At 39.0% G+C, this 47,899-nt stretch carries 42 protein-coding genes and 2 pseudogenes; 18 read left to right on the top strand and 26 right to left on the bottom strand.

The genetic code is table 11. The features are described from left to right. Positions 1 to 702: 702 nt before the first annotated feature. Positions 703 to 3,708, bottom strand: a complete 3,006-nt coding sequence (gene carB / locus ACNF42_RS02620; protein ID WP_443338658.1) for a carbamoyl-phosphate synthase (glutamine-hydrolyzing) large subunit — start codon at positions 3,706 to 3,708, stop codon at positions 703 to 705. After that, entirely contained in the window at positions 3,692 to 4,738 is a 1,047-nt protein-coding gene (gene carA / locus ACNF42_RS02615) for a glutamine-hydrolyzing carbamoyl-phosphate synthase small subunit (protein ID WP_443338656.1), read from the bottom strand. Before carA ends, carB begins: the two co-directional genes overlap by 17 nt. A 371-nt stretch (positions 4,739 to 5,109) precedes the next feature. Here carA and ACNF42_RS02610 point away from each other — a divergent pair, with 371 nt between their 5' ends. After that, the gene (locus ACNF42_RS02610; protein WP_443338654.1) at positions 5,110 to 6,651 is read left to right on the top strand and encodes an HsdM family class I SAM-dependent methyltransferase; all 1,542 of its coding nucleotides are present in this window, start codon (positions 5,110 to 5,112) and stop codon (positions 6,649 to 6,651) included. A 301-nt stretch (positions 6,652 to 6,952) separates the two neighbouring features. Here ACNF42_RS02610 and htpX read toward each other — a convergent pair whose 3' ends face one another. After that, the gene (htpX, locus tag ACNF42_RS02605; RefSeq protein ID WP_443338651.1) at positions 6,953 to 7,927 is read right to left on the bottom strand and encodes a zinc metalloprotease HtpX; all 975 of its coding nucleotides are present in this window, start codon (positions 7,925 to 7,927) and stop codon (positions 6,953 to 6,955) included. A 122-nt stretch (positions 7,928 to 8,049) separates the two neighbouring features. Between htpX and ACNF42_RS02600 the strand changes: the two genes are divergently transcribed. Beyond that, a complete protein-coding gene (locus ACNF42_RS02600; protein ID WP_443338649.1) occupies positions 8,050 to 8,973 on the top strand; it encodes an acetamidase/formamidase family protein in 924 nt (307 codons plus the stop codon). 9 nt (positions 8,974 to 8,982) lie between these two features. On the opposite strand, the gene ACNF42_RS02595 is transcribed toward ACNF42_RS02600, so the two are convergent. Further along, positions 8,983 to 9,435 (bottom strand): hypothetical protein, encoded by a 453-nt coding sequence (locus tag ACNF42_RS02595; protein ID WP_443338646.1) that lies wholly within the window; start codon positions 9,433 to 9,435, stop codon positions 8,983 to 8,985. 353 nt (positions 9,436 to 9,788) lie between these two features. Here ACNF42_RS02595 and ACNF42_RS02590 point away from each other — a divergent pair, with 353 nt between their 5' ends. Continuing rightward, a complete protein-coding gene (locus ACNF42_RS02590; RefSeq protein WP_443338644.1) occupies positions 9,789 to 10,508 on the top strand; it encodes an alanyl-tRNA editing protein in 720 nt (239 codons plus the stop codon). A gap of 52 nt (positions 10,509 to 10,560) precedes the next feature. Further along, complete coding sequence (locus ACNF42_RS02585) at positions 10,561 to 11,739, top strand: glycine C-acetyltransferase (protein ID WP_443338641.1); 1,179 nt, start codon at positions 10,561 to 10,563, stop codon at positions 11,737 to 11,739. A 148-nt stretch (positions 11,740 to 11,887) separates the two neighbouring features. Here ACNF42_RS02585 and ACNF42_RS02580 read toward each other — a convergent pair whose 3' ends face one another. Beyond that, positions 11,888 to 12,412, bottom strand: coding sequence for a hypothetical protein (locus ACNF42_RS02580; RefSeq protein ID WP_443338638.1), 525 nt, complete (start codon positions 12,410 to 12,412; stop codon positions 11,888 to 11,890). A gap of 269 nt (positions 12,413 to 12,681) precedes the next feature. On the opposite strand from ACNF42_RS02580, the gene ACNF42_RS02575 reads away from it, so the two are divergent. Then, positions 12,682 to 13,614 carry a nucleotidyltransferase family protein gene (locus ACNF42_RS02575; protein WP_443338635.1) on the top strand — a complete coding sequence of 311 codons (933 nt, stop codon included), beginning with the start codon at positions 12,682 to 12,684 and terminating at the stop codon, positions 13,612 to 13,614. Here the strand turns inward: ACNF42_RS02575 and rimI are convergent. The 5 genes from rimI to rnhB all read right to left on the bottom strand — a co-directional run bounded on the left by rimI (position 13,606) and on the right by rnhB (position 18,297). Then, positions 13,606 to 14,127, bottom strand: a complete 522-nt coding sequence (rimI, locus tag ACNF42_RS02570) for a ribosomal protein S18-alanine N-acetyltransferase (RefSeq protein WP_443338632.1) — start codon at positions 14,125 to 14,127, stop codon at positions 13,606 to 13,608. The two genes, ACNF42_RS02575 and rimI, sit on opposite strands and share 9 nt — an antisense overlap. 23 nt (positions 14,128 to 14,150) lie before the next feature. Further along, a complete protein-coding gene (locus ACNF42_RS02565; protein ID WP_443338629.1) occupies positions 14,151 to 14,759 on the bottom strand; it encodes an MBL fold metallo-hydrolase in 609 nt (202 codons plus the stop codon). A gap of 116 nt (positions 14,760 to 14,875) precedes the next feature. Then, complete coding sequence (locus tag ACNF42_RS02560; protein WP_443338626.1) at positions 14,876 to 16,774, bottom strand: ATP-dependent DNA helicase; 1,899 nt, start codon at positions 16,772 to 16,774, stop codon at positions 14,876 to 14,878. Next, positions 16,774 to 17,481, bottom strand: a complete 708-nt coding sequence (locus tag ACNF42_RS02555; protein WP_443338623.1) for a tetratricopeptide repeat protein — start codon at positions 17,479 to 17,481, stop codon at positions 16,774 to 16,776. Before ACNF42_RS02555 ends, ACNF42_RS02560 begins: the two co-directional genes overlap by 1 nt. Positions 17,482 to 17,601: 120 nt before the next feature. Next, a complete protein-coding gene (rnhB, locus tag ACNF42_RS02550; RefSeq protein WP_443338620.1) occupies positions 17,602 to 18,297 on the bottom strand; it encodes a ribonuclease HII in 696 nt (231 codons plus the stop codon). 119 nt (positions 18,298 to 18,416) lie between these two features. On the opposite strand from rnhB, the gene ACNF42_RS02545 reads away from it, so the two are divergent. Beyond that, on the top strand, positions 18,417 to 19,484 hold the full coding sequence (locus ACNF42_RS02545) for a polyprenyl synthetase family protein (protein ID WP_443338617.1): 1,068 nt from the start codon (positions 18,417 to 18,419) through the stop codon (positions 19,482 to 19,484). On the opposite strand, the gene xerA is transcribed toward ACNF42_RS02545, so the two are convergent. Beyond that, positions 19,470 to 20,357 (bottom strand): site-specific tyrosine recombinase/integron integrase, encoded by an 888-nt coding sequence (xerA, locus tag ACNF42_RS02540; RefSeq protein WP_443338614.1) that lies wholly within the window; start codon positions 20,355 to 20,357, stop codon positions 19,470 to 19,472. The two genes, ACNF42_RS02545 and xerA, sit on opposite strands and share 15 nt — an antisense overlap. Positions 20,358 to 20,526: 169 nt before the next feature. On the opposite strand from xerA, the gene ACNF42_RS02535 reads away from it, so the two are divergent. Together ACNF42_RS02535 and ACNF42_RS02530 are read left to right on the top strand one after the other, a co-directional pair. Further along, on the top strand, positions 20,527 to 21,657 hold the full coding sequence (locus ACNF42_RS02535) for an amidohydrolase (RefSeq protein ID WP_443338611.1): 1,131 nt from the start codon (positions 20,527 to 20,529) through the stop codon (positions 21,655 to 21,657). Between the two features lie 95 nt (positions 21,658 to 21,752). After that, a complete protein-coding gene (locus ACNF42_RS02530) occupies positions 21,753 to 22,967 on the top strand; it encodes a tRNA (N(6)-L-threonylcarbamoyladenosine(37)-C(2))-methylthiotransferase (protein WP_443338608.1) in 1,215 nt (404 codons plus the stop codon). On the opposite strand, the gene dph2 is transcribed toward ACNF42_RS02530, so the two are convergent. From dph2 to ACNF42_RS02495, 7 genes are all read right to left on the bottom strand, one after another. After that, a complete protein-coding gene (dph2, locus tag ACNF42_RS02525; protein ID WP_443338605.1) occupies positions 22,957 to 23,973 on the bottom strand; it encodes a diphthamide biosynthesis enzyme Dph2 in 1,017 nt (338 codons plus the stop codon). The genes ACNF42_RS02530 and dph2 overlap by 11 nt on opposite strands. A gap of 2 nt (positions 23,974 to 23,975) precedes the next feature. Further along, positions 23,976 to 25,220: an imidazolonepropionase gene (gene hutI, locus ACNF42_RS02520; RefSeq protein ID WP_443338602.1), complete on the bottom strand. Its 1,245-nt coding sequence runs from the start codon at positions 25,218 to 25,220 to the stop codon at positions 23,976 to 23,978. Further along, positions 25,217 to 25,912, bottom strand: coding sequence for a hypothetical protein (locus ACNF42_RS02515; protein ID WP_443338600.1), 696 nt, complete (start codon positions 25,910 to 25,912; stop codon positions 25,217 to 25,219). The genes hutI and ACNF42_RS02515 overlap by 4 nt, the downstream gene beginning before the upstream one ends. After that, positions 25,905 to 26,768 carry an NAD(P)-dependent oxidoreductase gene (locus ACNF42_RS02510; protein WP_443338597.1) on the bottom strand — a complete coding sequence of 288 codons (864 nt, stop codon included), beginning with the start codon at positions 26,766 to 26,768 and terminating at the stop codon, positions 25,905 to 25,907. Before ACNF42_RS02510 ends, ACNF42_RS02515 begins: the two co-directional genes overlap by 8 nt. A gap of 3 nt (positions 26,769 to 26,771) precedes the next feature. Beyond that, positions 26,772 to 27,527 (bottom strand): MBL fold metallo-hydrolase, encoded by a 756-nt coding sequence (locus ACNF42_RS02505; RefSeq protein WP_443338594.1) that lies wholly within the window; start codon positions 27,525 to 27,527, stop codon positions 26,772 to 26,774. Positions 27,528 to 28,168: 641 nt separating this feature from the next. Then, a complete protein-coding gene (locus ACNF42_RS02500; RefSeq protein WP_443338588.1) occupies positions 28,169 to 28,342 on the bottom strand; it encodes a hypothetical protein in 174 nt (57 codons plus the stop codon). Positions 28,343 to 28,379: 37 nt separating this feature from the next. Further along, on the bottom strand, positions 28,380 to 28,808 hold the full coding sequence (locus ACNF42_RS02495) for a hypothetical protein (protein WP_443338586.1): 429 nt from the start codon (positions 28,806 to 28,808) through the stop codon (positions 28,380 to 28,382). Between the two features lie 156 nt (positions 28,809 to 28,964). On the opposite strand from ACNF42_RS02495, the gene ACNF42_RS02490 reads away from it, so the two are divergent. Genes ACNF42_RS02490 through ACNF42_RS02480 form a run of 3 tightly spaced genes read left to right on the top strand, consistent with a single transcriptional unit; the run spans position 28,965 to position 31,616 of the window. Next, positions 28,965 to 29,456, top strand: a complete 492-nt coding sequence (locus tag ACNF42_RS02490) for a hypothetical protein (RefSeq protein ID WP_443338584.1) — start codon at positions 28,965 to 28,967, stop codon at positions 29,454 to 29,456. Next, on the top strand, positions 29,456 to 29,626 hold the full coding sequence (locus ACNF42_RS02485) for a hypothetical protein (protein WP_443338582.1): 171 nt from the start codon (positions 29,456 to 29,458) through the stop codon (positions 29,624 to 29,626). The genes ACNF42_RS02490 and ACNF42_RS02485 overlap by 1 nt, the downstream gene beginning before the upstream one ends. Continuing rightward, the gene (locus ACNF42_RS02480) at positions 29,619 to 31,616 is read left to right on the top strand and encodes a DNA polymerase domain-containing protein (RefSeq protein WP_443338579.1); all 1,998 of its coding nucleotides are present in this window, start codon (positions 29,619 to 29,621) and stop codon (positions 31,614 to 31,616) included. Before ACNF42_RS02485 ends, ACNF42_RS02480 begins: the two co-directional genes overlap by 8 nt. On the opposite strand, the gene ACNF42_RS02475 is transcribed toward ACNF42_RS02480, so the two are convergent. The 3 genes from ACNF42_RS02475 to ACNF42_RS02465 form a co-directional block, all read right to left on the bottom strand. After that, positions 31,578 to 32,687, bottom strand: coding sequence for a Cdc6/Cdc18 family protein (locus ACNF42_RS02475; protein ID WP_443338577.1), 1,110 nt, complete (start codon positions 32,685 to 32,687; stop codon positions 31,578 to 31,580). The genes ACNF42_RS02480 and ACNF42_RS02475 overlap by 39 nt on opposite strands. Next, entirely contained in the window at positions 32,684 to 34,363 is a 1,680-nt protein-coding gene (locus tag ACNF42_RS02470; RefSeq protein ID WP_443338575.1) for a B12-binding domain-containing radical SAM protein, read from the bottom strand. The genes ACNF42_RS02475 and ACNF42_RS02470 overlap by 4 nt, the downstream gene beginning before the upstream one ends. Before the next feature lie 162 nt (positions 34,364 to 34,525). Beyond that, positions 34,526 to 35,014: a hypothetical protein gene (locus ACNF42_RS02465; RefSeq protein ID WP_443338572.1), complete on the bottom strand. Its 489-nt coding sequence runs from the start codon at positions 35,012 to 35,014 to the stop codon at positions 34,526 to 34,528. Between the two features lie 96 nt (positions 35,015 to 35,110). Here ACNF42_RS02465 and ACNF42_RS02460 point away from each other — a divergent pair, with 96 nt between their 5' ends. Both ACNF42_RS02460 and ACNF42_RS02455 read left to right on the top strand, forming a co-directional pair. Next, positions 35,111 to 36,871 (top strand): MFS transporter, encoded by a 1,761-nt coding sequence (locus ACNF42_RS02460; RefSeq protein ID WP_443338569.1) that lies wholly within the window; start codon positions 35,111 to 35,113, stop codon positions 36,869 to 36,871. Positions 36,872 to 37,148: 277 nt separating this feature from the next. Continuing rightward, positions 37,149 to 38,129: a hypothetical protein gene (locus ACNF42_RS02455; protein WP_443338567.1), complete on the top strand. Its 981-nt coding sequence runs from the start codon at positions 37,149 to 37,151 to the stop codon at positions 38,127 to 38,129. Positions 38,130 to 38,135: 6 nt separating this feature from the next. Here ACNF42_RS02455 and ACNF42_RS02450 read toward each other — a convergent pair whose 3' ends face one another. From ACNF42_RS02450 to ACNF42_RS02440, 3 genes are read right to left on the bottom strand one after another with little or no spacing between them, the layout of a single operon-like run. Beyond that, positions 38,136 to 38,885, bottom strand: coding sequence for an ABC transporter permease (locus ACNF42_RS02450; RefSeq protein ID WP_443338565.1), 750 nt, complete (start codon positions 38,883 to 38,885; stop codon positions 38,136 to 38,138). Continuing rightward, a complete protein-coding gene (locus tag ACNF42_RS02445; protein WP_443338661.1) occupies positions 38,875 to 39,711 on the bottom strand; it encodes an ABC transporter ATP-binding protein in 837 nt (278 codons plus the stop codon). Before ACNF42_RS02445 ends, ACNF42_RS02450 begins: the two co-directional genes overlap by 11 nt. A gap of 13 nt (positions 39,712 to 39,724) precedes the next feature. Next, positions 39,725 to 40,255, bottom strand: a complete 531-nt coding sequence (locus ACNF42_RS02440) for a hypothetical protein (RefSeq protein WP_443338563.1) — start codon at positions 40,253 to 40,255, stop codon at positions 39,725 to 39,727. A 263-nt stretch (positions 40,256 to 40,518) separates the two neighbouring features. On the opposite strand from ACNF42_RS02440, the gene ACNF42_RS02435 reads away from it, so the two are divergent. The 5 genes and pseudogenes from ACNF42_RS02435 to ACNF42_RS02415 all read left to right on the top strand — a co-directional run bounded on the left by ACNF42_RS02435 (position 40,519) and on the right by ACNF42_RS02415 (position 45,521). Beyond that, a complete protein-coding gene (locus ACNF42_RS02435) occupies positions 40,519 to 42,135 on the top strand; it encodes a hypothetical protein (RefSeq protein ID WP_443338561.1) in 1,617 nt (538 codons plus the stop codon). Positions 42,136 to 42,420: 285 nt separating this feature from the next. Next, positions 42,421 to 42,564 (top strand): annotated as a pseudogene (locus ACNF42_RS02430) (ATP-binding protein); the annotation flags it as partial. Positions 42,565 to 42,572: 8 nt separating this feature from the next. Next, positions 42,573 to 42,887 carry a hypothetical protein gene (locus ACNF42_RS02425; RefSeq protein WP_443338559.1) on the top strand — a complete coding sequence of 105 codons (315 nt, stop codon included), beginning with the start codon at positions 42,573 to 42,575 and terminating at the stop codon, positions 42,885 to 42,887. Between the two features lie 225 nt (positions 42,888 to 43,112). After that, entirely contained in the window at positions 43,113 to 44,729 is a 1,617-nt protein-coding gene (locus tag ACNF42_RS02420; protein WP_443338556.1) for an ABC transporter permease family protein, read from the top strand. Positions 44,730 to 44,843: 114 nt separating this feature from the next. Further along, positions 44,844 to 45,521 (top strand): adenosylcobinamide amidohydrolase, encoded by a 678-nt coding sequence (locus tag ACNF42_RS02415; protein WP_443338554.1) that lies wholly within the window; start codon positions 44,844 to 44,846, stop codon positions 45,519 to 45,521. 127 nt (positions 45,522 to 45,648) lie between these two features. Here ACNF42_RS02415 and ACNF42_RS02410 read toward each other — a convergent pair whose 3' ends face one another. Then, complete coding sequence (locus ACNF42_RS02410; protein ID WP_443338551.1) at positions 45,649 to 46,812, bottom strand: mechanosensitive ion channel family protein; 1,164 nt, start codon at positions 46,810 to 46,812, stop codon at positions 45,649 to 45,651. Positions 46,813 to 47,595: 783 nt separating this feature from the next. Beyond that, positions 47,596 to 47,899 (bottom strand): annotated as a pseudogene (locus tag ACNF42_RS02405) (peroxidase family protein); the annotation flags it as partial.

The following is a 47,899-nucleotide window of genomic DNA, read 5'->3' as shown; positions in this document are numbered from 1 at the left end:
GCAACATCCCATACGGGTAAAGAATGAAAGAAGGGAGACGCATGCTCTTTCACGAGGAGTTATCCTCAAGATCGATAACGCGTATCCCTGGCCAAACATGATCTCATGTCTGGTTAAAAATAATATACAAGATCACTTGTGAAATATCCATATGCAATCATGAAAAGAATGTTTCATTTTTCACATGTCATGGTTACAACATTGAGAAGAGTGAGGGTGAAGTTCATGTTTGCATGTTTTGCTTACAATGTACATGCATTGAAGATCATGATGGGATAGGGGTAGCTATGAAGATTTACATGAAATATAAGGGAAATCTTTAGAAATAGAACTTGAAAATGCTGTTATTGTTCATATTGCAATGAAAATCACGAACTACAGAACAAAGATAGCAGAATTCGAGCGGTTATTCGAAATCCCATGTGAATAATTAATGACCGAAACAATGAAGTCCTGGGAGCCTGTGGATTCCTGTGTATTGCCTTATATTACATAGGAGGATTTGCCAGGGTTTGGCGATCTGTGAATTTTTCACTCCTTTAATAATGAGAAAAAGATTGCTTATCGATCCCATAATTAATCGGATATTCATTTGGAGGATATGGCAGCATTCTAATTCATTTAATGATCTCCATTTCTGAAAGAACGTTGATTTACCTTGAGACCTCTTATGAAGTGAATCGTAAATGGTAATCCGAGAATTTAATAGGTCCTGTTACTGATGAATATGGATTGGCCATTTATGAAATCAAATGCACGTTTTCCCTGGATTACAGGAATTTTTCTTTGATAGCACATCCTCCTGATTTCTTCATCCGCCGGAGCTGTTTCGAAGTAGGTAATGTTTCGGCCCTGATCTTTTATGATAGTAGAGGCCTGTTCCCGATTAATTTCTCTTGTATTTATCCCATCATGGAACTGGAATTTCCCATCTGAATACAGAATGAAGCTACCTCCGTATCCAATCTCTTCCTTTATTTTCTCCCTCAATTCCCCGATGGTTGAACCGAATACCATGGCCTCTCCTGTTGACCTCATTTCAGGTCCAAGACTCATGGAAAAATTCTCAAATCTGTCAAATGGGAATACAGGTATTTTTGCACAGAACCCACTGTATTCAGGTTTCTCAATCTTCATCTTTCCCGTAAGTATGGCACTTATTCCAAGACCTACCCAGTTAATTCCTGTAAACTTACTTATTACTGGTATTGTTCTGCTAGCTCTGGCGTTCATCTCAATTATGTAAATCTCTCCACCCTTTTCCATAAACTGTAGATTTCCAAAACCGGATATTCCGAAATGAATTCCTATGGTTCTGGCTATTTCTGTGGCTTTTTCAGCTATCCAATCCTCCGGAATTCCTCTTCCCATTATGGATATGGCATCACCAGAGTGAACGCCTGCCTCCTCCAAGTGTTCCATTATTCCGCATACCTGAATCTCCTTTCCGTTGCTGATGAAATCAAGGTCATATTCCCTTGCATTTTCAATGTATCTTGAAACATGATAACTTCCACTGGAAGCCATATTTACATAATTTAATAGTTCCTCCCTGTTCCTGATTATTTTAAAAAGTGATCCACCGATTATAAAACTTGATCTCACTATAATGGGCAGACCGATTAAATCTGCTGACTTCTCTATCTCCTTGCCATTGTGTGCTGGAACCCATTCTGGCTGTATAATTGATTTCTCTTTTAGAAATGCTGAAAAGAGTTCCCTGTTTTCAATTTTCTCTATTGATTCTGAGGATGTACCAAGAATTATGTCTTTTCCCAAAACCTCACTTATTATGGAGGCCATGTTCTGTCCCGTCTGACCTGCGAACTGTATAATGATCCCTTTTACCTTTCTCTTCATGATTATTCCACATACATATTCAGGCACCAGGGGATCAAAATAGAGTTCGTCTGAAGTGTCAAAGTCTGTGGAGACTGTTTCTGGGTTTGAGTTTATCATGATTGCGCCCAGCCCCATTCTTCTTATTTCCCTCACGGCCTTTACTGAACTATAGTCAAACTCAAGTCCCTGGGCAATTCTGTTTGGACCTGAACCCATTATGAGAACCGATTCCCTTGATGATATCTCTATATCATCCCTCTCCCCATATGTGGAATAGGCATACCTTGTATCTGATCTGTATTCGCCAGATGATGAATCTATCATTCTTACTGCAGGCAAAATTCCCTTTTTGATTCTGTATTGAAGTATATCCCTTTCCTCAATTCCTGTAATCCAGTATATGACTCTGTCAGGTAAGCCTATTTTTTTCAGTTCTGCAAGTTCTTTCCATAGGTCTTCCTCTCCTTTGACCTTAACACGATTCAGGACAGCCTGTAACTTCACCAGTATTTCTGAAGACCAGCCTGTGCGATTACTTATCTCCCTTATATCAATGCCATTGATAAGCGCTGAAATGATATGTGCAAATCTCCTGCTGCTTGGCTTGGAAAGATTTCCAATAATCTCCTCCTTGCTGAGAGTTTTTTTGAAATAGGCAGAAAGATCAATCTCAAGGGATACCAGGGCTTTGAAAAACGCCTCCTCAAAATTTCTCCCTATCCCCATGGTCTCTCCCACTGATTTCATTGATACACCAATATCCATATCCTCAGTAAATTTGGTGTCAGGCCACAGGGGTATCTTTACTGTTACATAATCCTGAGACGGCTCAAAGGCTGCTGATGTGTTGCCAGTAATGGGATTTCTTATTTCTGTTAGAGGATGGCCACAGACAATATATGTGGCGATCTTTGCAATGGGATAACCGGTGGCCTTTGATGCCAGAGCTGATGATCGTGATGTTCTTGGATTTGCCTCAATGGCGTATATCTCATTGTGATCCAGATCAACCGCAAATTGAACGTTGCAGGCACCCCTGATCATGAGTATTTCAGCTATCTTCAATGCCTCCCTTCGCATCTCCTGGTGAAGTCTGTCAGGTATTGTAAGGGAAGGAGTCACTACCACGCTCTCTCCCGTATGAATTCCCATGGGATCAAGATTCTCCATGTTGCATATCATTATGGAGTTTCCCTGAAGATCCCTCATAACCTCATATTCCATCTCTATCATCCCTTTCAGGGACCTCTCTATCTCTACCTGATCAACTGAACCTATGCTGAAGAGCCCTTCAAAGAATACCTTTGCCTCATCCCTGCTCTCCAGAATTTTTCCAGATTTTCCGCCCAGTGTAAATGATGTTCTTGCAATAAATGGATAAAAATCCACTTCTTCAAGCTCTTCCTTCCATTTCTCCCTGTGAACAATTTTTGACTCCGGGACTTTTATGCCGTTTCTCACCATGGCTTCGTGGAACCTCGTCCTGTCCTCTGCCATTCTGATTCCCTCAGGCGGCGTTCCCAATATTTCCACGTTGTATCTGTCAAGAATACCAGCATCCTTAAGCTCAAGGAGTATGTTAAGACCGGTTTGACCCGCCATTCCCGGTACTATTCCATTGATTCTCTCCTGCCTGATTATTTCAGCGGCATTTTTCACGTTTATAGTCTTTATATAGACCTTATCAGCAGTTTCCCAGTCTGTCTGAATTGTGGCCGGATTGGAATTTAAAAGAACAGTGTAGTAGCCAAGTTCCTTCAGTATTCTGCATGCCTGTGAACCTGCATAATCAAATTCAGCAGCCTGGCCTATGACAACAGGCCCTGATCCTATTACAAGAACCCTTTTTTCAATTCCTGATTGCATTGAACATCTCCTCTACCTTACTGAAAAACCCTGAAGGATCTACAGGTCCTGGTGATCCCTCAGGATGGTACTGAACGGACATTATGGATTTTTCCATATTCTCAATCATTTCCACGGTCCCGTCATTGAGATCCCACTGAACCGGTTTCAACCCTGCATCCCTTAAACTTTCTTCTGAAACCCTGAAATTATGGTTATGAGATGTGATGTAGATATTTTTCCTGTCAGATACCGCATGATTAATCCCATGATGACCAAAGTTCATTCTTTCAATACTTCCCCCAAGAGCACCCGCAATTACCTGATTCCCCATACAAACTCCTGCCACCGGTATGTTTCCTTCAGCCTTTTTAATGAGATTGTAAATTTCTGAAAGGGCTCGATCCGAGGGGTCTCCTGGCCCATTGGATATGAAAATCAGATCATAGTCTGAAATTGATTTGATCCTGGAATCCAGATTTATAACATGAGTTTCACCCATTGAAGATATCCTATCAAGGAGGCCCTTCTTGGAACCAAGGTCCACAAAGAGTATTTTTCGTTCCATTCCCATGTTTATGATTGTCTCAGATCTGCCTGTGACCTTTTTTATGAGATCGCCCGTGGAATGATCTTTGAAATCATTGTCACTCTTAGGATCATCTGTGATGACACCCTTTAGATTTCCTGAATCACGGATCTTCTTGACCAGCCTCCTTGTATCGATTCCGTAAATTCCCGGTACTCCCTGGTGCCTCATCAGGCCGTCTATGGAAGTAAAACCTCTTCCCTCAGGGGACATTGTGTCTCTGACAATTATTCCTTCAGCCTTTATTCCATCGCTTTGTGGTATATCCTTCCAGAATTCGTAATAAAACATTGAGGGGAATGAAAAGACCATTAACTGCCCTGCATATGAAGGATCTGTCATTGCTTCATAATATCCTGTTGCAGATGTTGTAAAAATAAGTTCTCCATGTTTTTCAACAGACGCACCGAACGCCTTCCCCTCAAAGGAATCACCATCCTCGAGGAGAAGGTATCTCCTCAATTCAGGCACCCTCCTGATTTAATTCTGAGAGAATCTACCACAAAGAAAAATCTTAAAATCTTAACCTTTGTGATATTCATTTAGCTCTAAAAAGATGGATTGTATTTTCATATAAAATAATTTCTAAAGTGGATTGAGCTTTCGTGTGCGAATCAAATTCGGATACTTTAAGGCGAGAATTACAATTATCAATGGATTGGAGGAAAGAATAGCATTTGTCTCACAGCAAAATTGATAAATGATTTACCTGACCACTGAGGGATATTATAAATGCATTGACGGGATTAAGTAAATGTTCCGGGAGAGGTATACCTCACGATTATGGAACATTCGGAGCGTTATGAGCCATTTTCAGGGAAGGTGTATCGTTAATGCAAAATAGAGAAATGAAGTATGGGCCAAAGTATCTGAATGTTACAAAGGAAAAATCCTATGGCATAGTTTATACGCCAGATTGGATAGTTAACTTAATTCTGGATAGTATAGGATACATTGATAGTTTAGAGCAAAAAACCATAATAGACCCTGCCTGTGGCAGTGGAAATTTTTTAACTCTGGTGCTGGATAGACTATTGAATTATCTTGAGGAGAAAGATTTTTCCCATCAAGACAAGATCAACATAATAGGGAAAAATATCTATGGCTTTGATACTGATGAAGATGCGCTGAAAAAATGCAAATTTAATCTTCACAATGTACTTCTAAAGCATAATATATCTGATAGAGTTGATTTTAATTTATTTAAAAGAAATGCCCTGGACAGAGATTTAAACAGTGATCTCTTTAACAAATTTGATTTTGTAACAGGCAATCCACCATATGTAAGAATTCAAAATTTAGATAAGACGACCAGATCTTACATTCAAGAAAATTATTCTTTCTGTTCTTCCGGTTCTACAGATATTTACATCGCTTTTTTTCAATTAGGTACAAAACTATTGAATGAAAGTGGGATTTTAGGTTTTATAACCCCTAATACATATTTTTATAGTGATACAGCTAAATTATTTAGAGAGTATCTAAAGAGGAGTGAGAATCTAAAAGAGATAATAGACTTTAATGAGAAGCAAATTTTTGAAGGCATTACAACTTATAGCGCTATTACAGTGATAAATAAAAATGGGAAATCCGGTTATTTCAAATACTACACCTTTGAAGAGGAGTTGAAGTTTATAGACAATATACCTTTTTCGTCATTGAATGAAAATAAGTGGGTATTGGGCAGTGTAAATGTATTGAATAGGATCAGGGAATTAGAAAATAGGGGCAGAAAATTAGGAGAAATCGCAGAAATTCATGCGGGTCTGGCTACCCTGGCAGATAACTATTATATTTTTAAGGATGTTTTATTCCATGAAAACACTGCTACAGTAAGGTTGAACAAAAGCAAAGAATATACAATTGAAAAGGAGATTCTAAAACCAATAGTGAAAGTTTCTATTTTAAAATCTTCGAACGAAATCCAGAATAGATTTGTTATATTTCCATATAAATTAGTGGATCAAAAGTACATACCAATCAGTGAAGAAGAGATGAGAGATAGATATCCATTGACCTACGAATATTTTTTATCTGTCAGGGAGAGGCTTAAATTGCGTGATAAGGGGAAAACTATCACTCCATGGTATGCCTTTGGAAGAACGCAGGGTCTGAATTCATCCTTCGGCAAAAAAATTTTAGTTTCACCATTGAGCAATAATCCAAGGTTTATAGTGTGGGATAAACCTGAATACACCTTCTATGCAGGCTACTGTATAAAATATGATGGTAACTTAAATAGTCTAGCTAAACAATTAAATTCTGAGGACATGAAATTTTATATTGAACATTCAAGTAGAATATATAGGGGCGGTTACAGGTCTTACTCCAAGTCTTTTATAAAAAATTTTGGTGTAGACTTACAGTTGAGGTAAAAAATCAGACAATTAAACAACTTCTGTATGATAAATTTTCAAATTTCTCTCATTAAACGCATGGTTTCTGTAACAAGATATCCAGGTTGCGTACAATTCGCATCCTTATTAAAATACAATAATTTGAAAAATTTTTAAGTGATTTTTCCCAAAGCATTTCGAACCAATGATAACAGATCAAAAGGATTAACCCATAAAAACTCTCCCAATAATCAATAAAAGTGCCAAAGGAACCAGCCCATATAGTGCCATAATATTCAGGCAGGTAACCTCTTTAAAATTGTTTAAAATAGTGATTCGTTTATAACATGCCTTTTGATTGATTTTCCTGCTTCAGCTTTTCCAGGTTCTGTATCCTTTTGGCGGGATGAGGATGATCACTGAATATGCTATCCCTTATGCCAACCTTCTTTCTTTTCCAGCTTTCCAGAAGAGCCATGTGGTCAAAGGCCTTAACATCGTTTTCTCCGGAAAACATCAGCATACTGGAGAGGGATGATGTTGTTGATTTTCTCCTGAATACCCGGCCTCTCTGGTTAACTCCACTGTAAGCAACAATTTTTGCAAGAGCTGTCTGCAGGTTATCTGTGGCTCCCGGAATTGTTGATGCCGAGTTCAGGTCTGCATAGGATTCTCTCATTCTGTTTACGCCAAGTATCATGATGTTAAAGATGAAACTCACTGCAACCATGGCTATTGCTACAAGAATAATGGATCCACCGTTTCTTCTTCCACCTGAACCAAAAAGCATCGTGCAACCAAAGTAGAAAAGTATTGTTGGTATAAGGCCTATGGCAAGAAGCAATGTGACATCGTGGTGCCTTAAGTGTCCTATTTCGTGGCCCATTACTGCCTCTATCTCTTCTCTGTTAAGTATTTTCAGAAGACCTCTCGTTATGGCCATCCTTCTGCCTGATATTATTGAACCGAAGGCAAATGCATTTGGCATATCTGTGTCTGCGATAAATAGCATTGGCACTTTTTGGTTGTTTAGACTGCACACCTTCTCGAGAGATTCATATAGCCATGCCATGGACATATCATCCTTTGCGACCGGTTTGAGATGGTATATCCCTGAAATTATGTATGGTGAGATGGCATATTGTATTATATCCATGACAAAGACCATTCCAATAATAAGTATGAAGAAACCGGATGTGGGAAGAACTCCAAAGAAATAATAGGAAACGGCAAGAATAATGAGAGCTGCCAACAATGCAATTGCAATACCTGCAAATATGGCTGCAAGTTTCAATTTTATAGCAGTGAAACTCATAGAGGGAAATTACTTTAAAGTTAATAAAATGTATAAAATAGTCATGAACCTTAATAACTTAAGGGATGACAAGTCATTCACAATTAGATTAATTATTATAGTAAAGTTTTCCTTTAACATATATGATTGATGGAAACCTTAGACAAAATCTCCATTTCAAATGGTCACCGGGGAACAAACCAATCGCAAGGATAGAAGATGGAGGGATTTTGAAAATAAAAATACCTGATTCTTCAATAAATCAAATTAAAAAAAATATGAATTCCTCAGACCTCAGCAGTATAGATTCATCACTTTTCGATGGTGCAGTTGGACCTATATATGTAGATGGAGCTGAACCTGGAGATTCAATAGAAATTGAAATTCTTGACTTAGGATCAGGAAGTGAAGGATGGAGTGCCATAATTAAGGATTTTGGTCTTCTTAAAAACAGATACGAAGAGAGACTTATAACGTGGAGTAAGGTTGAAAATTACTGGAAGTGCAACAATGAAGGATTCCTTAGAGGAATTAGAATAGAGGACAGACCATTCCTTGGAGTTATAGGATCTTCTCCATCGAACGGAGAGCACGGAATGATACCGCCACAGCATTTTGGCGGAAATATGGATAACCGAATGATAGGAAAGGGCAGTAGAATAATTCTACCCGTAAATGTCAAAGGGGCATTGGTGTCATTTGGAGATCCACATGGACATCAGGGAGATGGTGAAATTTGCGGTACTGCAATTGAAACAAGTGCAGAGATAGAAGCAAGACTCAAAATACTGAAAAAGGGAATAAAAGCACCAGTTATATTTTCAGCAGAGAAAACAGAGGGAAATTATGTCTTTACATCTGGTATCAGCGAAAATCTCTACACAGCCTCAATTGAGGCTGTTGAAAATATGATATCATATCTGAAAGATTTTGAATTCACAGAGGAGGAATCATACTTTCTGTTAAGCGTTGCAGGAAATCTCGCCATAAGGGAGATAGTGGATGAACCAAACTTTGTCGTCACAATAGGTATTGACAGAAAGATTATTGATTCCAGGGATAAATAGATATCAATTTTAATTTTTCATATCTTCATTGGATTTTCTGGCCTTTTTTATCTCCACGCCCACCCCGGCTATTCCAAAGCCCACAATCAGATAGTAAGCTGTAAGGGCCCCCGTAAAGATGTAAAAAATATCGTTTGAAACAGAAGACGGTATATTGAAACTATAAGATTCAAGGAAGAATATTGAGAATACATAAAAAATGATGGAAGAGATGTATATTGCCCTGTGATGTTGAATAGCCTGAAAAACAGACCATTTTCCCACAGAAAAATACTTTCTTCTTCTTGCGACCATAACATAAACCATAAGGGGGAAGAAAATCAATGAAAATGGGATCACGCCATAGTAAAGGAAACTCAAACTGGTTGTCCTGTAAAAGTAACCAATTCCATAAAATATTCCAACGGAAACTGCAATATTGACAGGAACTATTCCATAGGCATATCTGCTTCTCGCAACCATTCTTGAAATAATATATGTGGGAAGGAGCGGAAATATTATGGCAAATATTCCGATTATATACTCAAAGGATTTATCAATGAAACTTCTCGTAATGAGGTAATGACTTATTGTTTTTAATAATTATTGGAAAGTATTACCTTTGTTTAAGAATTTAAAAAGTATAAAGTCATGAAAAACCTGCTATTTTCACGGAAACCATTTTTAAAGGGAATCACTGGATGATCAGATATTTTATCAAAGCCTAATTCTCCAGATATTTTAGAAGAACGTTATAATGCCCTCTTGAAGATACATGGCAAAAGAGAGGTCTTGAATCTGTGAATGCTAAAATAGAATAAACCCATACAAAAATTATGACTGAGAAACTCTATCTGAATGATTCATACTTAAAAGAATGCGATTCCAGAATAGTTAGAATCAATGAAAGAGGAATAATACTAGACAAAACAGTTTTCTATGCAAGCGGAGGAGGCCAGCCCGGTGACTCTGGAAAAATAATCTTCAACGGGAAAGAGTTCACTGTGAAAGATACAGTAAAAGATGGGGATGATGTGCTTCATATTATTGACAATCCTGAGACTCTGGAATTAGATGGTGTGGTAAGATGCCAGATAGACTGGGAGAGAAGATATGCCCATATGAAGTACCATGGCGCAATACATCTGATTGATGCTGTTGTCAATATGAATCCTGATTATGAAGGACTAATAACGGGCAGTCAGATATATGATGACAGAGCCAGGGTTGACTTTTCCATTGAGGATTTTTCTCAGGAAATAGCTCAAAATTTAATTGAAAAAACTAATTCTGTCATTAATGAAAACCATGACATTATTGTAAAGTACATGCCAGGTGAGGAGGCAGTAAAGATAAAAAACCTCGCCAGAACTGAACCTGGAAGGCAACTTATTCAGAAACTTGAAACGGTAAGAATAATTGAGATCGTGGGAGTTGATCAGCAGGCAGATGGTGGAACACACGTCAGGAATACATCTGAAATAGGAAAAATAAATCTTCAAAAGATTGAGAACAAGGGAAAGAAAAACAAAAGGATGTATTTTACAATCTCCTGAATTGCTTTAATATATGGAAAATATTTTTTTAGAAGGTTACTCTCTATATATTATGACAGATATGAGCTGGGTCAGGAATGAGATTGAGAGTCTGAAGAGTGAGGGGAGATATGTCCCCATAAGAACTCTTGAGACTTCACAGGGTGCCTATGTAAAAATAGGCGGAAAAACAGTATTGAACATGTGTTCCAACAATTATCTGGGACTTGCAAACAATCTGGAGGTTAAGAAGGCTGCAATTGATGCCATAGAGGAGTATGGAGTTGGGGCAGGTGCAGTGAGATCTATTGCAGGGACAATGGAAATACATATAAAACTTGAAGAAAAGGTTGCTAAATTTAAACATATGGAATCTTCCCTGGTTTATCAGGGAGGCCTTCTGGCCAATCTTGGAACAATTCCAGTACTTGTAGGTAAGGAAGATGTGATTTTCAGTGAGGAACTAAATCATGCAAGTATCATTGATGGTATGAGACTCAGCTCAGCAAAAAAATATGTCTATAAGCATATGTCAGATGAAGACCTAGAAAAAAACCTCAAGGAACACAGAAAGGAGGGAAAGAGATCAATAATCGTGACTGATGGGGTTTTCAGCATGGATGGAGACATTGCACATGTACCTGAAATTACAGAACTCAAGGATCAGTACGATACAATGTTTTATGTGGACGATGCACATGGAGAGGGTGTACTTGGAAAGAACGGAAGAGGTATAGTTGATCACTTCAATCTTGCAGGTAAGGTTGAGATAGAAATGGGTACATTTTCAAAGGCACTTGGTTCAATGGGAGGCTTTGTTGCTGGTTCAGAAGAACTCATTGACCTGATAAAACAGAGGGCAAGACCATTTCTTTTCAGCAGTGCCCTCAATCCAGGAGATGCAGCATCTGTAATGAAATCCATTGAGATTATGGAGAGGGATGACACTTTAATAAAGAAGCTGTGGGATAACGCTAGGAGATTGCAAAACGGCTTAAAGGAGTCAGGATTCAAACTTACAGAAACAAAGACACCCATTACCCCTGTTCTTCTAGGATCAGAGAAAACAGCCCTTCAGATGAGCAAAATTCTCTATGAGGAGGAGAATATATTTGCCTCACCCATAGTCTTCCCAACAGTTGCGAGAGGTATGGCAAGAATAAGGCTAATGCCATCTGCTGTTCATTCCAAGGAGGATATAGACAGAACAATAGATTCATTCAAAAAAGTGTGGAAAAAGGTCTCTGCATAAGGATTCCTATTAAATTTTAAATGATTATTTTTTCTGAATCACGTCCCAATTTTATTTTCTAAGGGAAATGTCAAAATTTTCATTCTTGTCAATTTTTCAAGAAAAAAATAATTTTTTAACATAATATAAAGGATTTTATTCAAAAATTTCATAGTGGCAGATTCTTCCAGTCCATGAGGTCTTTTCCATCAAGAGACTTGATTTCAAGTTTCTCCAGCAAATCTGTGAAAATATCATCTGATATTTCATCTTTATAGACCTTTTCAAGGGAATGATGAAATATAACAGAATGAAAGGCATGATTTGTGATGGCTGTTTGAAGGTTCATTTCATCACTTGCATCTTTTCTTATTTGGCCTGAAAAACCTCTTTCAATATTTTTCTTTTTGAGGTCTTCCATAAAGTCGTCGACAACATTTTCTATTTTTTTATGATCACTTTTGGATAAAACTATCTGCACCCGGTAACTGGGTTCAAACTCCAGCTTCCCATCGTTTACCTTGAACCATTTTAGTGCATCCTTTTCAAAAAATTCCTCTGCAATTGCCATCGCCATTTCCTTAGGTTTCGAAAAATCAAAACCAGAGGTAAGATCATATATCACATTATTACTATCTTCCGATACTTTTCGCGATTTCTCAATCATCGATTTAAGTACATTTTCATCGGCCATATTCATGAAACAAAATCAATGCATATAGTTGTTTTCCTGAAACGTAACATTATGTTTCATGAGTTTAAACCATTTATGAATGGGTGAAATCTTTCTGTTGACATATAACAATTTGCGTTATAGAAAAAAATAATACGAAAGTTCGGAAGTATATAGAAATGGGGCCCAAGAAAATGAATTTGATACTTGAATCACCCCACTATATATTTCAATAAAGACACACTCAGAATGTTTATAATACCTCATAATTATGGAGTTAAAGTGAGAGAATGATAGGAGCAATATTGTCCGGTGGATACGGAAAAAGACTGAAGCCAATCACTGACGAAATACCGAAAGTGCTTGTTGAGATAAAAGAAAATTACACCATTATGGATAGACAGCTTCTGGATTTTAAAAGCGTTGGGATAAAGGACGTATATATACTCTCAGGACACCTGGGGGAAAAAATAGAAGAGAGATACGGAAGCGAACATAACGGAATGAGATTCCACTATCTCAGGGAAGAAAAACCCATGGGAACTCTCTACTCTGTAAGAAATCTTCTGAAAAATACAAATGACGAGGATATAATTCTCAGAAACGGAGACGTGGTCACTGATATAAACTATGGAAGATTTGCCAGGTTTGGGGAGGAGTCCCAGTATGGGATGACAATGCTTGTGACAAAGATGAAGAGCCCATATGGCATAGTGGAACTTCTTGGCGATCAGGTAGTATCATTCCGGGAAAAACCGGTACTTGATCATTATATAAACTCCGGAATGTACTACATAAAATCCAAAATAAGGGATCTCTTCTTCAACGAGTATAACGGTAAGGATATTGAAACAACCGTTTATCCTGAACTCGCAAGAAGGAAGGAAATAGGCGCATACAGAGAGGATTCTTTCTGGATTGGGGTGGACAGTGAGAAGGAGCTGGAACTTGTAAGAAAGGAGTACCTTGGAAGGGAAGATACGGATTTCGGATATATGAGGAACATATATTCAAAGGGAAAGATGTCCATAGTTGAATACTTCCTGAAGGATGGTTCCACAGTAAGCATAAACAGGGGAAACATAATCAGATTCATTCATGGTGACGGAATAATAACAAATGGAAATGGATCACTCTACACCGCAGGCAAGGTCATGGATCTTGAAAACAATGTTGACCTCAAGGCATTTACGCCAACAAAACTGGAAGTTCTTTCATATTAACTGGCGCCACATTATATAGGCGTCAGAACCATCACTGTAGTAATTCCTCAGTATGGAGGTAACAAGGAAGCCGTGTTTCTGATAGAATTCAATACCTTTTTTATTATCTGTTCTTACTTCAAGTCTCAAAACTATTATCCCATAAACCCTTGATATATCAATGAATTTTTCCAGAAGCATTCCACCGATTCCCATATTTCTAAGGTTTTCTTCAACTGCAAGCATCAGAATCCGGGCCTCGCTTCTTGACATCTTTCGCCCGGCAAGAAATCCATTGATCTGATTCTCCTGTTCCGATACCAGAAAGCCGTCTGGCCATGACTGGAAGATCTCTATCATAAGATCTTCTGAATATTTTTCAGATAGTGATTTTGCCGAAATTTGCATGACCCTGTTCAGATCATCTATCTGGAACCTCCTCACCAGTGGAGGGTTAAAACCATCTTCTGGCATCCTCACGCTGGAATATGTTTTTCCATTTATTATAACTTTTTTGGAAGATCTCCTTTTCATCAGCTTCAGAATGACACCTCACACTATATTTTAAAGACGTTTCCATGACCAGGATAAACTGTGTATCCTTTGTAAGTCTTTATGAGATCTATTGATTTTTCAGCCTTATCCGGAAAGAGCGCAAATGATCTGTTGAACACAATCTGATCCTTCTTTTTCATGGCGGCATCCCCTACAAATATGCTCTTCATGTTCTCAAACACAAAGGATCTGCTATCAGGAGTGTGACCGGCAGTTGAGATGACCTTAACACCATCCATTGAAAACTCTGACATTGGAAGAAGACCATCGTTCTTATTCATTTTTGCCATACCGGATATGAATTTTGAAATCAATGAATTTGCAGGCACCATTTTCCTTTTGCCTGCTATGACATCCTTTTCTCCCTCCGGTACATATACGCTGGGATTGAAGGCTTCTCTTATATAAGGTATTCCCCCAATATGGTCCGGATGATAATGTGTAATAAGTAATATATCAGGTTTTGAATGAAGTTTTTCATAGTAGGAGACAATCTTTTTTCCTGAACCCTTTGTTCCTGCATCTATGAGAATTCTCTTTCCTCCGTGGCTGACGTCATAACAGTGTGCCATTGTTCCAGGTATCACTATTATAGAATCAACATATTCCATAATCTCTTTCAGTGCATCTAATTTTAAATATCTTCTCATGGAATTATGGGAAATAAGTACCCCATGGGAAATTTAATCCATTATGATTTTTGGATTTGATTTCATGTTTTGGTGGATTAATTATCCCCATATTTGCTGAAAAAATCATCTATTTCCCTCAGATCATCGGAGGCCGGTTTTGAATCTATGTATTCGGAAAACATGGTAACCCTGCTGTCCAGAATTATTATAACACCTCTGTCCTTTTCGCTCCTTATGACCCTTCCCATGGCCTGTTTCAGCCTTATTATGGCAGGGAACATAAAGGCGTACTCCCAGCCGTTTCCAAATTCATGTTCATAATAGGATGCGAGAATTTTTTGCCTTATATCCGGTCTTGGAAATGGAATGCCCACTATCACGAGAACTTCCAGGAGCTTCCCTGGAAGATCTATGCCTTCAGACAATCTTCCCCCTATAACACCAAAAATGGTGCCTCCCTCCTCCCTGAACCTGCTGATCATTGAATTGAATTCCACAGTCCTCAGGTCCCTTCTCTCCACGAATCCGGAATCGTATGAATCCAGATGCCTGAGGATTCTACCCATCACATTAAAGGAAGGAAAAAGAACCAGAGACCTTTTTCCTGTTTTTTTCAGAATCTGTTCTATTCTTTCGGCAATCTTCACCTCCATCTTCCCATCCATGGCTTCATACTTTGTTGTGAGATTGTTGTCATAAAGAGAAAGAAGATTTTCCTCGGGAAATATTCTTCCTATATTCAGGAAGTTGTTATTTGTGAAACCAGTCATGTTTATATATATATGCAGTGGTTCAAGGGTTGCGGAAACCTGTATGGTAAGTGAACGCCTCATCTGTTCCAGAATTATGGACGGATCAAGACAATAGGCCTCCACTGATAAATCCTGGCTTTCCTCTCCTTTTCTGAGGATACACACATACCTTTCATCATCTCCGTAGTTCAGAAACTTGAGCTTGGATGCGAGGGATGAAATATGGGACATTGGAACCCTGCCAATTTTTTCCTTCTGATTCTCCACAACCTCGCCAAAGTTTGCCAGTGCGTCTACCATGTATTCCACGTCCTCCGGATTGTATCTTCCTGCCATAGCTATATAGGAATACACATCCCTGAACATAATGCGCTTTTCATCCATCCCTGAGGGCATATCACTGGATAGATCGATCATACCTGACCGAATCGCCTCCATAAAGTCGGAAACCCTGACCCTTGGCATTATTTCTGGATCACCAAAATCCTGGGATTCCTTTTCTGAAAGATTTACCATATTCCATGTGATTTCAAAGGAATTGACCTGCCTTGCCATTTCCGGGAGATTGTGAGCCTCATCAATTACCACAACAATATTTTCCCTTGATGTGCGCATATTGTAAAGTACACCAAGAGCCATATCTGGGCTTATGAAATATGCATATGGCATCACCACAATATCTGCATCCTTCATTGCGTACTTTATTGACTCGTAGGGGCATATTCCTCTGGAACTCAATGATGTGAAAAGATCTTCAGGGGATGGAGTTTCGTCAAGAATCATATCTATATTGCCCTGATCCCTTATCTTTTCATTGTAATATCTGCATCCGCCATCCCTCTTCTCCATGGTTCTCTTTTTTCTTGCAGAACACATTCTTGAAAGAGATTCAGGAGTGAATTCCTTCTCCTTTTCTATTTCCATGTAAAGTGGGCAAAGATTAATCCTCCCCTGCATGACCACGGCCCTGAACCTTATGGACTTTCTGATAAGGTTCATTTCCTTCATTATATTAGCCTGCTGGGAGTTTGTTCTTGTCAGATATATGATTCTCTTTCCTGACTGCTTTGCGAAAAGTATGGAAGAGAAGAGTGATATGAGGGTTTTTCCAGAGCCTGTTGGAGACTGAATAATGGCATGTTTTCCCTCACCGAGTGTCTTTATGGCGAAATTTACAGCCCTTATCTGATATGGCCGTAAAACAATACTGCCATATCTCCCATCTTCTCTGACCGTTTCCATTAAAGGCTTTCCAGTTCCTTTCTCTTGGCCTGAACTTCATCAGGATTCACACTGAATTTCATGGCTTCATCAAGAGTCTTCAGTGCATCCTGAATCTTTCCCATCTTTCCCAGTGTATCTGCCTTGAGTATGTAGTATGCACCATTTTCAGGTACAAGATCAATTGCTGAATTGATATCCCTGAGTGCCTCCTCATACCTTCCCATCTCCATCAGAGTCTCATATCTCTTGTATACGAAAATCTGATCCATGGAGTTCAGTCTCACTGCCTCTGAATAATCCTTCAGTGCCTCTTCCTTCATTCCCAACCTGTATCTGGCGTTTCCCCTGTTATAGTAGAAGTCCGGAATATCAGATTCAATTTCTATGGCCTTTGTAAACTCCTTCTCGGCATCCTTTATTTTACCCATATCCTCAAGGGCTGCCCCAAGGGCATTGTGATAATCGGCGTTTCCTGGGATCAACTCAATGGCCTTTTCATAATCCTTTATTGCAGAATCGTACATTCTCATGGAGTAATAGGACAGGCCCCTGTTGAAATAATAATCTGGATCGTTCTGCAACACCTTTATGGCCTTTGTAAACTCCTTTATGGCTTCAGGATATTTTTTAAGGTTGAAAAAGGATATGCCCCTCTCGTTGTAATCATCCGCTATTTCATCTCTATCTCTCGGTATATCTGAGTCTTTGATCTGTTCTTCTGACACAATTCATTAAGTTTTTGTTAATACTTTAACTTAATGTTTAATCTTTCTCACAAGGAGTTTCATAAGTCCCATTTTTTTAAGTGCTCCATGTGCTTACTGATGAAATTGTATTATTCTGTTTTAAAAGATTCTCTTCTGATTTATCTCGTTCAACAGGGAAGTATAGGTTTTCCAGTGGGTTCTTACTATCCCGGATATATCAACACCTTCCATAATGGATCTTTTCAGGAAATCTATTGTCCTGGGATCTGATGGATACCCTGAACCTGTATCACCGTAATCTTTTCTGATCCTATCCATTGCCTCTTCTCTTGAAAGTTTTGCAAGTATGGAAGCAGCAGATACATTTGCATAGAGCTGGTCAGCCTTATGCCTGCAAACAACACTCCTGCCTGTCATGGTTGAGAGAACTGATGAGAGCCTCTTTTCATTTACATCAAATGAGTCAACAATAAAATGACTGTATCCTGATTTTTCAATAATTCTGGAAACCTCGATCTCCTCCATCCTGTTTATTGTCATCTCGTTCATTCTTTCATTAATATAGGAAGAATCGATCAGATTTACATCCCAGTATTCTGCCTCTCTTCTGATAATTTCCCCTATTCTGATTCTGGAGGCCTGACTCAGCTTTTTTGAATCCTTTGCACCTATGCTTTTCATGATATCTTCATCTGCCACAACTATGCCTATTGCCATTGGCCCTATCACTGGACCCTTCCCTGCCTCATCAATACCTCCGTAAACCTTGAATATTTCATTTTTCTGAACATCAGAATTCTGAGCGAAATCTTTCACTGACTCCTGATTCCACATTACCTAATAACTTAAGGCAATTTCTGGATTTAGTGAAAAAGACAATATGATCCCAGTGTGCATTGCCTGATGTTCATATGCATAAACAATTTTTTTATGATAGGAGAATATATCAATCCATGAGTTCAGACAGCGGTAATCTTGACCCTGTAAAATTTATGGAAGCACACAGAGAGAAGATCAACAGACACCTCAGGGAGTATTTTGACCAGATTTATGGAGAGGTTAAGGACAGAGAGATGGAGAAGATAGTAGACCTCATAAGAACATACACGGTCAGGGGCGGAAAGAGAGTGAGGCCAATACTTGTTGCCGCGGGATACCAGCTGTTTGGTGGAAAATCGGAAGACATATATGGCGTAGCCATAAGTATTGAGATATCACAGTCCTTTTTTCTTATTCACGATGACATAATGGATCGAAGCGACCTCAGAAGGGGTTTCAAAAGTTTCCACAGGGAGGTTGAGGATATTATTGGCAATGTGAGGGATAAAGAACACATTGCAGAGAGCCTTGCCATAGTTGGTGGAGATCTTGCTGTGGATTACTCCTTCGATGCAATAATGAGATCTGGAATAGATGACCAGAGGAAGATCAAGGCCATAAGGGAACTTATAGAAATAATAAAAATAACCGGATATGGTGAAGGCCTTGATGTCTATTCGGGCACAGGATACAGACTGACCACATCGGACCTTATAAGGCTTCATCTCAGAAAAACTGCGAAATATACAATAGAAGGGCCACTCCTTATGGGTGCAAGGATTGCAGGAGAGGATGATCCTCTCTGGGATTTGAGGGTTTACGGCTCTCTTGTTGGTATCGCCTTCCAGCTCCATGACGATGTTATAGGATTGTTTGGAACAGAGAAGGAGATCGGAAAACCTCCAAAGAGCGATGTTAATGAGGGGAAACAGACCCTTCTTATGATTGAGGCAATGAAACGATCAGGCGATGCAGACAGGAAATTCATATGGGATACCCTTACATCAGGAAACGTCTCGGATCATGATTTTGAGAAACTAAAGAGAATAGTTGAGGATACGGGCTCACTGGACTATACAAGGTGGCTCATAAACAGATTCATAGAAAAGGGGAAGGAAAAACTTTCAAGGGTAAATGGAGATCAGGAAGTGAAGGACTTCCTTATGTGGTTTGCGGACTATCTTGTGTCAAGGAAGAACTGACTTTCTCTCTTCCTCTTCCCCATACCTTGGCCTGTACCTTGAGTACATCTCCCTCATGGTTTCATCGTCTATGTGAGTGTAGATTTCAGTTGTGCCGATACTTGAATGCCCCAGCATTCTCTGTATAAATCTTATATCACCACCATTTTTCAATATGGATGTTGCGAATGTGTGCCTGAGGGTATGGGGTGTTACCCTTTTGCCTATCCCGCTTGATTTTGCTATTTCCCTTATCATCTTCTCCACGGTCGATGGATGATATTTTCCCATCTTTCCGCTCACAAAGAAATATTCAGATATCCTGTTTTCTGATATCTTCCATTTTGCATATTCCTTCAGAATGGTTAACACCTCTTCTGGAACAAGAACTATTCGCTCCTTGTCGCCCTTTCCGCTGGTGATTCTTATGGATCCGCTCTCAAAGTCAATATCCTCATTCCTCAGTGAACAGAGTTCACTGACCCTCATTCCTGAGTAGAGGAATGTATTTATGATCGTGTAAATGATTATATCATTTCTGCTCATTCTCAATATGCTTTCAACCTCTCCCTTGCTGAGATAAACTGGCACCTTCTTAGATCTCTTTGGTGCTTCGAGATTTTTTGGAACGTTCAGACCCATCTCAATATACATGTGTTTTATTGCCTTTATGGCAAGATATTGACTGTTTTTTGAATATCTCTTCTGAGTGGCAAGAAATAGTTTGAAGGATTCGATATCCTTCTGGGTACACTCCCTGAGCCTCTTTGACGAAAAATCGAGAAACATTTTTGCAAAAAATGAATACTGTTTAACTGTATATGGACTTCTTCTTTCCGCAATCATGCGATTTCTGAAAAGAGTAAGATCGCTTTCAATGTCATCATTTTCCATATGATAGCAATTCGATTTTTCCTTTAAAAATATATCTATCCATGATATTGTGAAAATGATCTGTGACAGTTATTTTACAATTCTGCATTTATATACGGATCAGAGAGAATATGAAAAGCAAAGGTGTATTCTGCGGAAATGTCATATTTTAGAATTCTTCTTATGATCTATGAAATTTGTAAAGGCGACAACGCTCTATGACGGGATAGGGAGTAAAAACAATGTGTATGTTGGCTTTGAAGGTGACAGAATCTCCTATGTGAGTAATGCAAAGCCTGATGGAGATATAATTGCCGAGGGTGTTGTGACTCCTGCATTCATAGATCCACACAGCCACATTGGAATGGACAGATATGGGGAGCCATCCAGGGAGAGTGAGGCAAACGAACAGATGGATCCCATGCTTCCCCTTGGAAGAGCCATCGACGGAGTATACATGGATGATATGGCCTTCACGGAATCTGTGGAAAACAATGTGCTTTATAGTGTTGTGCTTCCGGGAAGCGGAAACATAATGGGCGGTATGGGAGCGCTTCTGAGAAATTTTGGAAAGAACATCAAGGAGGCATATGTCAGGGATATTGGTGTGAAGATGGCACTGGGATACAATCCAAGAAGTACTGTGGAATGGAAGGGTGGAAGGCCAAGTACAAGGATGGGCGTATCTGCCATAATCAGGGACAGATTCACAAAGGCCAGAAAAACAATGAAACTAATTGAAAGTGGAAAGAAGACGATTGACGAGATAGATCCAGATATGGAATTCCTCATAAGTCTCCTCAAGGGGGAGAAGAGGATTATGTGCCATGTCCATAAACAGGATGATGCATTCTTTCTCATGAGCCTGGTGGATGAATTCAACATAAAACCCATTGTGAACCATGGCATGGATTTTTACAGCCCGGAGATACTCATGGATCTTAAGGAGAGAAACATACCACTGGTATATGGTCCAATGGATTCACTGCCATATAAGGTTGAACTGAAGCACGAATCATGGAGGAATGTTAAGATGATAAGGGATTCCGGGGTGAAATTCGCACTCATAAGTGATCATCCTGTGATACTCCAGAGGAATCTCTTCCTGACAACAAGACATTTCATGCGTTTTGGTGCCTCCAGGGAGGAGTGCATCTCATACATAACATCAAGATCCGCTGAGATTCTTGGCCTCACAGATCTTGGAACTATAGAGAATGGAAAACTTGCATCATTCTCTGTGTGGGAAGGGGACCCATTCAGCTTCCAGGGACACCCAAAGCTTGTGATATGGGAGGGGAAGACGCTCTATTCTGAGTGACCCTTACATCACCTTAAATTGATTTTCAATTTTCTCCTCAACTTTTTTAGAATCGCTCAAAGGTTTTAAAACCAGTTTACATATGGAACTTAAAAATGTCAAGAAAAATTTACGTTGAATCCTATGGATGCACACTGCAGAAATCGGAGACAGGACTCTATACAAACAGTATAATGGAAGAAGGAGACGTCATAGTTAAAAATCCTGAAGATGCAGATCTGAGGATTATAGGGACGTGCGCAGTTATCAAGAAGACAGAGGATCACATGATCAGAAGGATAGGGGAACTTTCTGACTCTGGAAAGACAATGGTCATAGGATGCCTCCCTCCTGTAACCATGGGATCTCTGAAGGAGAAGAATGTGGATGTCATAAGCAGTGGGGACTTCAGGGATCTTTACAGGGGAAGACTTGACAATATAGAGATAAGGGAAACATCCATTCTCGATGGAATACCAATAAATCAGGGGTGTACAGGAAGCTGCAACTACTGCATCTCAAGAGTTGCAAGGGGAAAATTGCTATCGAGGCCTGTTGAAAAGATAGTTGGACAGGCAGAGATGCAGATATCCAGAGGTATAAGGGAGATAAGAATATCTTCCCTGGATACTGCGGCTTACGGAAAGGATACAGGCAGGAGGCTGCCTGACCTTATCAGGGCCCTTACATCCATAGATGAGAAATTCATGCTACGTGTGGGAATGATGGAACCAAAAAACACGGAAGAGATTCTGGAGAATCTTATTGAATCTTACAGGAGTGAAAAGGTCTTCAAGTTTCTGCACATACCAGTGCAAAGCGGAGACGACAGAATACTGGAACTCATGAACAGGGAATATAATGCAGAGACCTATTTCAAAATAGTCCGGAGGTTCAGGGAAGAGTTCCATGATGCACTCATATCCACAGACATAATAGCAGGTTATCCAGGGGATGATGAAGAATCCTTCGAGAGAACCTGCAGACTTCTGGAAGTATCAAGGCCGGAAATAGTGAATATAACCCGTTTCAGCCCCAGGCAGTACACAAAGGATTTTGGAAAGAAGACACCTCCTTCAAATCTCATAAAGAGATGGTCCCAGGAATTCACCCAGATTCATCACAGAATCATTGAGGAATCCTATTCCAGCCTCATAGGGAAGGAGAGAGATATCATTATAACAGAAATGGGTAAAAACAACACAAGCGTTGGGAGAGACAGGTCATACAGGCCGGTTGTTATTCCAGGCATTCATGAAAAATATTCATGGGTAAGGGCAGAAATTGTTGAAACGGGACCAACATATCTGATTGGGAAAATCACAGGCTGATCCTGTCAACGTTGACTATTTCGTCAAATATATACTTCCCGTTCCCCTTTCCTTTGAATATCATCAAAAATTCCTGTGCAGTTAGTATTGGTGTCTCATATCTCATAAAGTCATCGGTTGCAACCCTTGGGCATCCTGTGAATATTATGCAATCTGCCATCATGTTCTGAAAATCAACAGGATTGGATTCGTTTGCATATGCTATTATTCCCGATCTCCCCATCTCATCCACGTGCTTTTTGATCATTTCAGCGAGCTTGAGTCTAAACTGCCCGACCTTTGTGTCGACCACTATGACAAATTTCTTCGCATCGAGGGCCCTTGCCATATTTGCATATCTCAGCCTTATTCTCTTCTCGGCCTCCGGTTTCATGGAATGAAGTGAAAAGGGCTCACTCATGTCAAGGAGAAATACCTCCTTGTCCGTGACGAGCTGCGCCCCCATGGAGTGAAATGTGCCTGTGGACAGAATAATATGGCAGTCTGCCCATCTGTCATTGTCATGTACCGGGCTGTAATTGCATCCAAGTACCTGACCAGGATACTTGAGTCTTCCATCATTTTCACCCATGGATGTATCATAACCTTTCTTCCTCAGGAATTCTGAGAATGCAATTGCACTCTCCCTGTACTGTATTGAATATAGTATTCCGATTTTTTTGTACGATGCTTTCTCAAGTGGGGATAGATCAAGATTCTGAAAATCGTCTCTTGGTGGATGTATGTACTCCTCAAATATGACCGGAATGCCGTAATCCACATTTGGAATCTCTGTATGACCCATCTGTACAACCGCATCCACTGATTTATATTCATCCATTGTACCTGTGTCGCAGGCACCAAAGAAACCCTCTGAACTGACTATAACCTGGAAATTTTTTGATAACTCATTAAAATAATCGAAAACATGGGGCTTCAGGCCATCTGGCAGCTGAAGGAGAATTTTCTTTGCCCCCATTTCCTTAAGTTTTGAAATGACCCTCTGGGGATCCATATAATTTGTCATGTTTAATCATCACATCCATTCATATACATACTTCTAAAAGATTCTTTTACATTCCTTATTCTTCCCCTGCTTATTACCATTTCAGGCAGAAGTGAATCCCAGCGATAGAATATGTCTTCTAAGGATGTGGCTCTGAATAGAACCATATCTGCCCATTTCCCTTCTCCTATTCTCCCTGTCTCCTTTCCAATATTCAGGGATATTGCGGGATTGATTGTCATTGCATTTAATACCTCTTCTGGTGTCATTCCTGCCATTCTGATTGCAAGGTTTCCTGCAAACTGCATATTTGGAACTGGAGAGAGTGGCGATACGTCAGAGGCAACGCACAGGGGTATTCCGTTATCTATAAATTCTCTGGCATCAGGATATTTTTCCCCCAGGGAAAAGGCGGTTATTGGAAGGATTGTGGCAGCACTGCCACCCTTCCTAAAGTGCTTCAGATCATCCTTTCCAGTCTTAAGCAGATGATCCATTGAATATATCCTGAATTTTTCCGCAAGTGAGGTTGCTCCAATGTTATCAAGTTCATCTGCGTGGATTCTTATGGGAATTTTCTCCTGACTGCATGCTTCAAGGTATCTCTCTGTCTCCTCCAATGAGAATGCCCCCCTGTCGCAGAAAACATCGGTAAAATCTGCCATTGGCCTTAGTTTTTTCATTATCCTTATAGATTCCGAAACATAGTCTCCTGCGTAATTTTCCGGTGGCCTTGCGTGCATTGGCAAGAGAGTCTTCACGATTCTTACACCGCTACTTTTTTCAAGTGAATGCATAACCCTAAGCATTTTTTCTTCATTTTCAAGGTTCATTCCGTATCCCGTCTTCATTTCCACTGTGGTAACTCCGTGCATAATGTGTATCATTAGCCTTTCCAGTGTCTCCTGAAGGATTCTTTCCTCACTGGAATTTACAGTAGTTCTAACTGTCCTCATTATGCCATTTCCGCTCTCCAGAAGTTCAAGATAGGAAACACCTCTTGCCCTCATTATAAATTCTTCCTCTCTTCCTCCTGCATAGACCATATGGGTGTGTGAATCCACAAAACCTGGAATTGCAATAAGATCGGAGCAGTCTATGACTTCCTCTGTATTTCCCTCATTATGAAATCTACCGTCAACAATATGGATATCCTGTGAATCAAGTATCTGGATGTTTCCCTGATTTTCACCCATCAGATATCCTTCGCCGGAGGGCGTATATACCTTTTTAATGTTCTGAAGTTTCAATCCTCTGCTTTCATTCATAGGGGAAAACCTACCATAAGGGATATTAGTGTTATTATATAAGCTGCAAGTATGAACTCCATAAAGGGGACACGATAGGACACCAATCTGGATCCATTCCTTTCAACTTCCCTGAATTTTATCTGATCCACATTACCCTGATATTTCACAAAGTATCCCATTTTACCAGTTATTTTTCTTGTGTAAATCATTGCCCATACAAGGGCAAAGGAAGATGTGATCCCAAGATTGATCACAAAGAGTATATTTTCAGGTATGTCTATTATGTAGTATGTACCATAACTGATGTAAAGGGATGAAAGGGAGAGTGAAAGGGCAATCATTCCCTTAATATCCCCAATTCCAAATAGTTTCTCCCTTATACCTAGAAATGCAAATAGTCCAATTATCATCCAGTTGATTAAGTTCTCTGTGGAATGAAGGAAAAGAACAGTGCCAACACCGAACACAAGTGCCACGGGAAGTGGAAATATCCATTTCTCCGGGTCGAGAAACATAATCCCCCAGAGTATATCTCCCAGAACAAGCATTTCAGTGTTAAGCGAGAGAGCGATATATATCACGTTTATTACAATCATTAAGGGCAGGAATGTGAGGAAGTTGACACGCCTCTTTCTGTGATCCTGAAAGGATGCAAATATGAATGTTACTATTCCAGAAGCTGCAAGAATTAAAAGAGCATAATTATTCATCAGCCAAACCCAATTTTTTAACAAAATGAACAATATAGGACATATCAGGATCCTGATCTTTGCTCATGGAAATTGAATATTCAGCCTCCACTGATGAAAGGACTGAATGTACTACCCCCATCTCCTCTGCCAGTTCCATTGCATATCTAAGATCCTTTAGCTGATGCCTGAGAGAGAATTCTGGTGAAAAATCTTCACGGGATATTTTATCCCTTTTAAGATCAAGTATTCTTGTCATTGCTCCACCGGACTGGAAAGCCTCGATTATTGTTTCAAGTGAAATTCCCTTACTCCTTGACATTGCAATGGCCTCTGCAAGAGATGCCATGGCTGAACCCATGACATGGTTATTTGAAAGTTTTAAGGCTATTCCCGAACCAGCCTTTCCGGCGTAAATCTGCTTTCCCGTAAATGTTTTCAGCATTTCTCTGACTCTCGAAAAATCTTCCATCCTTCCACCGGCAACTGAAGTGAGTTTACCAGAGACTGCAGCAGGAACACTCCCGATAACAGGACAGTCCATGTAATTGTTTCCGGACTTTAAAACTGCATCGTGATTTTTCAAACTCTGTCGAAATGAAATTGTTGACATATCCACAATTAGTTTTCCTTTCACCGATCCTTCTATGATGTTGCTTACAACATCCCATGATGCCGCCGAATCTGTAACTATAAGGAAAATTATGTCTGAATTTTCAGCGACTTCCAGTGGAGATGATTTGGCTACATTCTTTAAGTCCGGTGGAATTTTCTCTGCTGTACGGTTATATACAGCAGATACCCTGAAATTTTCCCTTAGATGATCCACAATTGGCTGACCCATCCTTCCCAATCCCACAAACCCAATCTCATTCATTTCCTACACCTCATATACAGAAGAACCGTAAATCTGACGGGCACATTCTATTCTTTTGAATTTTATATTTCTGTTTACCAGATGATCCTTCACATGATTATAAGCTATATCAGGTCTGTTATTTTCGTCTGAGAGATGGATTAAGATTATATTTGTATCCACATCACTGAGTTGTTCCAGTGCCAGTGCCGCCTGCTCATTTGACATGTGCCCATAATTACTGGATATTCTTCTCTTAAGCTGTTCTGAATATGGCCCTGTTCTGAGCATTTCCGTATCATGATTGGCTTCTATGGCAAGTATATCTGATCCAATTATGTCGTCGGAATACTCCATCGGAAAGAAACCAAGATCCGAGAAGGATGCTATCTTTCTTCCCCTGTTCTCAATTATGTATCCCACAGGATCAACGGCATCGTGTGATACTGGAATAGCCCTGATATAAAAATTACCTATGCAGAGATCATCGCCCATAACATATGATCTGTCAAACTTCATTGCGTTTCTTGTCTTTTCTCTAAGATATATATCCCCTTGAACGCGTCTTGATGCGACTGGCAGACCAGAGGCATGATCGCCGTGTTCATGTGTTACAATTATGGAAAGATTCTGAAATTTTGCCCCTATATCCTCTATTCTTGCATTGAACCTTTTCGCTGAAATTCCAAAATCTATGACTATGGCATCCTCCTCATCCCAGATTATGGTAGAATTGCCCTTGCTTCCGCTGGATATTATGTTCATCTTAAGATTAGACAATAGAGTCAATATAACTGCACAATTCTTAAATTTTTTTAAGTTATTGCCTGAATTTGCAGAAAGAAGACGTTTCCATTAAAGGATGTCAGAGGTGACCGATTCCTGACTTACGTGAGGATGAATTCATTTTGTACATACATAATGCAAGGCCCACATTTTGTTTGATAATCCCACCTGTAATGTGCTTGAATGGAATTTTCTAAAATGATTGCGGGATCCTGCAAATATTTTCCAATCTTTGAACAGTTAATTTAGATACTCCCTGCTATACAGATTGATTTGTGATAAGAATCACAAAACCGATGAAACTGGGTGAATATAGACAGATCATGAGAATAGTGTTTGAAAAACATTTCAAATATTCCTTAATATAACTATCTTTTCCAAACTATGCGCCAGCATTTGAATTCCAATTTATCCATATTTGGCAATTAAAATATTCATAGGAAACGGGATCATAATTAGCTCTGATGTTTTATTGAAAAGATAATAAATCATGGATATTTTGGATCCTGTTTATTTTTATTTTATCAGGAAGTAATTATTTTGGTAATTTGTCCGTGACTTTACATCTATTTTAATTTTGTAGACTTCACAATATGATCTTCAGGCTGTTTTTCTAAACCACCATTCTGAGTGCACTACTGTTTCAATACCTGATCAAGTTTCATGATAATTTCAATATTCCTTCCCGTTTCTCGCTTGAAATCCAATCTCCCGTTCATTTTTTTTACCCTGGCAATATATACAACCATTATATCTTTCATAATATCAACTGCTAATGGAAGAGATATTCCCCCCTCTGCTCTCTGCATTTCATTATGTATTTTTCATTTTTTGGAGTACCAGATGTTATTCCTTTTCCTTATATGTCTCGTATACGTATATTCCTGATGGCCAGTCTCCCTCCATCCTGAAACCCCCAGCCCTTACCTTAATTCCCTTTCTGATATTTGTGTCATAAAAAATTACCTTCATTCCCTTATAAAGACCGTAAGGTAATCCCAGAGGATTTATGCCTACTATTTCAATGGTTTTTCCTACAACTTCTTTTCTTAATTCATCCTTTTTATAGATCGAATCCTGTATGAGATATATTCCATACACGCCTATGAATGTGACATTAAAGAGATACCCCAAAAGACCGTATAGGTTAAAAAACACAATATAGGTTGCCTGTGGTGAGCCAAGAAAAACAAGTATGAGAAATGAGAAGAATAGAATAAACACAAATAGGACTCCATATCCGAGTCTCCTTGAGTATATTTCCCATTCCTCCATGTCTCCTGATTCCATGTTGGAATATATTTTTTTATAATTTTTTCACTAAAAATTCATTATATCATACATATCTCTGCTGGAACCAGTATTTACACTCACTTGCTCATTTTTTTCTGATGAGAAAATGCTTTTAAAGAGACACTTTATTGTTTTCATATGGGCAGAGGATCCTTGATTATAGCGGTATATCCTAACTTTACAGAGAGGGTGAAGGATACAATTCTGGAAACTTTCCAGCAATCCGATAAGTTCAGGATTCTTGTCTCTGACGGAATAATTCTTGATTATGGATTCATGGAGAGACTGCGGAGAATGAATGTGTTTATGCAGCGTATACTCACATCTCACCAGTTAGTGAGAATAATGGCCGATGATAATCCCATGGATTCATGCCTTGTGATCAGAAGCAGAATTCTTGACGACTGGGGGATGGAAAACACAAACTATTTTCTTGACACTCTTCCCTTATGGCCATCCCAGAAGGGTGCAAGGATATTTCTTTTCCTCATAGGGAGACCGTCACCAGTTGTAAGGATGAATCACACAATGGGAATTGCATTCTATCCAGAAGGAGAGGCAGGTGAGAGGGTAAAATGGGAAGAAACAGCCCCACGTCAAGGCAGGTTATTGAACAGATGGGAGAAATAATGAAAAAAATGGCTTCGTCGATGAGAAAAGAGGACAGGGAGATCATGGAAGAGATAGTACTGATGGGCAGGATTCATGCATCAGAAATGGACCTATCCATGATAACTCCAGAGATGGCTTTCCTCCTTTCTGCAATAATTGAGATAATGCGAGGGATGAAGAATGAGTGAGATTCTTGTGAATTGTACACTTGGGAAAACTGCAAATTTATGGTTTTATGGCGAAAACGGCCTCAGAATTGAAAGGAGAAATTTCAGAAACAGTATATTTGTAACAGGTGACTGGTTTGATCTTGATTTTCTTTCACAACAGCTTGAAATTGCTGATGAAATAGTTGTGGAAAGGGGTCATGGAAGAAATGTTTATGGGGATATGGAAGGACTCAGGATATATGTGCCTTTCAGATGGGAAAGAGACCTCATAAGAAAAATAAGGGCCATTGGTTCCGGGCGAAAATTCAGAATATACAACGGATTGATAAATGGGCCACTTAAGTTCCTTTCAGAATCAGGGCTCACATTATTTCAGACAGGAAGTGCTTACGATCATGATCCGCATATACCGGCTCTTGAAATAGATGCCACCTATTCAGGAAACCATTTTGTTTCTGCATCCATAAATAAACTCATGATTTACGATGAAGATGAAGCTATTGACATATTTCTTGATCTTTTAACCCAGGCTGTTTTCTTTGTTTATAGAAATTTCTCAGGTACAATCGAGTTTCTTAAAAAAGTCTCCTTTCAGAAAGGGATACGGTATAATGTGAGAGGTGGAAATTCATACAGTTCCTATGGGCAGGTTCATTATAACGAGCCTACAATACACATTCAGGGAAAAATATGCATTTCTGCATCCTCCTTCATGTACAGTGAAGGGGGACTCCATGGGATAATGGAAATATCCCGGATTTCTGGTCTTCCCCCTGAAACAGTGTCCATGTGTACACCAGGAACTGCTGTCTCCTCCATGGAGGTCTATGAATCCATCAGATCTGGAATAATGCCAATTACAGATAAGGACGATCATGAGGATATAAGAACAATTGATGATTTCATAAAAAATGATCATGGCGGATCGGTGATGCAACCCAGACCAGGAGTTTACAAAAATGTTATAGAAATAGATTTCTCATCCATGTATCCATCCATAATGCATCATTTTAACCTTTCCCCTGAGACTATAAACAGGAGTGAGGGGATAAAACTTCCAGGGGATAATCCCTATTACACACTTCCAAAGCATGGATTTATTCCTCATGCCATAGGCAATCTTCTCAGGAGAAGACTCATATACAAAAATACCAAAAAATGGGATAGTGAGTATGCAATGCGGGACAAGGTTCTGAAATGGCTCCTTCTCACATCCTTTGGTTACACCGGATTTAAAAACGCCAGATTTGGAAAGATAGAGATGCATGAGGCAATCACGTCTGTTGGAAGATGGGCACTTGAGAGGGCCATGAGAATATGCGAGGATGAAGGATTCAGGATAATCCATGGAATAGTGGATTCACTTTTCATACAGGGCAATGGTAATTACAGAAATGCACTTAGAAGAATAAGGCAAGAGACATCCATAAATATTGTAATGGATGGCCATTACAGATGGATGGTTTTTCTACCTGCAAGATCTGGGCTTGGTGCTCTCAATCGTTACTACGGAATGAAGGAAAATGGTGAATTCAAAGTGAGAGGAATTGCAATGAGGAGGGGAGATTTTCCTGAAATAAGCGTACTTGCTCAGGAAGATGCCCTGTCCCTCATGACCAAATTTGATCCTGATGATGACATGACGGAAATCTACAGCAGGTACAGAGCATTGAAAAATGAATATATGAACATGAATGTGACCGATGACAATATATTCAGAATAAGAGTCAGACCTTCCCGTTACAGGTCAATGTACTCTGTCAATGGTCTTCAGAGATCGGTAATGGAATATTTTGAAGAGGAGATGGGAAGAGAGATCAGTCCAGGTGAGAGTGTCTATGTGGTTGTGAATGATTACAAAAACAGGATATTCTCTGAACATGGAGGAAAACCCGATAGAAAGTTTTACACAGAGATCATGAAGAGAACCTTTGAACCCTTTGACTTCGCCTTCGAAAATATTAACAGGTCAAAGCCTTCCAGAAATCTCCTGGATTTTTTTCATTAAAACCTCCACCGGAACATCATTAACATAGACCTTTTTTCTTACGCCCCTGCCTGGACCAAAGCTCTCGAGTCTGCTCTCAACTATGTCCAGTGTTTCAAGATGCCTAATCGCTCTGTATATGAATGAAGTATCAGGATTCTTAATTCCATGGATCTCTGCATTAACAGCCATTGATCTTGACAGCGATTCCATGGTACATTCGCCTTCATTCATAAGGATCTGGCAAACTGACTGCAGGAGAAGAATCTCCTTAAAATCAAGCTCCATGAGCTTACTTTCGGTTATAAACGGATTGATCATGGCAGAAGCTGCTCTCACATCTTCCGGTTCAATCCATTCTGCCCCCCTATACTGAGCCGCAAAGGCCGACTTCTGCAATATTTCTATTCCCATCCTGGCACTTCCCGACCTCTCACACAGGGATGCGATCTGAGAGAGTATCTCCTCGGAATAGGAGCCTTCATAGAGTGATATGGATGCCCTGGAAGAAACTATATCGAATATCTGATTCTTTGTGTAAGGATCAAATCGTATCTCGTTGAATATACCAAGTTTTCTTATATCCTGGGAAGAGAGATGAAGGGCCGGATTGTCAACAGAAATAATCAGTATCCCTATAGATGTGCCAAAAAGTTCCCCTGATCTGACAAGTGAATAAAGACCCTCGAAATCATTCCTTATAAGGTTCAAGGATTCGTCTATTATGAGAAGAACCTGCTTGCTCTTGATTCTCTGAATTGACCTGAATACAGAATCATAAGATATCTTTCCTTCTATGCTTATACCCATGGAAGCGGCAAGATCCCCCATAACCTTTCTGAATGACGTAACTGAAATTGCATTTTCGTAAAAGATGTGAAGATCTTTTTCTTTTTCCATTATCTGCTTCACGGTAAGGGTCTTTCCAGTGCCGGACTGACCGTAAATGAAAGCAGTGGAGCCTATGCCGGAGTGCAGTGGAAGAATAACGGAAGTGAAAATATCCCTTAACTGCCTTTCCCGATGTATGATATTCTTTGGTATGTAAAAATTTTCCAGGGGTTCTGGATCCCTGATTATGTTTCTTTTCATGCTCTGGCCAGTGCAGCCAAAGAAGTAATTTCTGTGTTTCGTTCTATTCCGTAGTGCTTTACCTTCTCAATGTCAACTCCCATCTTTCTGGCCCTCTTTTCTATGAACTTCATCATAATGTATCCACCACCGGAGATCACACTTCCTGTTCCCACTCTTGCAAAAAAGTTTCCACTTGTATCCCTGAATCCATCCCTTGCTGACATCTTTGCCAGGTGTCTGTATGATGCATAGTACACTGCCATCATATCCTGCGTCAGCATATTCTTGTTAAGTGATCTTGACTTTATTCTTCCAAGTGGAACGTTCACAAGAGGTGTGACTGTGAATTCAAATGGCCTTCCGTCCACATAAGAATTACTCAGCCTGTTTATCATCTCTATGGTCTGCCAGTTATCCTCAGGTGTTTCCTCCTGCTGCCCTACCTGAAGTGTGAAGGCTGGCCTCCAGTAGTTTCTTGTCTCCACAAATACACCTTCCCATACGATATCCTGCCATGAACCGTCAGGGCCTATTCTTAGTGGTAGTGTCTTGTTTGGCATGTGCTTTTTGGCCAGCTCATCGCTTCCAGTCTCAACACCCGTCTGAATACCGATCCAGTTTGATGGACCAGCTTTCAAAATTCTGGAAAGATGCTGAATCATATCGGGATATCCAGCAGGTATTGATATCCTACCGTGAGTTGGATTGGAAGTTTTGATGCCTTTGACATTCATTACAGCCGTGAAAAGCTCGGTAAGTGCCTCCTCGTTTGGAGCAAACATATTTCCGTGTTTAAAGCCAAAAATTTCATCTGAATGCAACCATGCATTTGTAATTCCAGCAGCGCTGTTGATCTGAATTTCCCTCACTATCTGCTCTATTGGCTCATACCTGAGAGGTCTTAGAGTAACTTCACAGAAATCGCATCCGACACCGCAACCCCTCATAACCTCAACCATTCCCTTGACAGAAGGTGCAACTATTGGGGGAATCTCTTCGAGCCTTGGATATGCAGCCTTTGAATAGCCTCTTGATATGAACAGGGGATCCTTCTTTGTTATTCTCTTAAAGTTCTCATCGTATGATACATAACCTTCCTGGAAAACTGTCTTGTCAATGTCCCCTCTTGATATCTGATCAAATAGCATTGGTGCAATATCATCAGCCTCCCCGGAGAATATGTAATCAAAATGATACTTCTCAATCTCATCTCTCAATATTGTGAACTCCCATACACCGGGACCTCCCACTATCAGCTTTGCCTTCTTTCCTTTCCTTACTGCATTTATTTTGTCCATAAGGGCGTCCCAGTCTCTCCTTACCCATGCGTCCAGTTCGCCACCGAAAAGGGCGTAGTATGACATCGTTGTTGGCCCTATGCCTAATGGATCCATGGTGGATACTGCAATAATTTCAGTGTCATCCTTAATGAAATTTTCAAGATAATCTTCGTGGGCAACAGCCACATCTTCCCTTCTGTATTTAGTTAGTAGGGATGCCTCCAACTTTCTTATGGCGTATGGTGCAAAAACAGTCTCTCCATTGGGCTTTGCAGGTGGAGCGGGGCCCTTCAGAAATTTGTATATCCTTTCAGGTACTGCCTTCCCTGGGGCACAGGGGAGAAAGTCTAGAAGCGGAAAGTTCCTGTATTCATAACTTAAAGTGCTGTCTGAAATAAGTACAAACTTCGTCATAATATATCACTCTCATGATAGATTCTAATAGTTCATAAACTTTATTTTTCCTAAATATGTATTTTTGTAGTAATTTCCAATCTCCCACAGAATTTTAGCTATAACATAAAGTGCATTTGTCCTCTTTTATGGACCTGTTACATTATATCCGGTCTGATATTGTTATGGGTATTTGATTATTGCAAATCCAGTTGCTGCAAAGGCACCTTTGCCTGACATTACTAGTATCTTTACAATTGACATGGACAAATGAGTTTCCGGGTTAACTGGAATGTAATTGAAATTTGTGGCGTTAATGTAAAGCTTCAGATGCACTTCGCTTCCGTTTACAAAATTCTGCAGCAGAATGTAGTTGCCGGGATGTGTTGTTTTATTGAAGCATGTCACGTTTAGACTTTGTCCATCGTGAGTCACGTTATTGTAATCGAAGACGTAAAGAGTGGTATCATTTGAATAAAGAGTGAAATTGTAGTATATTACCTCAGGATGTGATACGTAAGTTACATTTTTTGAATCCGGAACTATTTTAGCGTAACCTGATACCGTTGTTGAAACCGATGAATTACTTGTCAGTATTGTTGCCGATGCAACTGAAATAAAGATCAGAGCTAGTATAACACTCAATACTGCGGTAGCAGTCTTTCCAAGCATATTGGTATATTTCAAATTCCTATTTAAAATCTATTAATAATTAACAACTTAAAGAATTATCAATTAAGTATTTATAATATTGATAAATGACTTACCATGGTTCAATACAAATGGGTTGCTCTTTCCAACACCACAATGGGTGTTCTTATGGGTTCCATAAATTCCACCATAATACTCATTTCACTGCCAGCCATATTCAAGGGGATAAACCTTGATCCATTCGCTGGATCGTCATTCCAGTATTTGCTCTGGATACTCATGGGTTACATGATGGTAACTGCAGTTCTTCTTGTTACAATAGGGAGGCTATCCGATATTTATGGTAGAGTGAGACTATTCAATCTTGGTTTTCTCATCTTCACTATAGGCTCCATACTTCTCTATCTGACACCCAATACAGGTGATCTGGGCGCACAGGAACTTATCCTTTTCAGGGTAGTTCAGGCCATCGGTGGATCGTTCCTAATGGCAAATTCAGCTGCCATAATTACAGACAGTTTCCCTTCAAATGAGAGAGGAAAAGCTATGGGAATAAACCAGGTGGCTGCACTTGCAGGTTCCCTTGTTGGTCTTATACTTGGAGGGATACTTGCCTCCATTTACTGGAGAGATGTCTTCCTTGTAAGTGTCCCAGTTGGTATCTTTGGAACAGTGTGGTCTTACGCAAAATTAAAGGATCACTCTAAAAGGCACACCAACCAGAAACTGGATATTCCTGGAAACATTGCATTTGCTGGCGGCCTGACACTTATTCTTGTGGCCATAACTTATGGACTTATGCCATACAACGGTTCTGCAATGGGATGGGGAGATCCATATGTTCAGTTTTCCATGATAGTGGGAGTTGCCCTTCTTGTAGGATTCGTCTTTATTGAGAGGGCAGTGGAACAACCGATGTTCAACCTTTCACTTTTTAGAAACAGAGCATTCACTGCAGGTAGTTTTGCAAGTCTATTGCAATCCATGGGTATGGGTGGACTGATGTTCATGATCATTATCCTGCTGCAGGGTATATGGCTTCCACTTCACGGATACAGTTATAGCAGTGTTCCTTTCTGGGCCGGTATTTACACAATACCCATGATGCTTGGATTTGTTGTCTTCGGTCCTATTTCTGGAGCTATGTCAGATAAGATAGGTGCCAGAGGCATTTCCACCTTTGGTCTTCTTGTAAGTGCAGTGGCATTCATACTCCTATCAACGTTATCATACAATTTCTCATACATACCCTTTGCACTCATGCTCTTCATGATGGGATCAGGTATGGGTCTCTTTGCTGCACCGAACATAACTGCAGTGATGAATTCGGTACCTCCACAATTAAGGGGCGTTGCCTCTGGGATGAGGTCAACCCTTCAGAACACAGGCCAGACCATGAGCATGGGAATATTCTTCACCATAGTGATCGTCTACCTCACAAGGCTGCTCCCAGGTGCATTTACCACATCCCTATCAACCGCAGGCGCACCCATACTGATTCCTGTGTTCACCAATATTCCACCAACATCAGCCCTGTTTTCTGCATTCCTCGGATATAACCCTGTTAAAACTATTCTGGAAACAGGAGGACTCAGTCAACTGGCAACGCTCATACCTCCAGCCGTTCTCAAGACACTGGAGGGAAAGATATGGTTCCCAACATCCATAGCTGGGTCTTTCATGTCATCCCTCAGGGTTACGTTCTATGCAGGATCCCTTATATTTGTGGTTGGAGCGATTCTTTCACTTTTCAGGGGCAAGAGAGTTGTTTACGAAGAACTGGGCTCAGAGGAGAGTGGTATAGAACCGGATTCAGTTCCAACAATTCAGGGAAAGGCCACAACTGAGGACAAGGCAATAAAAACAGAATACCCATAATTTTTGTAGAATTTTAAAAGAGAATAATTTCCATTCTTTTATATCATTTTATATTGCTCCAATATGATTTCAAAATACTTCCAATGGTATTAAGAAATCGTACAACTAACCATATCGGGTTTAGTGAAATTTTTACTCTGAAATATGGTATGTCAGAACAATGGAACATCTCTTAGGAATGAGAATACTTTTCAATTAACTTTAAGATTGATTTGCAAAAAAATCCCTAATATGTATGGGTTCCACAAGGTATTTATGTCTTGAACAATTTTCATTTGTGGTTTCCCGAGATGACAATGTAGACGGAAAAATTATAAAGTATCTGAACTGGTCAGGAAGGGAAATCGCAGAGAGGCCCACTTACTGGCAGATCTCAAAGGAAATTGGCGTTAATCCAAAGATAATCAGTAACAGAATTCAGAAAATGATGAATGATGGTTTCATAAGAAACATTGGAATAATGCCGAAGGTATCATTTTTGAATCTTGCGAAGGTTGGGGTTTTTTGTGAGATAAAGAAAGGCATAACTCCAGAAGAGGAAGAAAATCTTGGAAAGCTGGATTTTATATTCGGAGTTCACACATTCAATATTGAAATGAATAAGATCTTTATAGAAATTATTTATGAAAATGGAACTTCATATGAAGGTTATCTGAATGAAATTGGTGAAATTTTAACTGACGTAAAATTTCTGGAGAGATTTCCATGCAAAATGAGAGAGATAAACCTTGATCGCAAGAGTGCTTCCCTGATTCAGATACTATCTGAAGACGCCCTATTGCCCTTAAATGAAATAGGAAAAATCATGAAAATCACATCAGGGAAGGTGAAGAAAATAATGAAAAAAATACTGGCACAGGGAGGATTTAGATTTATTACTTCTGTCTCTGGATACAGAAATTTCTTTATGAATATTTCCGAAGTTTTCATCAAAGTTGAGGAAAGAAGGAAGAATGATGTTATGACGGAAATTTTCAGAAAAGTCGGAAACATGATTTTATACGATATTACGGAATTTGAAGGCCTGATAATATTGTGCCTGAATATTGAAAATTTGAGCCTTTCAAGGGATATTTTTGAGAATCTAAGTAAAATAGGAAATGTTGAAAAAATGGAATGTTTTTTCCCATATAAGGTACAGTATTATCAACCTGAAATTATGAGAAAAAAAATTTCTGAAATTACAGGAGAGCAGTATGGAAAGATCGAAAGGCCTGCTTTAATGAATATTGAGGAGGAGAGTTACCAGCCTGACTGATAATACTTACACTTCTCTCCATCTTGTGAGGAATTTTGCAATGCTGAAATATATGGCGGTTTCTCCAAGCAGGAAAATGATCATTGTGAAGAACATGTTTCCATTCCATCCTATAAGGCCAAAAAACATCTGGGCACATATGGCGGCAGGTGTTGCTGGGGACAGAGACAGAAGATATATGAGCCCATTAGTTCCGAGCCTCCCCTGAAGGTCCACGTAGGGATAAAATGTGGGCGGGATAACTGTCATTACAATTGACAGAATCGCAGTGATTCCCCATACATTCCTCACATGTTTGATCAGGCCGGATATAATGAATGAGATTGCAGAGGTTGAAAGGATGAGCATGAAGATGAGAAATGCCATGAATGCAGAGGTTGTTAATGTATAGAGACCATAGTATGCACCAAGAAGTGAATATACAACAATCCCTGGTATGGAAAAAGCCAGAAAACTGAGAGTCATTGCAAGCATATAGTCGATTGGTGTTACCTCACTTGCCACATAGAGCTCCTGCATCCTCAACTGAAGCCTGAAAAAGGTTGCGTCACCTGCACTCTGCAGACCTATGGATGCTATGAGAGATATCATTCCTCCCACAACTGCAAATTCAACAAGTTTTCCTGCAGTGAGAATGTAAACTACAAATAAAAGTGTGAGCGGTGTTACAAGGGATGCTATAATATAGGATGGGCCTCTGAGGATGGCCTTAATACCATAATAGAATGAAAAATGCAGTATGAACTTAGGATTCAAGGTCCACACCCCTCATTATAAAGAGATCATCTAAAGTGATTCTCTTCACAGTGGCTCCTTCCCTTATGAAATTTTCGGAATCGTTCACATCAGCATACTTGATGTGTATACCTCCAACGCTATAGGAATCCTTCATTGGCACATTTGATTCTATACGCACCTTTCCATTGAACCTTGAAAGAAGAGATTTAACTGTTCCATGATCTATTATTTTGCCCTGATCCATTAGAAAAACCTCCTGAGAAAGGTTCTCTGCCTCCTCCATATAATGTGTTGTCAGAAGCACCTTGCTTTTCAGCTTCTTGATTGCAGACCATACCTCAAATCTTGACAGTGGATCAAGCCCGGTTGTTGGTTCATCCAGAAACACAACATTTGCATTGGAGGCTATGGCAAGCGCCACAAACATCTTTCTCTTCATGCCCCCACTTAAGGTATCTGCTGGGCTATTTATGGCATCTCCAAGTCCTACTGTTTCAAGTGCATCTATTGCATACTTTGAAGCGTCCGAGTTACTGAATTTACGCCCTATGAGATACATCTTCACCTGCTCATATGGGGTCAGTATGCCTATTGGTGACGCCTCCTGAGGTATGCTGGATATTATCTTTCTAACCTTTGTAGCCTCCTTGATTATATCATATCCCTCTATAGATGCCGTTCCGGAAGTCGGCATTAACTGAGTTGATAGCATTCTCAATAAACTTGTCTTTCCCGCCCCATTTCTGCCTATAAGAGTTGTCACTCTTTCAGATATAACCGCATCAATTTCGTTAACGGCAATCTTGCCTCCGCTATAGACCTTTTTAATTTTCTTAATTTCGATCGTGTTTGTTCACCTATTCTTTGTTCTCTTCCTTAAAAAACTCCTCTTCTGGTGGTTTGAATTTTTCTCTTTTCAGGATACCTATAATCAGCACTATTATGGAAACCCCTACCATGAAAATCCCAACAAGTAATAATACGCCAAGTTCAGTAAATGTTCCCTCATGGCTTGCGTATGAATATATAATGCCCGATGGAGGATTTATAAATGACACCAGAACATAGGATCCGGGCGGTACGAGAAATTCGTCTCCTGATTTTGGAGAATTTGAATTTACAGGTGTAAGTGAGAAGTTTTCTATGTTCTGCCTGTCTACCTTACCGAGATCTGAATACTTAATAAGATAGAATGAAAAATTGCCACCTTCAATATTTATAAGACCTTTACCTGTAATATTTATCTCCGATGAAGTATACATTCCGTTCTGTGATATGTATGTGGTCCCAACCTTTAGATAATCGGCAGTGAGAGATATCCCGGCCACTGCCAGTATGATCCCTATGATCAGAATTATGAGGCTTTTCTTTACAATATCTTTACGCAAGTTTCTCTCTCATATTATCAATTTCAGGCTAATTAATGTAATTGATCGATTCAATTTTATTCACCCTCGTAACCACCATAAAATTTTCCTTTAGTGCGTGTAGGATAATATGTGCATATCCTCAATATAAGGTCATTTTCTATAGTTTGAATATGCCCTTTAAAAGGAAAATAATCTGAATCTCTATGTAATAGAATTAAATTTAATAAGATAATTATAAACTTATAGACAAACTTAATAAGCATAATATTATGAAGTGAAAAGTGAGATTTAGGAATATAATTAAAAATGAGATAAGGATGCTGTTGAAGAGGAAACTCATAGTAATTCTTTTAATCGCTTTTCTCATGGTCGTACCCTATATTGCAATTATCAATTCAGATACTCCATCCCAGTATGACCATTATTATTATTCGGAAGTTGTTCAGAACGTAAGCAATGCCTCTATTTCCGGAGGAGTTGTATATTTCCATACCTTTAGTTATAAGGGATTTGTGTTGAATAAATGCCTTCAACCTATGAGTAATACTTCAATTCTTTTTGAGAACATAACAGTGAACGGCGGTGTAAGTCTTATGGTCAGGACAAATTCAGGGGGCGTTTTTAATACAACAGTAAATTATACAAATGGCATACCCGGTAATTGCCTTTCCACGCCAAACAATTACGTCTCAGAAAGGCCTCAGAATCTCAAGAGTAAGAACTTTCAGCTGTTCTTTTTCGGTAACTATTTCATGAATTTTTACATACCAGGTGTTCATGGTTCGCAGTCAGATACAATTTATCTAAAGAGGAACTTCATTCAAAATCTGAATGGAACAAATACAAACGGAAATGGAATAGAGAGCACACCTGGACAACAGGCACTGTCGGTAAACGTCTCATATTCCATTTTGCCCTACTATAATCTTGGACTTTATGGAGTGGCCCCAGTAATTTATAATGGATGGAATAAAAATATCAGTTTATTCATTACCCAGAGCAGTTATGATTCTAAAACTGCTACTTTCCAGTATATCCCCAACTCAACGGAAGAGATTAATGTCAGTGCCCACTCGGTTGTTCAACCCTTTGGATATTCACAGATTCTTAAAATGAATGAGAACGGTGCAATCAGTATAACATATAGTCAGGGAAGTTCAGGAACAGTTGTTCTTGATGCAAACACTAACTATATTGGTTTTGGGCAGTCTTTTTCCATATTTGCATACCTTCTTGGAACTCTTGTAGTTTCCCTGATAGTTATATCCGTAATTACGGAGATATATGGACTTCCTGAGAGAGATGTATACACTTCTATTCCACATAAGCGCAGAAATATTGTCTTTCTGAAATTTTTTGCCGGAATAATTACATTGCTCCTGACAGTGGGATTCGGTGTAATATTTGGGGATATTATAGACCTGTTCTTTTATCATTCACTCCTGGACTCATACGTAATTCTGATTAGTACGATTATCCTTTTTTCAATCTTTTTATTAGTTTCCCCAATCTATCTATTCTTAGAATCCAAAAAAACATTATCTTCCGGAACAAGAAGTCTGGTCGTATTTGTTATAACACTCTTTCTACCCATAGTTGTATCAATAGGAATGGGTGCATTGGAATCCTATCTTAATTTGCCAATATTTGCCTTGGAAAATTACCTTACAAAACCACTTATTAATGAAGCGGGAGAGATAAACTTAATATTCAGTATTATACCATTCTCCGCCCCAATTGAATTCATGGAATATCTAACATTCACTCCATTTCCGGGTGTCATTATGTTCAATCATAGATCTTTGTTTATGCTTACACCATTGCTCATTATTCCTGATCTCTTCCTGTGGTTCGCAATAGTTGTATGGTTCTCCGTAAAAAGATATGAGAGAAACTGAAAAGAGAATGGAAAAATTTTAAAATATTTAATTTCACCTTAGATTATGTCACAAACATAACATTGATCTGAACCCTCTAATTTTGGACAGACATTCCTGCATATTACGTATCGGCTATGAAGCTTGTGCAGACCTTGAAGGAAGATTATGATCTCAAGAGACTGGAATAACGCATAAGGACATATTCAAGATTCAAACTTATGATATTGGATGAGATTGGATATCTTCCCCTCACATCAGAAGAGATCAGCCATATACACAAGCAATAAATGATTCAGTGAATGGGGTGAAGTTCTTGGTGATCCGGTAATGGCTTCTGCAGTCCGGAACAGGGTATTGCATCACTGCACTGTCATAAACATAAAGAGTGAATCTTACAGGCTCACTGAAAGTAAGAAGAATTCATTACAAACAATGAGGAAGGAGTGAAAAAGAGAATGAAAATATATGTAAAGGGGTTCAATTTTAAATCGGCGATTTTTGTACAAATCTTGATCGGCGTTTACATCATCCGATCCTATGCTGACACAACAATGGATCGATCCGTAAGGAATCATAAATTATCCATTGAATCTGTCAGGGGAAACATCAGGATATCAAAAAAGAGATCACTTGTGGAATATACATATGCAATCATGAAAAGAATGTTTCATTTTTCACATGTCATGGTTACAACATTGAGAAGAGTTATTGTGAAGTTCATGTTTGCATGCTTCGGATACAATGTATATGCCATGAAAATCATGGGATAGCATAAGATATCAATTATTTAAAAAATTTCAGTGGAAATAGTGATAAAAAGGGATAATTAAGTGATTAAAAAGTCAAAAATAGATTGATCTTCGGCGGTAATCAGGAAGTTATGCAGAAAATTTACAGAATAAGGTAGAAAATAGAAAACTTCATGGAATTAAATATTTTTAGATATTTATAAACTTATGGACAAACTTATTAGTTAGAAATCAATTCTACCATAAGTGAAAGTGAGTAATCTTATTAAGAACGAATTACGCATGCTTTTGAAGAGAAAGACCGTAACTATCCTTATCGTTTCTTTTGTCATGATTGTTCCATATATTGCTATTCTGAATGCAGATACGCCGACCCAGGATGATCATTATTTCTACAATGAAATGGATATGGCCGCATTCAATGTTACTACGGGGAGTAATGGAAATTTGTACTACCATACGCTTGTTTTTAAGGGATTCGTTGTTAACAAATACCTTCAACCTGTAAGAAACACAATGATCGATATAGAAAATGTCACCCTAAATGGGAGTGTAAATGTTACAGTAAAGACAAATTCAAACGGGATTTTCAATGTCACCAAAAATTACACCCAGGGCATAGATGAATTTTGCTTCTCCGTTCCTAACGATTTCATATCTGAAAGGACAAGAACAGAAAATGTAAGAGACTATCAGATACTAAACCTGGGAAACAATTATTTGAGCTTTTATATTCCGGGAATACAGGGTTCCCAGTCTGATGTTTTCCACGTGCACAGACAGTTTGAATTGTCTAACTCAACCTTTAAAATTAACTATTCCTCCATTGTTCCAGGCCAGAGTTTACTTTCAGGAGATATCTCTTATTCCATTCTACCCTATTATAATCTGGGTCTTTATGGAGTGGCCCCAGTAATTTATAATAGCGGGAACAAAAATATAACTTTGTACATTTCAGAGGCAGAATACAATAAAAAATTGGGTGTATTCACAGATGTGCCAAATTCATCAACCGAAATAAATGTAAGTGCGGAAAGCGTTGTTGAACCATTTGGTTATTCTCATATTCTTAGCATTAATAAAGCTGGTGCCATAAAAATCTATTCATCATATATCAATTCTGGTAAAATAATCCTCTCAATCCCCTACAATTCATTCAATTTTGGAAGTTCCTTAATCGTATTTGCCTATCTACTCGGTACTCTCACCGTATCTCTTATAGTAATATCAGTAGTAACCGAAATATATGGGCTACCTGAGAGAGAAGTATATACTTCACTGCCACATAAACGCCGGAATCTGATCTTCATGAAACTCTTTACAGGACTTGCTTCCATAATCCTCGCAACTGGAGTTGGAGTTACCTTTGGGGAAATCCTAGATCTTGTCTTTTTTCACTCCCTCATCAGCCCATATGTTATACTCATAGGAACAGTTATACTTCTATCAATGTTTCTGCTTCTTTCACCGATCTTCCTCTTCATTGAATCAAAGAAAACCCTTTCATCAGGAGCAAGAGGGATTCTTGTATTCTTCATCACACTCTTCGTACCATTAATAATATCCATTGGAATGGGAATTCTTGAAGCCTACCTTCTATCATCTGCCATTATAACAACGGATAATTATCTTACTGAGCCATTACTTCGTGGTGCTGGTGAGATCAACCTGATTTTCAGCCTGATCCCATTCTCCGCCCCTATGGAAATGATTGATTACCTGACATACACCCCATTTCCCCAGGTTACGATGTTCAACCATAGATCACTGTTTCTTCTTACGCCTCTCATAATAATCCCAGACCTCCTCATATGGTTCTTCCTTATCCTCTGGGCATCTATAAGAAAATATGAAAGAAATTGAAAGGACTTATTTTCATAATTCTATTTTTTTAAGATTAAAATTTCTGTTTTCTTGAAAATTAAACTATAGATAAAGAGTTCAAATTAAATATCCCGCATTCATGACTTCATAAATTTGAGAAAAACTTACTATGCCTTAATTCTATCCCAAACGGTGAATTATTCCTTCCAGATAAATCCATCCTATTATAAGATTGAAATGCCCGAACCTTCAAAATATTTCAGCTCAGCGCCCTTCAATGGTGGATATGGAAGGAGAAGGATATATATTAACAGACATGTGAACAAGACATACAACCATGATCCTGAGATAGAGATAGGAAATTTCCTTTCCATGGAAAATATAGGTAAGGATGAAACGGTGGTTACACTCACATCTGTTGATATTTCCAAATTTCAAAGAAAGGCGAAAAGAATTTGGAACTATGAGATGGAAATATTCATAACTGCTGGCTTTGAAAATGCCGTGTCAATAGGAAACAGAAATAATCTCTATGGAACAATAAACATATGCCTCATAACAGATCTTCCACTTACGGATTCGGCTTCAATTAATTTGATGCAAAGCATGATCGAGGCAAAAAGCCAGTGCATGAATGACTTCCATATTGCGGACAGAGAGACGGGAAAACCTGCCCCAGGGACTTCAACAGATACCATCACTTTATTCATACTTTCCAATGATGCCACCATAAAATATGGAGGGCGAATAACAGAATATGGATACAATGCATCTGAACTTGTCTATGAAACACTATCAAAGATCATAGAAAATGATCCAATGAGGGAATGAACGGATATGGTGGAAGACCAGGCTAAAATCCTATGGATCATACTTTCTTCATGATCCCCTGGGATGTTCCCGTAAATCTTTCTGAAAAATTTGAATTAGATATTCCATTCTGATGAGTTCGTCATAATTATTTTACATTGGATACCTTGTTCTTCAATTCAAGATATGCATCTTCGTATGAGTAATTTATTGCATTTGCAACCTGATCATATTTGGAATCAGCTGAAATATTGAAGGTGATCTTGAGACTGTTAATGGTTGAATTCTTGATGAAGAATGTGGAATGGAAGTCTATAATACCAACATCGCTTCTCTTTGATTCCAGTTTGGAGTCCCCTAATTCCTGAATGCTCTTGATTGGAACATCTGTTGGGAATCCCAGTATAATGTTATTTCCCTGTGGTGTACGGTTCTTCATTTCCCAATAGGATTCCTCAAATGCCAGGTTTATTGCACTTACTATGCCATTGTATTTCAGGATCTTCTTGAAGTTGAATATTATTTTGATTGTATTGGAGTTGAATGTTTTGGTGAAAAAATAGGACTCTATGCTTAGTAAGCCAAGTTCTTCTTTCATTGATTCTATTTTTTTCTGGGCCATTTCCATTATGCCCTTAATCTGTGCATCCACTGGTAAAGTTACAAGAATTGAAGCCCTTATTATATCTCCAACATTGAGATTTGTAAACTGAGTCTGACCAAGCAGACCCGTATTGGGAAGTTCGGTTATATTTCCATCTATTGTAAGTACCTGAACAGTGAGTAATTTTACATCCACAACTTCTCCAACAACTGGATTATCGAATAACCATGAAAAGAATGATACTGTTCCCTTTGGTTTTAGCACACCGGCTGTTGTGAGAAGCAATCCACTCAAAAGATTTGAAACAGTGTTTTGAAGGGCAAATGAAAGAATCAACCCTCCCACTGTTCCACCAATCAGAGCACCGGTCAGACTGATACCAATGTAGGCAAGAAATGCAGCTATTGCTCCGCCGTATATTACGGCCCGAAGTACTGCATAGATGCCCCTGTAATTTTTTCCGTTTGATCTGTCTGATACCCGCTCAACCATTCTTTTCAATACACTCAGTATGCCTGCAGCTATTCCAAAAATAACGGTGGCACCAAGGGCATATCTGAGATATCGATCATAGCTCTTGAGGGTTGGAAAATATGAATAAAGATAGGGAAAGATAATCTGCTGAAAAGCAATGATTACTAATATACCCACAATAAGCAATATTAACAATTTGAACTCGGCATACCTATTGGATTTTGCAGGCGTCATTTGTTCTGTATTGTGGAATTACTTTAAAAAGTTTCTTTGAATCTAGTATAAACTATTATATTCGCAATATCTCACGAAAAATTCCACCTATTAAGATTTCATAATGAGAGATAAAGTAATATGAAAAAGCTTCTTCCATAATATAGAATATTGAATGAGGATTGAGGCAACTTCAATTATTTCACAGAATTTCACTTAGAATTTAAATAAGCCAGAGCCGGTTGACACGGTTTTATGTGCACCTCAAGGTACACTTGATCAACCGGTCTTATCTGTATAAATGCAATTAAACGTTGCTGATAAACTTTATTGATTAAAATTTAACGTTCATATAAAAATTGTACATCTATAAACTCAAACATTCCAATCCACACATATTATGTAAATTTTCATCTTTCCCATAAATCATTGAATACTTTAAGGTATCATTGGAATCTCTACTTGAAATGCTCTCATCTATATTTTTCTAGAGTTTCGAAAAATTATGGTGTCTATCCATAACCACTTTGAATGAGAATTAATATAGAACTTTACCTATCTAATATACCTTGATTCGTCTGGATATTCATTGACTAAATAGCATTAAGACTAAGTTCTCTCTGCGATAATTGTAAATGAAAGTGATTGAACATAGTACAAAAGTGTCAAGAGTATAAAACTAAAACAAATTTCAAGTATTCTGGATAGTAATGTGTAATTTCAGGCTGAATATATAGAGAACAATCCCGGCATTTACAGAAACATGCCGCACAATCAAATATTAAGGATATTCGACAGCATCTATGGTCTTTTCTCCAGTTCCCACTCGTATTTGAACAGGTTCTGGAGGAAACCTATGCTCCATCTTGTTGGTGTTTCTGTCCAGGTCACCTCTGGCCCACCACCTATTGTATCATCACCTTTTCCGGATTTAAATGAACTGATCCAGCCTATTCCCTGATTCTCAATGGGTGCGGATTCAGGTTCTGGACCTACATAGGATGTGGGTCCTGCACCATGTGTCTTCCCGAAAGCATGACCTCCAGCTATCAATGCAACGGTTTCCTCATCATTCATCGCCATCCTGCTGAATGATTGCCTTATGTAT

It is taken from the genome of Cuniculiplasma thermophilum (assembly GCF_052315355.1).
GTDB lineage: Archaea > Thermoplasmatota > Thermoplasmata > Thermoplasmatales > Thermoplasmataceae > Cuniculiplasma.
Note: the sequence above shows the minus strand (reverse complement) of the source record. Positions and strands in the feature narration are given on the sequence as shown.

Coding starts and splice junctions, on each gene's coding strand:
- ACNF42_RS02530 (WP_443338608.1), top strand. CDS start 21,753: ATGTCAAGAAAAATTTACGTTGAATCCTATGGATGCACACTGCAGAAA.
- ACNF42_RS02480 (WP_443338579.1), top strand. CDS start 29,619: ATGAGTGAGATTCTTGTGAATTGTACACTTGGGAAAACTGCAAATTTA.
- xerA (WP_443338614.1), bottom strand. CDS start 20,357: ATGGAAAATGATGACATTGAAAGCGATCTTACTCTTTTCAGAAATCGC.
- ACNF42_RS02595 (WP_443338646.1), bottom strand. CDS start 9,435: ATGGTTGCGAGAAGCAGATATGCCTATGGAATAGTTCCTGTCAATATT.
- ACNF42_RS02565 (WP_443338629.1), bottom strand. CDS start 14,759: ATGGAATATGTTGATTCTATAATAGTGATACCTGGAACAATGGCACAC.
- htpX (WP_443338651.1), bottom strand. CDS start 7,927: ATGAGTTTCACTGCTATAAAATTGAAACTTGCAGCCATATTTGCAGGT.
- ACNF42_RS02490 (WP_443338584.1), top strand. CDS start 28,965: ATGGGCAGAGGATCCTTGATTATAGCGGTATATCCTAACTTTACAGAG.
- ACNF42_RS02610 (WP_443338654.1), top strand. CDS start 5,110: ATGCAAAATAGAGAAATGAAGTATGGGCCAAAGTATCTGAATGTTACA.
- ACNF42_RS02585 (WP_443338641.1), top strand. CDS start 10,561: ATGACAGATATGAGCTGGGTCAGGAATGAGATTGAGAGTCTGAAGAGT.
- ACNF42_RS02425 (WP_443338559.1), top strand. CDS start 42,573: ATGAAAATATATGTAAAGGGGTTCAATTTTAAATCGGCGATTTTTGTA.
- rnhB (WP_443338620.1), bottom strand. CDS start 18,297: ATGTGGAATCAGGAGTCAGTGAAAGATTTCGCTCAGAATTCTGATGTT.
- ACNF42_RS02560 (WP_443338626.1), bottom strand. CDS start 16,774: ATGGAAACGGTCAGAGAAGATGGGAGATATGGCAGTATTGTTTTACGG.
- ACNF42_RS02410 (WP_443338551.1), bottom strand. CDS start 46,812: ATGACGCCTGCAAAATCCAATAGGTATGCCGAGTTCAAATTGTTAATA.
- ACNF42_RS02580 (WP_443338638.1), bottom strand. CDS start 12,412: ATGGCCGATGAAAATGTACTTAAATCGATGATTGAGAAATCGCGAAAA.
- ACNF42_RS02590 (WP_443338644.1), top strand. CDS start 9,789: ATGACTGAGAAACTCTATCTGAATGATTCATACTTAAAAGAATGCGAT.
- dph2 (WP_443338605.1), bottom strand. CDS start 23,973: ATGACAAATTATATGGATCCCCAGAGGGTCATTTCAAAACTTAAGGAA.
- ACNF42_RS02510 (WP_443338597.1), bottom strand. CDS start 26,768: ATGAATGAGATTGGGTTTGTGGGATTGGGAAGGATGGGTCAGCCAATT.
- ACNF42_RS02500 (WP_443338588.1), bottom strand. CDS start 28,342: ATGCAGAGAGCAGAGGGGGGAATATCTCTTCCATTAGCAGTTGATATT.
- ACNF42_RS02475 (WP_443338577.1), bottom strand. CDS start 32,687: ATGAAAAGAAACATAATCAGGGATCCAGAACCCCTGGAAAATTTTTAC.
- hutI (WP_443338602.1), bottom strand. CDS start 25,220: ATGAATGAAAGCAGAGGATTGAAACTTCAGAACATTAAAAAGGTATAT.
- ACNF42_RS02460 (WP_443338569.1), top strand. CDS start 35,111: ATGGTTCAATACAAATGGGTTGCTCTTTCCAACACCACAATGGGTGTT.
- ACNF42_RS02600 (WP_443338649.1), top strand. CDS start 8,050: ATGATTGATGGAAACCTTAGACAAAATCTCCATTTCAAATGGTCACCG.
- ACNF42_RS02545 (WP_443338617.1), top strand. CDS start 18,417: ATGAGTTCAGACAGCGGTAATCTTGACCCTGTAAAATTTATGGAAGCA.
- ACNF42_RS02465 (WP_443338572.1), bottom strand. CDS start 35,014: ATGCTTGGAAAGACTGCTACCGCAGTATTGAGTGTTATACTAGCTCTG.
- ACNF42_RS02575 (WP_443338635.1), top strand. CDS start 12,682: ATGATAGGAGCAATATTGTCCGGTGGATACGGAAAAAGACTGAAGCCA.
- ACNF42_RS02535 (WP_443338611.1), top strand. CDS start 20,527: ATGAAATTTGTAAAGGCGACAACGCTCTATGACGGGATAGGGAGTAAA.
- ACNF42_RS02485 (WP_443338582.1), top strand. CDS start 29,456: ATGAAAAAAATGGCTTCGTCGATGAGAAAAGAGGACAGGGAGATCATG.
- carB (WP_443338658.1), bottom strand. CDS start 3,708: ATGCAATCAGGAATTGAAAAAAGGGTTCTTGTAATAGGATCAGGGCCT.
- rimI (WP_443338632.1), bottom strand. CDS start 14,127: ATGAAAAGGAGATCTTCCAAAAAAGTTATAATAAATGGAAAAACATAT.
- ACNF42_RS02515 (WP_443338600.1), bottom strand. CDS start 25,912: ATGAATAATTATGCTCTTTTAATTCTTGCAGCTTCTGGAATAGTAACA.
- ACNF42_RS02470 (WP_443338575.1), bottom strand. CDS start 34,363: ATGACGAAGTTTGTACTTATTTCAGACAGCACTTTAAGTTATGAATAC.
- ACNF42_RS02495 (WP_443338586.1), bottom strand. CDS start 28,808: ATGGAGGAATGGGAAATATACTCAAGGAGACTCGGATATGGAGTCCTA.